This window comes from Gellertiella hungarica, from assembly GCF_014197145.1.
Classification (GTDB): Bacteria; Pseudomonadota; Alphaproteobacteria; order Rhizobiales; family Rhizobiaceae; genus Gellertiella; species Gellertiella hungarica.
Genome location: NZ_JACIEZ010000001.1, coordinates 224,839 through 281,752 on the forward strand (window position 1 = coordinate 224,839; position 56,914 = coordinate 281,752).

Annotated in this window: 48 protein-coding genes, 1 tRNA gene and 1 pseudogene (2 of these 50 running past the window's edge); 31 read left to right on the plus strand and 19 right to left on the minus strand. The window is 64.7% G+C overall.

Going from position 1 to position 56,914, the window contains the following annotated elements; genetic code table 11:
* The 6 genes from glgB to GGR23_RS01045 form a co-directional block, all read right to left on the minus strand.
* Positions 1 to 537: the start of a 1,4-alpha-glucan branching protein GlgB gene (gene glgB, locus GGR23_RS01020; protein ID WP_183364248.1), read on the minus strand. It extends 1,677 nt beyond the left edge of the window; the window shows 537 of its 2,214 coding nt (coding positions 1-537); its start codon is at positions 535 to 537; its stop codon lies off the left edge, out of view.
* A complete protein-coding gene (locus GGR23_RS01025; RefSeq protein ID WP_183364249.1) occupies positions 534 to 2,996 on the minus strand; it encodes a glycogen/starch/alpha-glucan phosphorylase in 2,463 nt (820 codons plus the stop codon). The genes glgB and GGR23_RS01025 overlap by 4 nt, the downstream gene beginning before the upstream one ends.
* Positions 2,997 to 3,173: 177 nt before the next feature.
* Positions 3,174 to 4,340, minus strand: coding sequence for a vWA domain-containing protein (locus GGR23_RS01030; protein WP_183364250.1), 1,167 nt, complete (start codon positions 4,338 to 4,340; stop codon positions 3,174 to 3,176).
* 109 nt (positions 4,341 to 4,449) lie between these two features.
* Positions 4,450 to 5,328: a transglutaminase family protein gene (locus GGR23_RS01035; protein WP_183364251.1), complete on the minus strand. Its 879-nt coding sequence runs from the start codon at positions 5,326 to 5,328 to the stop codon at positions 4,450 to 4,452.
* A gap of 1 nt (position 5,329) precedes the next feature.
* Positions 5,330 to 7,681, minus strand: coding sequence for a circularly permuted type 2 ATP-grasp protein (locus GGR23_RS01040; protein ID WP_183364252.1), 2,352 nt, complete (start codon positions 7,679 to 7,681; stop codon positions 5,330 to 5,332).
* A 127-nt stretch (positions 7,682 to 7,808) separates the two neighbouring features.
* Complete coding sequence (locus tag GGR23_RS01045) at positions 7,809 to 9,236, minus strand: mannose-1-phosphate guanylyltransferase/mannose-6-phosphate isomerase (protein ID WP_183364253.1); 1,428 nt, start codon at positions 9,234 to 9,236, stop codon at positions 7,809 to 7,811.
* Positions 9,237 to 9,459: 223 nt separating this feature from the next.
* Between GGR23_RS01045 and cobF the strand changes: the two genes are divergently transcribed.
* The 5 genes from cobF to GGR23_RS01070 all read left to right on the plus strand — a co-directional run bounded on the left by cobF (position 9,460) and on the right by GGR23_RS01070 (position 13,885).
* Positions 9,460 to 10,233: a precorrin-6A synthase (deacetylating) gene (gene cobF, locus GGR23_RS01050; protein ID WP_183364254.1), complete on the plus strand. Its 774-nt coding sequence runs from the start codon at positions 9,460 to 9,462 to the stop codon at positions 10,231 to 10,233.
* A 127-nt stretch (positions 10,234 to 10,360) separates the two neighbouring features.
* The gene (gene cobG / locus GGR23_RS01055) at positions 10,361 to 11,743 is read left to right on the plus strand and encodes a precorrin-3B synthase (RefSeq protein WP_183364255.1); all 1,383 of its coding nucleotides are present in this window, start codon (positions 10,361 to 10,363) and stop codon (positions 11,741 to 11,743) included.
* Entirely contained in the window at positions 11,743 to 12,375 is a 633-nt protein-coding gene (locus GGR23_RS01060) for a precorrin-8X methylmutase (RefSeq protein WP_183364256.1), read from the plus strand. Before cobG ends, GGR23_RS01060 begins: the two co-directional genes overlap by 1 nt.
* On the plus strand, positions 12,372 to 13,124 hold the full coding sequence (locus tag GGR23_RS01065) for a precorrin-2 C(20)-methyltransferase (protein ID WP_183364257.1): 753 nt from the start codon (positions 12,372 to 12,374) through the stop codon (positions 13,122 to 13,124). The genes GGR23_RS01060 and GGR23_RS01065 overlap by 4 nt, the downstream gene beginning before the upstream one ends.
* Complete coding sequence (locus GGR23_RS01070; protein WP_183364258.1) at positions 13,121 to 13,885, plus strand: precorrin-3B C(17)-methyltransferase; 765 nt, start codon at positions 13,121 to 13,123, stop codon at positions 13,883 to 13,885. The genes GGR23_RS01065 and GGR23_RS01070 overlap by 4 nt, the downstream gene beginning before the upstream one ends.
* Here GGR23_RS01070 and GGR23_RS01075 read toward each other — a convergent pair.
* On the minus strand, positions 13,849 to 14,619 hold the full coding sequence (locus tag GGR23_RS01075) for a cobalt-precorrin-6A reductase (RefSeq protein ID WP_183364259.1): 771 nt from the start codon (positions 14,617 to 14,619) through the stop codon (positions 13,849 to 13,851). The two genes, GGR23_RS01070 and GGR23_RS01075, sit on opposite strands and share 37 nt — an antisense overlap.
* Here GGR23_RS01075 and cbiE point away from each other — a divergent pair.
* Together cbiE and cobM are read left to right on the plus strand one after the other, a co-directional pair.
* Positions 14,618 to 15,850 carry a precorrin-6y C5,15-methyltransferase (decarboxylating) subunit CbiE gene (cbiE, locus tag GGR23_RS01080; RefSeq protein WP_183364260.1) on the plus strand — a complete coding sequence of 411 codons (1,233 nt, stop codon included), beginning with the start codon at positions 14,618 to 14,620 and terminating at the stop codon, positions 15,848 to 15,850. The genes GGR23_RS01075 and cbiE overlap by 2 nt on opposite strands.
* Before the next feature lie 13 nt (positions 15,851 to 15,863).
* Positions 15,864 to 16,634, plus strand: a complete 771-nt coding sequence (gene cobM, locus GGR23_RS01085) for a precorrin-4 C(11)-methyltransferase (RefSeq protein WP_183364261.1) — start codon at positions 15,864 to 15,866, stop codon at positions 16,632 to 16,634.
* 3 nt (positions 16,635 to 16,637) lie between these two features.
* On the opposite strand, the gene GGR23_RS01090 is transcribed toward cobM, so the two are convergent.
* Complete coding sequence (locus GGR23_RS01090) at positions 16,638 to 17,060, minus strand: winged helix-turn-helix transcriptional regulator (RefSeq protein ID WP_183364262.1); 423 nt, start codon at positions 17,058 to 17,060, stop codon at positions 16,638 to 16,640.
* Between the two features lie 104 nt (positions 17,061 to 17,164).
* Here GGR23_RS01090 and GGR23_RS01095 point away from each other — a divergent pair, with 104 nt between their 5' ends.
* Positions 17,165 to 17,917, plus strand: a complete 753-nt coding sequence (locus tag GGR23_RS01095; protein WP_183364263.1) for an SDR family oxidoreductase — start codon at positions 17,165 to 17,167, stop codon at positions 17,915 to 17,917.
* Between the two features lie 40 nt (positions 17,918 to 17,957).
* On the opposite strand, the gene GGR23_RS01100 is transcribed toward GGR23_RS01095, so the two are convergent.
* From GGR23_RS01100 to GGR23_RS01110, 3 genes are read right to left on the minus strand one after another with little or no spacing between them, the layout of a single operon-like run.
* Complete coding sequence (locus GGR23_RS01100; protein WP_183364264.1) at positions 17,958 to 18,986, minus strand: phosphotransferase enzyme family protein; 1,029 nt, start codon at positions 18,984 to 18,986, stop codon at positions 17,958 to 17,960.
* Between the two features lie 2 nt (positions 18,987 to 18,988).
* Complete coding sequence (locus tag GGR23_RS01105; protein WP_183364265.1) at positions 18,989 to 20,272, minus strand: aspartate aminotransferase family protein; 1,284 nt, start codon at positions 20,270 to 20,272, stop codon at positions 18,989 to 18,991.
* 33 nt (positions 20,273 to 20,305) lie between these two features.
* Positions 20,306 to 21,124: an IclR family transcriptional regulator gene (locus GGR23_RS01110; protein WP_183364266.1), complete on the minus strand. Its 819-nt coding sequence runs from the start codon at positions 21,122 to 21,124 to the stop codon at positions 20,306 to 20,308.
* 367 nt (positions 21,125 to 21,491) lie between these two features.
* Here GGR23_RS01110 and GGR23_RS01115 point away from each other — a divergent pair, with 367 nt between their 5' ends.
* From GGR23_RS01115 to GGR23_RS01185, 16 genes are all read left to right on the plus strand, one after another.
* A complete protein-coding gene (locus GGR23_RS01115; protein ID WP_183364267.1) occupies positions 21,492 to 23,156 on the plus strand; it encodes an amidohydrolase in 1,665 nt (554 codons plus the stop codon).
* Positions 23,157 to 23,293: 137 nt separating this feature from the next.
* A complete protein-coding gene (locus tag GGR23_RS01120; protein WP_343066601.1) occupies positions 23,294 to 24,400 on the plus strand; it encodes an ABC transporter substrate-binding protein in 1,107 nt (368 codons plus the stop codon).
* Between the two features lie 94 nt (positions 24,401 to 24,494).
* Positions 24,495 to 25,364 carry a branched-chain amino acid ABC transporter permease gene (locus GGR23_RS01125; protein WP_183364269.1) on the plus strand — a complete coding sequence of 290 codons (870 nt, stop codon included), beginning with the start codon at positions 24,495 to 24,497 and terminating at the stop codon, positions 25,362 to 25,364.
* On the plus strand, positions 25,351 to 27,084 hold the full coding sequence (locus GGR23_RS01130; protein ID WP_183364270.1) for a branched-chain amino acid ABC transporter ATP-binding protein/permease: 1,734 nt from the start codon (positions 25,351 to 25,353) through the stop codon (positions 27,082 to 27,084). Before GGR23_RS01125 ends, GGR23_RS01130 begins: the two co-directional genes overlap by 14 nt.
* Entirely contained in the window at positions 27,081 to 27,797 is a 717-nt protein-coding gene (locus GGR23_RS01135; protein ID WP_183364271.1) for an ABC transporter ATP-binding protein, read from the plus strand. Before GGR23_RS01130 ends, GGR23_RS01135 begins: the two co-directional genes overlap by 4 nt.
* 76 nt (positions 27,798 to 27,873) lie before the next feature.
* Positions 27,874 to 28,863, plus strand: coding sequence for a helix-turn-helix domain-containing protein (locus tag GGR23_RS01140; RefSeq protein WP_183364272.1), 990 nt, complete (start codon positions 27,874 to 27,876; stop codon positions 28,861 to 28,863).
* Between the two features lie 98 nt (positions 28,864 to 28,961).
* Positions 28,962 to 30,368 (plus strand): aldehyde dehydrogenase family protein, encoded by a 1,407-nt coding sequence (locus tag GGR23_RS01145; RefSeq protein ID WP_183364273.1) that lies wholly within the window; start codon positions 28,962 to 28,964, stop codon positions 30,366 to 30,368.
* A 3-nt stretch (positions 30,369 to 30,371) separates the two neighbouring features.
* Positions 30,372 to 31,967, plus strand: coding sequence for a GMC family oxidoreductase (locus GGR23_RS01150; protein ID WP_183364274.1), 1,596 nt, complete (start codon positions 30,372 to 30,374; stop codon positions 31,965 to 31,967).
* 83 nt (positions 31,968 to 32,050) lie between these two features.
* Positions 32,051 to 33,298 carry an ABC transporter substrate-binding protein gene (locus GGR23_RS01155; protein WP_183364275.1) on the plus strand — a complete coding sequence of 416 codons (1,248 nt, stop codon included), beginning with the start codon at positions 32,051 to 32,053 and terminating at the stop codon, positions 33,296 to 33,298.
* A gap of 89 nt (positions 33,299 to 33,387) precedes the next feature.
* Positions 33,388 to 34,254 carry a branched-chain amino acid ABC transporter permease gene (locus GGR23_RS01160; RefSeq protein WP_183364276.1) on the plus strand — a complete coding sequence of 289 codons (867 nt, stop codon included), beginning with the start codon at positions 33,388 to 33,390 and terminating at the stop codon, positions 34,252 to 34,254.
* Between the two features lie 38 nt (positions 34,255 to 34,292).
* Positions 34,293 to 35,297, plus strand: coding sequence for a branched-chain amino acid ABC transporter permease (locus GGR23_RS01165; protein WP_183364277.1), 1,005 nt, complete (start codon positions 34,293 to 34,295; stop codon positions 35,295 to 35,297).
* Positions 35,294 to 35,752: an ATP-binding cassette domain-containing protein gene (locus GGR23_RS01170; protein WP_246364811.1), complete on the plus strand. Its 459-nt coding sequence runs from the start codon at positions 35,294 to 35,296 to the stop codon at positions 35,750 to 35,752. Before GGR23_RS01165 ends, GGR23_RS01170 begins: the two co-directional genes overlap by 4 nt.
* On the plus strand, positions 35,734 to 35,997 hold the full coding sequence (locus GGR23_RS23105; RefSeq protein ID WP_246364814.1) for an ATP-binding cassette domain-containing protein: 264 nt from the start codon (positions 35,734 to 35,736) through the stop codon (positions 35,995 to 35,997). The genes GGR23_RS01170 and GGR23_RS23105 overlap by 19 nt, the downstream gene beginning before the upstream one ends.
* Entirely contained in the window at positions 35,997 to 36,716 is a 720-nt protein-coding gene (locus GGR23_RS01175) for an ABC transporter ATP-binding protein (protein WP_183364278.1), read from the plus strand. The genes GGR23_RS23105 and GGR23_RS01175 overlap by 1 nt, the downstream gene beginning before the upstream one ends.
* An 11-nt stretch (positions 36,717 to 36,727) precedes the next feature.
* Positions 36,728 to 37,444 carry an SDR family NAD(P)-dependent oxidoreductase gene (locus GGR23_RS01180; RefSeq protein ID WP_183364279.1) on the plus strand — a complete coding sequence of 239 codons (717 nt, stop codon included), beginning with the start codon at positions 36,728 to 36,730 and terminating at the stop codon, positions 37,442 to 37,444.
* A 2-nt stretch (positions 37,445 to 37,446) separates the two neighbouring features.
* Complete coding sequence (locus tag GGR23_RS01185) at positions 37,447 to 38,403, plus strand: helix-turn-helix domain-containing protein (RefSeq protein WP_183364280.1); 957 nt, start codon at positions 37,447 to 37,449, stop codon at positions 38,401 to 38,403.
* 19 nt (positions 38,404 to 38,422) lie between these two features.
* Here the strand turns inward: GGR23_RS01185 and GGR23_RS01190 are convergent, their stop codons facing one another.
* The 4 genes from GGR23_RS01190 to GGR23_RS01205 all read right to left on the minus strand — a co-directional run bounded on the left by GGR23_RS01190 (position 38,423) and on the right by GGR23_RS01205 (position 41,941).
* The gene (locus GGR23_RS01190) at positions 38,423 to 38,812 is read right to left on the minus strand and encodes a nuclear transport factor 2 family protein (RefSeq protein WP_183364281.1); all 390 of its coding nucleotides are present in this window, start codon (positions 38,810 to 38,812) and stop codon (positions 38,423 to 38,425) included.
* Between the two features lie 13 nt (positions 38,813 to 38,825).
* Positions 38,826 to 39,608, minus strand: coding sequence for a MoaF C-terminal domain-containing protein (locus tag GGR23_RS01195; protein ID WP_183364282.1), 783 nt, complete (start codon positions 39,606 to 39,608; stop codon positions 38,826 to 38,828).
* 10 nt (positions 39,609 to 39,618) lie between these two features.
* Positions 39,619 to 40,410 carry an SDR family NAD(P)-dependent oxidoreductase gene (locus GGR23_RS01200; RefSeq protein WP_183364283.1) on the minus strand — a complete coding sequence of 264 codons (792 nt, stop codon included), beginning with the start codon at positions 40,408 to 40,410 and terminating at the stop codon, positions 39,619 to 39,621.
* A 148-nt stretch (positions 40,411 to 40,558) separates the two neighbouring features.
* Positions 40,559 to 41,941, minus strand: coding sequence for an APC family permease (locus GGR23_RS01205; RefSeq protein WP_183364284.1), 1,383 nt, complete (start codon positions 41,939 to 41,941; stop codon positions 40,559 to 40,561).
* Positions 41,942 to 42,081: 140 nt separating this feature from the next.
* On the opposite strand from GGR23_RS01205, the gene GGR23_RS01210 reads away from it, so the two are divergent.
* The 3 genes from GGR23_RS01210 to GGR23_RS01220 all read left to right on the plus strand — a co-directional run bounded on the left by GGR23_RS01210 (position 42,082) and on the right by GGR23_RS01220 (position 46,046).
* The gene (locus tag GGR23_RS01210; RefSeq protein WP_343066602.1) at positions 42,082 to 42,705 is read left to right on the plus strand and encodes a TetR/AcrR family transcriptional regulator; all 624 of its coding nucleotides are present in this window, start codon (positions 42,082 to 42,084) and stop codon (positions 42,703 to 42,705) included.
* Positions 42,695 to 43,849 (plus strand): DmpA family aminopeptidase, encoded by a 1,155-nt coding sequence (locus GGR23_RS01215; protein ID WP_246364817.1) that lies wholly within the window; start codon positions 42,695 to 42,697, stop codon positions 43,847 to 43,849. Before GGR23_RS01210 ends, GGR23_RS01215 begins: the two co-directional genes overlap by 11 nt.
* A gap of 307 nt (positions 43,850 to 44,156) precedes the next feature.
* Positions 44,157 to 46,046 carry a methyl-accepting chemotaxis protein gene (locus tag GGR23_RS01220; RefSeq protein ID WP_183364286.1) on the plus strand — a complete coding sequence of 630 codons (1,890 nt, stop codon included), beginning with the start codon at positions 44,157 to 44,159 and terminating at the stop codon, positions 46,044 to 46,046.
* 128 nt (positions 46,047 to 46,174) lie between these two features.
* Here the strand turns inward: GGR23_RS01220 and GGR23_RS01225 are convergent.
* Together GGR23_RS01225 and cpdR1 are read right to left on the minus strand one after the other, a co-directional pair.
* Positions 46,175 to 46,249 (minus strand) — tRNA-Val (locus tag GGR23_RS01225).
* A gap of 206 nt (positions 46,250 to 46,455) precedes the next feature.
* Complete coding sequence (gene cpdR1 / locus GGR23_RS01230; RefSeq protein WP_183364287.1) at positions 46,456 to 46,818, minus strand: response regulator CpdR1; 363 nt, start codon at positions 46,816 to 46,818, stop codon at positions 46,456 to 46,458.
* A gap of 198 nt (positions 46,819 to 47,016) precedes the next feature.
* Here cpdR1 and GGR23_RS01235 point away from each other — a divergent pair, with 198 nt between their 5' ends.
* Complete coding sequence (locus tag GGR23_RS01235; RefSeq protein WP_183364288.1) at positions 47,017 to 47,901, plus strand: N-formylglutamate amidohydrolase; 885 nt, start codon at positions 47,017 to 47,019, stop codon at positions 47,899 to 47,901.
* A gap of 99 nt (positions 47,902 to 48,000) precedes the next feature.
* Positions 48,001 to 48,774, plus strand: coding sequence for a histidinol-phosphatase (gene hisN, locus GGR23_RS01240; protein WP_183364289.1), 774 nt, complete (start codon positions 48,001 to 48,003; stop codon positions 48,772 to 48,774).
* A gap of 21 nt (positions 48,775 to 48,795) precedes the next feature.
* Here hisN and GGR23_RS01245 read toward each other — a convergent pair whose 3' ends face one another.
* A complete protein-coding gene (locus GGR23_RS01245) occupies positions 48,796 to 49,764 on the minus strand; it encodes an alpha/beta fold hydrolase (protein ID WP_183364290.1) in 969 nt (322 codons plus the stop codon).
* Between the two features lie 407 nt (positions 49,765 to 50,171).
* Between GGR23_RS01245 and GGR23_RS01250 the strand changes: the two genes are divergently transcribed.
* Entirely contained in the window at positions 50,172 to 50,633 is a 462-nt protein-coding gene (locus GGR23_RS01250) for an Hsp20 family protein (RefSeq protein WP_183364291.1), read from the plus strand.
* Between the two features lie 86 nt (positions 50,634 to 50,719).
* Here the strand turns inward: GGR23_RS01250 and GGR23_RS01255 are convergent, their stop codons facing one another.
* Entirely contained in the window at positions 50,720 to 51,769 is a 1,050-nt protein-coding gene (locus tag GGR23_RS01255) for a threonine aldolase family protein (protein ID WP_183364292.1), read from the minus strand.
* A gap of 528 nt (positions 51,770 to 52,297) precedes the next feature.
* Here GGR23_RS01255 and gltB point away from each other — a divergent pair.
* A pseudogene (gltB, locus tag GGR23_RS01260) lies at positions 52,298 to 56,914 on the plus strand (glutamate synthase large subunit) (its annotated part continues 24 nt past the right edge of the window); the annotation flags it as partial.

Below are 56,914 nucleotides of genomic sequence, written 5' to 3' on the forward strand. Positions count from 1 at the left end.
GCGGGCGCGCATGACGTGCAGACGCCCGTCCCAGCGGTTGAAGTGGCCGACGACGGAAACCCGTCTGGCATTCGGCGCCCATACGGCGAAGTGGCAGCCTTCTGCCCCCTCGTGCTGCCGCAGATGCGCGCCCATCTTCTCGTGCAGGCGCACATGGGAGCCTTCGCGCAGGAAATAGTCGTCCATGGGGCCGAGGATCGGCCCGAAGCTGTAGGGATCGGGAACTTGCCAGCTGTCTCCGCCCCGGAAGGCGCGATACTGGATCGGACGCCGGTGAAGCAGCGTCACGCCGCCGCGAAAGAAGCCGGCATCGTCGACCCGGTCGAGTTCGCCGACGGCGGTGCCGTCGAGGAGCTGAGCCTCGACCCGTTCCGCGCCCGGAATGAAGCAGCGTGCCTCGAAGCCCGAAGGGCTCTCGTGCACGCCGAGCACGGCAAAGGGGTTGCCGTGCGTGCCCCTGACAATAGCCGCTATATCCGTTGCAAGCGGCACTTCAGCCGTTTTCACTGCTTCGGACTTCAGCGGCTCATTCGTCATCCGGCTCTCCAGATTTCCTTGGCATATTGGCGAATGGTCCGGTCCGAAGAGAACCAGCCCATCCGGGCGGTGTTGCGGATGGTCTTCGCGTTCCAGCCAGCCGGATTGGCCCACAGGCAGTCCACCTCGCGCTGCGCCTTCGTATAGGAATCGAAGTCGGCTGCGACCATGAACCAGTCGTGGCTATAGAGACCGTCCACGAGACTCGTGAAGCGGTTCCGGTCATCCGGAGAGAAGACCCCGGATGCTATAGCGGCGAGCGCCTGAGAAAGTTCCCTCGATGCCTCAATAATCGGACGCGGATCGTGCCCTTCGGCCCGCTTGCGCGCGACCTCGTCGGCGGTGAGGCCGAAAATGACGATATTGTCCTCGCCGACCCAGTCGCGCATTTCGACATTCGCCCCGTCGAGGGTGCCGATGGTCAGCGCGCCGTTCAGCGCAAACTTCATGTTGCCGGTGCCGGAAGCTTCCATGCCCGCCGTCGAGATCTGCTCGGACAGATCGGCCGCCGGCACCATGACTTCGGCCAGCGACACGTTGTAGTTCGGGATGAAGACCACCTTGAGCAGGCCGCGCACGGCGGGATCGTTGTTGATCACCCGGGCGACGTCGTTCGCCAGCTTTATGATCAGCTTGGCGTTGTGGTAGCTCGGTGCCGCCTTGCCGGCGAAGAGCTTCACGCGCGGCGTCCAGTCGAGCTCCGGATGGGAGCGGATCTGGTCGTAGAGCGCCACGGCCTCGATGATGTTCAGAAGCTGACGCTTGTATTCGTGGATGCGCTTGATCTGGATGTCGAACATTGCCGACGGATCGAGGCGGACCCCCATGCGATTGCCGACGAGCTGGGCGAGTGCTTCCTTGTTCTTCCGCTTGATGGCGGCGAACTTCTGCTGGAAGGCGCTGTCCTCGGCCATGGCGTCGAGCGCCTTCAGCTGTTCGGCATCGTCGAGGAAGGCATCGCCGATCGCTTCGCGGATCAGCGCCGTCAGGCCCGGGTTGCATTGCATCAGCCAGCGGCGGGGCGTGATGCCGTTGGTCTTGTTGTTGATGCGCGCGGGATAGAGCTTGTGCAGGTCGGCGAAGACCGTTTCTTTCATCAGGTCCGTGTGCAGCGCCGATACGCCGTTGACGCTGTGGGAGCCGATGAAGGCGAGGTTGCCCATGCGCACCCGGCGTTCGCCGTTCTCGTCGATCAGCGAGATGGAACGGATCTCGTTGTCCGTCATGGCCTTGCCCTTGCGGGCATCGACCAGGATATGGGCGTTGATGGCGTAGACGATCTGCATGTGGCGCGGCAGCAACCGCTCGAACAGCGGCACGGGCCAGCTTTCCAGCGCTTCGGGCAGAAGCGTGTGGTTCGTGTAGCTGAAGGTGCGCCAGGTGATATCCCAGGCCTCGACGAAATCGAGATGATGCACGTCCATCAGCAACCGCATCAGCTCCGCCACGGAGACCGCGGGATGGGTGTCGTTCAGCTGGATCGACACCTTGTCCGGCAGCGACTTGAAGTCGGGATATTGCTGGAGATGGCGGCGCAGGATGTCCTGCAGCGAGGCGGAGGAGAAGAAATATTCCTGCCGGAGGCGCAGCTCCTGACCCGCCGGCGTCGCATCCGCGGGATAGAGGACACGCGCCAGCGCCTCGGCCTTGTTGCTCTCGCGCAGCGCCCCGATATGGTCGCCGGCATTGAAGGCGTCGAGCAGGATCGGGTCGATGGGCTGGGCGGTCCAGAGGCGGAGCGTGTTCACCCGTTGCGCACGCCAGCCCACGACCGGCGTGTCATAGGCCATGGCGATCACCCGCTCGGCGGGCTTCCACACGTAGCGCGGCGGCTCGTCGTAGGAGCCGACGGTTTCCACCGAACCGCCGAAGCCGATCTCGTAGGAGCTTTCGCGGCGTTCGAATTCCCAGGGGTTGCCATGGGCAAGCCAGGTTTCGGGCAGCTCCACCTGCCAGCCATCCGACATCTGCTGGCGGAAAAGGCCGTGCATGTAGCGAATGCCATAGCCATAGGCGGGGATGTCGACACTGGCCATGCTTTCCATGAAGCAGGCGGCCAGGCGCCCGAGACCACCATTGCCGAGAGCTGCGTCGGGCTCCAGTTCGGCAATCACGTCGAGATTGACGCCCAGCGAGCCGAGAGCGGCGCGCACGTCGTCCATCATCCCGAGGTTGGAGACCGCGTCGCGCATCAGCCGGCCGATCAGAAATTCCAGGGATAGGTAATACACCCTCTTCGCGTTCGTCTCGTAGGCCTTGCGCGTCGACTGCATCCAGCGATCGATGATCCTGTCGCGCACCACGAGGATCGTCGCCGTCAGCCAATCGTGGGGCTTGGCGACCTTTGCATCCTTGCCGATCCGGTAGGTCAGCGTCTCGATGATCTCGCCGGCCAGCACCTCGGGGTCCGAGACGCGCGGCGCGGGGGAGGGGAGATCGGGCTTCTGCAGGGAATTCATGGGGTCTGGCTCTGTCCGTCTATGCTCTTGAATCACGACGTTAGACCAAGAGCGCCCGGAATAAAACCGATTAAATGCATTCTTGCTTTAGGATATAAAGTTCGGGATTTCGCTTGGAAAAACAAAAGCCCGCCGGCTTCGCTTGCGGCGGGCTTCTGCACTCTCGGCAAGATGGCGTCAGTTGGTCAGGAGCGTCATCTGCTCGGCGGCCTTGTCGCCGATCGTCTTGAAGGCCTGGACCAGCTGGGCGGTGTCTTCCGCGGCGAAGTAGTGGCCTGCATCGGAAGCGCAGTATTGCAGAAGGCCCTGGCCCTTGCTGGGCGCCATGAAGGCCACGGTGAAGATCTCGATCTTCTTGACCTTCGCCTCGTCGCATGCGGCCTTGGTGGCGGTGTCGTCGGAGGCGTAGTTGTTGTCGCCGTCGGTCATGAAGACGATGTACTTGGAAGGCACCTGACCGTTCTTGGACTTGTGGGCGCTATCCTCCGTAGAGGCCGTCAGGCTTGTGAGCGCCTGCTTGAAGGCCTGGGTGGAGGCTGTGCCGCCGTTGGCGGTAAGCGCGTTCACATAGGTCTGGACCCCGGTCACGCCCCAGTTCAGCGCCTGCGGCGTTCCCATGTAGAGATCGTAGGAAACCGCACCGGTGCGCACGTATTTCACCTGCGGATCCGCGGTCGAAAGCTGGGTGAGAAGCGATGCCGTCGCCATCTTCAGCGACTGGATCTTCGTGTAGTAGGCCGTGCAGGCATAGGCCTTGCCCTTCTTGTCGTAGCACGTCGCCGTGTAGGAGGTGTTCGTGTAGTCCCCCATCGAGCCCGAGCGGTCGAGGACAAAATACATCGAGAGCGCGTTCTTGGTTTCGGTCGAGCTTTCAGAGGTGCTCGATACCGAGACTTTTGCCGTGGACAGGCCGAGGACCTTGGCAAACGGGCTCAGCGGCACGTTGAAGGTGGTCTTCATCGTGACGGTGTATTTCTTGCCGGTGACGTTATAGGGCTGCTCCGTGATGTCGACGGTCGGTTCCGCGACGGCAGCCGGATAGGTCGGCGCGTTCTCCGTGGTCTTACCGGCATTGATTTGCCCGTAAAGGAATTGCAGGGAGAGGGCCTTTGCGTCCTGCGCCGTCTTCGCCTTGGAGGCAAGAGAGGATGCGGCAGCCAGGGTTGCCGTGTCGGCGGCGACCTGCAGCTTGTTCTTGAACAGCATCAGGTTGGTGGTGTCGATCGCCATGCCAACCACGCCGATCAGGACTGGTATCAGAAATGCGGTGGTAATCGCGAAATTACCAGACTTATTCTCGGCAAGCTGCCTGATGCAGCCCAGAGACGAGCGTAACGCGATCATTGCGTCGACCCCTATATCATTTAGGATAGTCGAGGATTAGCAATGAGCCGTTGAATACCAGTTTCTCAGAACAGTCGTATTTTAATAATCAGGTGGTTTTTTATATCAGTTATACAACTGAGATATCGACCCGCTGGAAACCGGACTGGCCCCCCAGACCCTTGAGGGTGCCGGCAAGCGGCGCAATGTCGGCGTAATCCCGGCCAAAGCCGGCGACGATATGGTCTTCCCCCGCCAGCATGTCGTTGGTCGGATCATATTCGATGAAGCCCGCCTGCGGACCGCACCAGACCCGTACCCAGGCATGCATGGCATCGGCACCCACGAGACGCGGCTTTCCGGGAGGCGGGAGCGTCCGGAGATACCCGCTCACATAGCCGGCCGGGATGCCGAGGACCCGCAGCGCGGCAATCATCACATGGGTAAAGTCCTGGCAGACCCCGCGCTTCAGACGGAAGGCCTCCTCTGCCGTCGTATCGACCGTGGTCGCCTTTCCGTCATAGCGAAAGTCGCGATGGATGCGGCGCATCAGCGAGAAGGCGATGTCGTGGATCTCCGGCCCGGCACCCTCGCTCTCCCGGGCATAGGAACGGATTGCATCACCCGCTGGGGGAAGGCGCGGGCTGGGACCCGTGAAATGGTGCGGACTGTCCGGCGCGACCGAGGCGATTGCTTCCAGAGCGGCCGGCAGCGCCGCCTTTGCCAGTGTCCTGCCGGTCTGCCAGGCCGGCGCGGTCACCTCAACCCGTGCTCTCAGCCGAGCCTCGAGACGCTGATGGGGATGACGGATCACGAAACCGCTGGCTTCGCCGCCAAAGAAGGTCGTGAAGTCGCGTCGGCTTTCCGGCTGCGGATCGATGGAAAGCGCGGCGCGCTCCACATTCTGCCGCCCCGGAAGCACGAGGGGCATCACCCGCAGCACGTGGCGGCCCGTTGCCACGGGGTGGGCATAGTCGGAACCGATGTCGAGGGCGAGGTCGTAGAGCATCTCAGGTCAGATAGGCGAGTGCGAGGGCATCGGAGAAGGTTTCCAGCTCCTGTTCGAGGCGCTTGAAGCGCCTCCAGTCCAGGCTTCCCGGTTCGCACCCGGCAAGATCCTGCTCTAGGGCGGCGATATCGCGCCGGAGCTTCAGCCGGTTTTCTGCGCTGTCGGGCAGCTGGACCACGGAGCGGGTGATTTCGCCGAGCTGGAAGAGAACGGAGCGGGGGTTGTAGGGGTCGAGACCCATCAGGTCGATCACGCTCGCCGTCGAGGTGTCGACGCTGTAGTGGCGCCGATGGGTCATGACATTGTCACCGATATCGAGGATCAGATCGTCCGATCCCTCGGGTGCGTCGGGCCGCGTGAAGTGGGCGAGCAGCAGGGTCATGTGCAGTCCGCGCTCCAGGTGGCGGCCGATGGTGAGAAAGCGCCAGCCCATGAACCGGTACATGTTTTCATGAACGAGACCGGCAAAGCCGGCGAGCTTGCGCAGGAGAATGGTCATGGCGTGCGCCGCATCGTCGCCGGCGGCAACGGTTTCCCGGAAGCGGTGCACCGTCTTCTGCAGGTCGGTCAGCGCCATCCAGCCATCGGGCGAAAAGCGGTCCCGGATGTTGCCGGCGGAATAGACGGCGCTGTCGATGTTGGCGACGAGCATCTTCGGAACTGCCTCGGCGGTGTCGATGTCGAGCTCGGCGAGATAGGCGGTGACGGAGCCGAGGAGCGGCAGATCGGCCCGGCCGCTTTCCGCCAGGCGGGCGTGATAGGCGCGCAGGATGCGCAAGGCGCCTTCCGCCCTTTCGATGTACCGGCCAAGCCAGAAGAGATTGTCGGCGGCCCTGCCGGGCAGGTTGCCGCCCTGTCTCAGGATCGGTTGCCGGGTGCGGTCGGAAAGCAGGCTGACGGCGGGGACGGGCTTGCTGCCGATGATCCAGAGATCGGCACTGCGCCCGCCATCCCTGAAGGCCAGCGCTCCGTCCTCGTCCCGATCCGCCAGACGGGCAAAGCCGCCCGGCATGACCGTCCAGCCCTCGGCGGTGCGTGCCGCAAAGGCGCGGATGGTCAGGGGACGGGCAACAAGCTCTCCCTGCATCAGCACCGGCGCGCGCGAAAGTGGAAGATCGTCCACCGCGACCCGGTCGGGACGGTCGGCAACTTCCGCCCACGCACCCCGGCGATAGCCGCTGTTCTTTTCAAAGGGTGGCAGGGTTCCGAAGGCCGGACCGACAAGGCAGGACCCGGATGACGGCGCCTCTGCGCCACTGCCCCACATCGTCCGGGCAGCGGGAAGGGAAAGCGCCCGCCCCAGGAGATGCCGGGCTATCGCGGGGTAATGGGCGGCAAGGATTCCCGTCTCCAGAATGCCGGAGCCGAGCGCATTCACCAGGGTCACCGAGCCCGCCCGCACGGCTTCGACAAGACCCGGCGTTCCGGTCATCGAGCCCTCGTCCAGCTCCAGCGGATCGGCCATGGTGCCTGCGAGGCGCCGCCAGAGGACTGCGACGGGCCGCGGACCGGCGATGGTGCGCACCATCAGCTCGCCATCGATGACGGTCAGGTCTTCGCCCTCGAGCAGGGTGAAGCCGAGGTAGCGCGCCAGATAGGCCTGCTCGAAATAGGTGGGGTTCTGCCGGCCCTGTGTGAGGACGGCGACGCGCTCGTCGCCATCGGCCAGGCCTGCCTGCAGTGCGTCCCGGAAGCGGGCGAAGAAGGGCGCAAGCCGGTGCACCGCGTTCCGGTCGAAAAGCCCCGCGACCGCACGGGTCGTGGCGACGCGGTTTTCAAGCGCGAAGCCGGCAGCGGAGGGCGCCTGCGTCCGGTCGGCAAGAATGCGCCATTGGCCGTCCCGGTCGCGTCCGAGATCGAAGGCGAGGAAATGCAGGAAATGGCCGCCTCTCGGCGCGATGCCGACCAGGGGGCGGAGCCATTCGGGATTCCCGGCCACGGCCAGGGGCGGCAGGATGCCGTCGGCGACCAGCCGGTTTTTGCCGTAGAGGTCCGCCATGACCGCTTCGAGAAGGTCGGCCCGCTCTGCCAGCCCGTCGGCGATGGCGATCCATTCGCTCTCCGCGAGGAGAACGGGAAAGGACGACAGGGGCCAGGGCCTTGCCGCAGAGCTTCCGCCATAGTCGCGGTGATGGATCCCGGCGTCGCGCAGATAGCGTTCGGCGCGGGCGAACCGTTCCCCATGCTCGCCAAGGCCGCCGGCACCGAAGGCATCGAGGAGGGGCCTCCAGGTGGTCCGAACCTGCCCGTCGGCAGCCGTCATTTCGTCGAAGGTGCCGGGGCGCGGAGCATAGCCGAAGGGCAGGGCGCCTTCCGCGGTCTTGCCGCCCGTCGCTATACTCGTCTCCGCCATGCCGTCCCGATCCGTCCTCCCAGCCCGTGCGCGGGCGGGGCCGTGATTGCCTCTTTGGGAGGCCTAAAGCCAATCCGGGCGGGCTTCAAGGCCCGTTGCCGGGCCTTTCGTCGTAATCGACAGCTCCTTACTGGCGGCCGAACTCGTCGACGATGCGGATGATGTCATCCTCGCCGAGATAGGAACCGGTCTGCACCTCGATCAGCTCCAGCACGATCTTGCCCGGATTGGCCAGGCGGTGCACCTCGCCCTGCGGGATATAGACGGACTCGTTCTCGCGCAGCATCTGCACGCGGTCGCCGATGGTGACTTCCGCCGTGCCCTTCACCACGATCCAGTGCTCGGAACGGTGGTGGTGCTTCTGGAGGGAGAGCTTCTTGTCCGGATCGACAAAGATGCGCTTGACCTGGAAGCGGTCGCCGTTGAGCACGGAGGTATAGCCGCCCCATGGGCGATAGCTGGTGGGGTGTTCGCGCGTCAGCTTTTCCGTGGCGGGCTTTGCCGCAAGCGTCTTCACGAGCTGGCCGACCAGCTGGGCTTCCTCGAGCCGGCCCACATAGACCGCGTCCTCGCTGGCGATCACCGCCACATTGTCCATGCCCTGCACCGCCAGATGGCCGTTGTGGGAAATGACGAGGGAGTTGCGGGTGTTGACGAGCGTCGCGTTCCCGTCGCTCACATTGCCGTTCTCGTCGCGGGTGCCGAGCTTCCAGATGGAATCCCAGGACCCCATGTCCGACCAGGCGAAGGAGGACGGCACGACCGCGCCGCGATCGGTCTTTTCCATGATGGCGTAATCGATGGACACGTCCGGGCTGGAGGCAAAGCAATCCTGATCGAGTCGGGTAAAGTCCAGATCGTGCGCCGCCTTGTTCACGGCGCGCTCCACCGCGTTCCAGACTTCGGGCGCGTGGGTGGCAAATTCCTGGGCGAGCGAGGGAATGTGGAAGACGAACATCCCCGAGTTCCAGAAATAGCCGCCCGAGGTCAGCATGTCGCGCGCCTGCTCCACAGGCGGCTTCTCGATGAAGCGGGCAATGGCGTTTGCGCCCGGGGCAACCGCTTCGCCGGCCTTGATGTAGCCGTAGCCGGTTGCGGGTTCCGTCGGCAGGATGCCGAAGGTCACGAGCTTGTCGGTCAGCGCCACGTCGCGCGCGACCTGCACCGCGCGGAAGTAGCTGTCATCCGCATGGATCTCGTGGTCGGAGGCGAGAATCTGGATCAGCGCGCGGTCGCCATAGAGGGAGCGGGCGAGAACAGCAGAGGCCGCAACCGCCGGCGCGGTGTTGCGCGCCATCGGCTCCAGCACGATCGCGGCCAGCTTGACCCCCAGTTGCCGGGCCTGCTCGGCCACCAGAAAGCGGAATTCCTCATTGGTCACGACGATCGGCGCTTCATAGAGCGCGCTGTCGGAAACCCGGTTCAGCGTCCTCTGGAATAGGGTGTGTTCGCCCAGAAACCGAATGAACTGCTTGGGGGCCTGCGCCCGCGAAAGGGGCCACAGACGGGTTCCCTTGCCGCCCGCCATGATGACAGGAACTAATTTCTGGCTCATCGCACCACTCCTTCTTTCGCGCCCGCTATGGTCTCATGACCCGGTTTTGTCCGCGCGAAGTTGTCATTCAGAAAGGGTTTAGACCACATGTCCGGTTAAATCCCTGTAGAGTTTCTTGCTTCACGAAACATGAATTGTTCCGGGAACGAACAAAACAGATGACGCCAAGCGAGGTTCCGCTGTAGGAAGCCGCGAAAACGCACGGGTAGCGGGGAGTACGGCTGTGAGGCACATTCTGGTCGTGGGCATCGGGACAGGCAATCCCGAACATTTGACAGTCCAGGCAATCAACGCGCTGAACCGGGCGGACGTGCTGTTCGTTCCGACGAAGGGCCGCAAGAAGGTCGATCTGGCCGAAGTGCGGCGCGACATCATTGCCCGCTACGTTACCAATCCGGCAAGCCGCACGGTGGAATTCGCCCTTCCGGTCAGGCAGGTCGAGGGCCGCTCGTACGTGGGTGGGGTGGACGAGTGGCATGCGGCGATTGCCGAGACCTATGTCCGGCTTTTCCTCGAGGAGCTGCCTGAAGACGGCACCGCGGGACTTCTCGTCTGGGGCGATCCGATGCTCTACGACAGCACCTTGCGGATTCTCGAGCGGGTGCGGGCGACCGGAAAGGTTGCCTTCGACACGGAGGTCATCCCCGGCATCACCTCCATCCAGGCGCTGTGCGCCAGCCACCGCATCCCGCTCAACCTCGTCGGCAAGCCGGTGGAGATCACCACCGGCCGCCGGCTGCACGAGAGCTTCCCCCACCGCTCCGAAACGGCGGTCGTCATGCTCGACGGCGAGCAGGCCTTCACGAAGGTCACCGACCCCGACGCCATGATCTACTGGGGCGCCTATCTCGGTTCGCCGGACGAGGTGATCCTGTCCGGCCGGGCCGTCGAATGCGCCGGCGAGATCGCGCGCCGCCGGGCGGAAGAGCGGGAGAAGCACGGCTGGATCATGGATATCTACCTGATGCAGAAGGGTGCCGATTTCGACGACGAATGATGCCGCCCTCATGCGTTTGATGGTCGCCTGTTGATCCATCGCAATGACGGAACCATGATATGGTTCTTTCTGCCTTGCGTCGGACCGCAGCTTGCGGAACGACCGCGAGACCGAGGAACCCATAGCCATGACTGCCACCGCACCGCTCTTTCGTACTGCCGATGACCTGCCCGTCGCCTCGACCCGGCGCGGGGTCTGCCCGTCCTTGTCGAAGCCCATGCAGACGGGGGACGGTCTTCTCGTGCGGCTGCGTCCGGCATCCGGCGGCCTTGCCCCCCGCGAGCTCGTGGCCATTGCCGAGGCGGCGCGGCTTCACGGCAACGGCATCCTGGAGGTCACGGCCCGCGGCAACCTGCAGATCCGCGGGCTGCGGCCGGAGACGGTGGCGCCGCTGACGGAAGCGGTTTTTGCGACCGGTATCGATCTTGCCACCGGGCTTGCGGTGGAAACGCCTCCGCTGTCCGGCATCGATCCCTCCGAGGCTGCCGATACGCGTCCGCTTGCGGCACGCATCAGGGCGGCTGTTGCCGGGCGCGATCCCGCCCCCGTGCTGGCCGCAAAGCTCTCCGTCATTGTCGATGGGGGCGGGCTGTTCAATCTCGACGCGATCGTTGCCGATATCCGCCTGAAGGCCGTCGCCACGCCTGCCGGAACCCGTTTTGCCCTGCTTCTTGCCGGCGACGCCGCAACCGCGCGGCCCGTCGCGCTGCTCACCGAGGAAGAGGCTCTCGAGGCGATTCTCCTGTCCATCGGCGAACTCGACCGGTTGGGCCGGGAGGTGGGAAAGCCCGCGAGGGGTCGCGACCTCGATCTTGCGCGCCTGTCGCTGCCGGGCGTGGCGCTGGCGCAGGCCGAACGGCCGGAACCGTCACCCCGGCGCCCCGCCGGGCTGCATCGGCTGGCGTCCGGCGCCCTGATCGCCGGCTTCGGACTGACCTATTGCCAGGCCAAGGCCGACGACCTGATCGCGCTTGCCGAAGGTGCGGATGCGCTCGGCATTTGCGATATGCGGCTCGCGCCGGAGCACGGGCTTCTCGTTCCCGTCGCCGATGCGCAGGCGGCAGACCGGCTGCTGTCGCTCGGCGAAGCCAGGGGTTTCCTCACGCGGCCGGATCACCCGGCCAACCACATCGCGCTGTGTGCGGGAACCGCCGGCTGCGCCTCGGCCTTCTACGACACGCATGCACTGGCCTCACTGATCATCGCGCAGGCGCCCGATCTTCTCGACGGGTCCTTCACCCTGCATCTCTCCGGATGCCCCAAGGGTTGCGCCCATCCGCCAGCGACGCTTTTAGGCCTGTCCGGTGCGTCATTAGGCTATGGACTTGTCGTAAATGGCTCCGCATCGGCCTCGCCAGAGGCTTACATCGCTGCTAATGACGTTGCGTCTGCAGTGGCACGGCTTGCCGCCCTGGTGCGGACCGACAAACAAGCTGGCGAATCGACGCTGACCTGCCTCAACCGGCTGGGAACGCAGACCATCGCCGCCGCCTTGCGACGGAAAGACTAATGTCCGAATACGATTACATCAGGGACGGAAACGCGATCTACGAGAAGTCCTTCGCGATCATCCGCGCCGAGACCGATCTCAGCCGTTTCTCAGAAGACGAAGCCGATCTTGCAGTGCGCATGGTTCATGCCTCCGGCTATGTCGGTGCTGCCGAATTCTTCGATTTCCATCCGGATTTCGTCTCTGCCGCCCGCGGCGCGCTGAAGGCCGGCGCGCCGATCTTCTGCGACGCGAACATGGTGGCGCATGGCGTGACCCGTGCACGGCTGCCGGCCAACAACGAGGTGATCTGTTCCCTCACCGACCCCCGGACGCCGGAGATCGCCCGCGAGATCGGCAACACCCGTTCGGCAGCACAGATCCACTGCTGGCTCGACCGTCTGGCCGGTTCCGTCGTCGCCATCGGCAATGCGCCGACGGCGCTCTTCTACCTGCTGGAACTGCTGCGGGACGGTGCACCGAAGCCGGCGGCCATCCTCGGCATGCCTGTAGGCTTCGTCGGGGCGGCCGAAAGCAAGGATGCTCTTGCCGAAAACTCCTACGGCGTACCTTATGCGGTCATCCGCGGACGCCTCGGTGGCAGCGCGATGACGGCTGCCGCCCTCAACTCTCTCGCGAGGCCAGGACTTTGAACGCGGTTGTAAAGGGACGTCTGATCGGCGTCGGTACGGGCCCGGGCGATCCGGAGCTTCTGACGGTCAAGGCGGTGAAGGCGCTCGGCGAGGCCGACGTGCTGGCCTATTTCGCCAAGCAGGGCCGGCGCGGCAACGGGCGGGCGATCGTCGACGGCATCGTCCGCGACGGAATGCCGGAGCTGCCGCTCTACTATCCCGTCACCACCGAGATCCACAAGGATCACGACGACTACAAGAGCCAGATCACCGATTTCTACAACGAATCGGCCGAGCGGGTTGCGGCCGAGCTCGAGGCAGGCCGGACGGTGGCCATCCTCTCGGAGGGCGATCCGCTCTTCTACGGCTCGTACATGCATCTCCATGTGCGCCTTGCCCACCGCTACCCCACGGAGGTGATCCCGGGGATCACCGCGATGTCGGGCTGCTGGTCGATGGCAGGCCTGCCGATCGTGCAGGGCGACGACGTGCTGAGCGTGCTGCCCGGGATCATGGACGAGGCCGAACTGGTACGCCGCCTGAAGGATACGCAGGCTGCGGTCATCATGAAGGTCGGGCGCAACCTGCCGAAGATCCGCCGGGCGCTCGACGCTGCCGGAAAGCTCGGTCGCGCCGTCTATGTCGAACGCGGTACCATGCGCAATGGCGGCATGATCAACCTCGCCGAAAAGGCGGACGACGAAGCGCCCTATTTCTCCTTGGTGCTGGTCGCGGGCTGGGAAGGCAAGCCTTCCGAGGATTGCGAATGAGCGGCATTCTCTATGTGATCGGCACCGGTCCGGGAAATCCGGACCAGATGACGCCCGAGGCCCTGAAGGCGGTGGCGGATTCCCAGTCGTTCTTCGGCTATTTCCCCTATGTCGACCGGCTGAACCTTCGGCCCGACCAGCAGAAGATCGCCTCCGACAATCGCGAGGAGCTCGACCGGGCAAAGGCCGCGCTGACCCGCGCCGCCGCCGGCGAGCGCGTCTGCATGGTCTCAGGTGGCGATCCCGGCGTCTTCGCGATGGCTGCTGCCGTCTGCGAGGCAATCGATGCCGGACCGGATGAATGGAAGAACGTCGAGCTGGTCATCACCCCGGGCGTTACCGCCATGCTGGCGGTCGCGGCCCGCATCGGGGCGCCGCTCGGCCACGATTTCTGCGCGATCTCGCTCTCCGACAACCTCAAGCCCTGGGATGTCATCACCCGCCGCCTGAAGCTCATGGCCGAGGCGGGCATGGTGATCGCCCTCTACAATCCGATCAGCAAGGCACGGCCCTGGCAACTCGGTGCCGCCTTCGACATTCTCCGCGACGCACTTCCGCCGACGGTTCCCGTCATCTTCGGCCGCGCGGCCGGCAGGCCGGACGAGCGCATGCTGGTCATGCCGCTCGGAGAAGCCGATGCAGAGCGCGCCGACATGGCAACCTGCGTCATCATCGGCTCCACGGAAACCCGCATCATCGCCCGCGGCGACAGGCCCGATCTCGTCTATACCCCGCGCTTCCTGTCGGCGGAAAAAAGGTGATCGATATGGGCGAGGGCTGCCTCGACCGTCGGCACGGCCGGCACGCCCGGCGGCTCCTGACGCTCCACCATGATGACCCTTATGCCAAGCAGGCGCGCGGCCTCGATCTTGGCGTAGGTGGCCGAACCGCCGCTGTTCTTGGCGACGATCACATCGATGCGCTCCCGCTTCAGAAGATCGAGTTCGTCCTCCAGCCCGAAAGGCCCGCAGGCGAGCAGGTACCGTGCGTCCGGCACGTCGAGCGGCGGCGTTACGGGGTCGACGCTGCGGACCAGGTAGGAATGCTCGGGCCGGGCGGAAAACTGGCTGGCCTCCTGGCGCCCTATGGCCAGGAACACGCGGGACGGCGCTTGGGGCAGGGCGCGAACCGCCTCCGGAATGCTTCCGACGCTCTCCCACAGATCGCCCGCCTGCCGCTCCCAAGCGGGGCGGCGAAGCGCGACCAGCGGTACGCCGGCCGTCTGCGCGGCTTCCGCTGCATTGCGGGAGATTCGTGCCGCGAAGGGATGGGTGGCGTCGATCATCAGGTCGACCGCCTCTTCGGCGAGATGCCGCGCGAGCCCTTCGGCGCCCCCGAAGCCGCCGACGCGAACCGGCACCGGCTGGGGGCGAGGGTCGAGCGTTCGCCCTGCCAGCGAAAGCGTGGTATCGAAACGGTCATCGCCCGCCAGGCGCGCCGCGAGCGCGCGGGCTTCGGTGGTGCCTCCGAGAATAAGTATCCGGTGCTTGTCCATGGTTGATCAGAAGTCTCCGCCGGCGGAATGCTGGCTCACTGTTATCGGTCTCGGCGAGGATGGTCCAGCCGGTTTGGGCGACGAGGCGAAGGAGGCGATCCGGGCCGCCGCGATCGTCTGCGGCGGCGAGCGCCATCTGGAACTGGCAGGAGATCTGGTGACGGGGGAGCGGCATGTCTGGCTCAGCCCCTTCGAGCGCTCCATGCAGTTCGTCGAAAGCCGGCGTGGCCAGCCGGTCGTGGTGCTGGCCTCGGGCGATCCCTTCTTCTACGGCGTGGGCGTGACGCTTGCGCGGCGCATTCCGCGGGCCGAGATGCATGTCATTCCGGCGCCTTCCTCCTTTTCGCTCGCGGCCTCGCGGCTGGGCTGGGCCCTGCAGGACACGGGCTGCGTTTCCCTCCATGGCCGCCCGGCCGACCTGATCCGCCCCCACCTTCACCCGGGGGCAAGGCTCCTGGCGCTGACCTCCGACGAGAAGGGCCCGGGCGAGCTCGCCGCCCTCCTTACGGCGACGGGTTTCGGGGATACGGCGATCACCGTGCTCGAGGCGCTCGGCGGTCCGCTGGAGCGCGTGACGCGGCAGGTCGCGCGGGATTTCTCGATGAGCGGCATCAACAGCCTGAATGTCTGCGCGCTGGAGGTGAAGGCGTCCGGCAAAGCGCGGATCCTGTCCTTTGCCAACGGGCTCGATGACGCCCTTTTCGAAACCGACGGGCAGCTGACCAAGCGGGAGGTGCGGGCGATGACGCTTTCGGCGCTTGCCCCGCGCCACGGCGAACTGCTCTGGGATATCGGCGGCGGGTCGGGATCGATCTCGATCGAGTGGATGCTCTGCCACTCCTCCCTCAAGGCCATTGCCATCGAGGGCGTGGCGGAGCGGGCATCCCGCATCCGCCGCAATGCGGCACAGTTCGGCGTGCCGGGCCTTCAGGTGGTCGAAGGCATGGCGCCTGCCGCGCTCACGGGTCTGCCCGTTCCGGATGCGATCTTCGTCGGCGGCGGCGGAAGCGAACCCGGCGTCATGGAGGCGGCCATCGAGGCGCTTCCCGCGGGTGGCAGGCTGGTTGCCAATGGCGTGACGCTTGAAATGGAAGCGGTGCTCCTTGCCCATCAGGCACGGCTCGGAGGCTCGCTGACGCGAATCGATATCGCACGGGCCTCCCCGGTGGGGGCCATGCAGGGCTGGCGGGCGGCCATGCCGGTCACGCAATGGGCCTGGGTGAAAGAATAGGAAAGACGGACAGATGACGGTTCATTTCATTGGCGCTGGCCCGGGTGCGGCCGATCTCATCACGGTGCGGGGCCGCGATCTCATCGCAAGATGCCCGGTCTGCCTCTATGCGGGCTCCATCGTCTCGCCCGAGCTGCTGCAATACTGCCCGCCCGGCGCCCGCATCATCGACACGGCACCCATGTCCCTCGATGAAATCGAGCGGGAATATCTGCTGGCTGCCGCCAATGGCGAGGATGTGGCACGGCTTCACTCCGGCGACCTGTCCGTCTGGAGCGCGGTTGCCGAGCAGATCCGCCGGCTGCAGAAGCACGGCATCGACTACACGCTGACGCCGGGTGTACCGTCCTTCGCGGCTGCGGCAGCGGCGCTCGGTCGCGAGCTGACCATTCCGGCGGTGGCGCAAAGCCTGGTCCTGACCCGCGTGTCTGGCCGTGCATCGCCCATGCCGGAGCGGGAGACGCTCGCCAATTTCGGCGCTACCGGGGCAACGCTTGCCATCCATCTCGCCATTCACTCGCTCGCCGAGATCGTCCGGGAGCTCACTCCGCTCTACGGGGCCGAATGCCCGGTGGCCATCGTCTTCAAGGCGAGCTGGCCCGAGCAGAGGATCCTCAAGGGGACGCTGTCGACGATCGAGGCCGAGGTGGCGCGCGATCCGATCGACCGCACCGCGCTGGTCTTTGTCGGCCCCGGCCTCGCCGCGGAGGATTTCCGCGAGAGCTCGCTCTACGATCCGGAGTACCAGCGCCGCTTCCGCGGACGGGACGGCTTCTTCGAATAGGCGTCAAAGGCCGCCGTTGCGGGCAAGGAAGGCGGTGCGTGCCGCCTCTATCCTGGCCCGGTTTTCCTCCGCCCATGTCCAGACGCCGCAGAAGGCGTAGCTGAGCCCATGGCCCATCTCGGTCAGGGTATAATCGACATGCGGCGGAATCACGGGATGGATGCGCCGCTCCACCAGACCGTCATATTCCATCTGCCGAAGCGTCTTGGTCAGCATCTTCTGGCTGATGCCGGGGACCAGCCTGCCCACCTCGGTGAACCGGAGGGTGCCATGTTCCTCCAGCGCCTCCAGGATCAGCATCGTCCATTTGTCCGCGACCTTGCCGATGATGTCCTCAACGAGCTTTTCCAGGGCGGGGTCTACCGGACCATCCGCATCAGGAAACGCTTTCCTGAGCGTATTGGCACATTCAAGCTTTTGATTCATCTACGCTCTCTTTCCGGTAAGTATAAATCTTTCGCGCGCCTACTTACCAGAAGAGATTAAGGCGCCTAGCTTTCCCCCGCAACCCTCAACAGTGGAGCCCAAACATGAAAATGACCGGCAATACGGTTCTCATCACGGGCGGCGGAACCGGCATCGGACGGGCGCTTGCGGAAGCGTTCCACGCAGCCGGCAATCGCGTCATCATTGCGGGGCGGCGCGCAGCTCCGCTCGCGGACGTCGCCGGCGCCAATCCGGGCATGGAATACCGCACGCTCGATATCGCCAGTGCCGACGCCGTGGCCGAGTTCGCCAGCGAGATCGTCACGGCCTTTCCCGACCTCAATGTGGTCATCCATAACGCGGGGATCATGAAGGCGGAATCGCTCGTCGATGCACCCGATTACCTCTCCATTGCGGAAGAGACCGTCGCCATCAACCTGCTCGGCCCGATCCGGCTCACCGCGGCGCTGCTGCCGCATCTCAAGGCCAGGCAGGATGCGGCTATCCTCACCGTGAGTTCGGGACTGGCCTTCGTGCCGCTGGTGCTGACGCCCACCTATTCCGCCACCAAGGCGGCCATCCATTCCTATTCGCAGACGCTTCGCCAGCAGCTGAAGGGCGCGGGCATCGACGTGATCGAGATCGCGCCGCCCTACGTCCAGACCGAGCTGATGGGGCCCGGACAGGCCGTCGACCCGCGCGCGATGCCGCTTGCGGATTTCATCGAGGAGGTGATGACCATCCTGAAAAGCGGGCCTGTGGAGGAGGTGGTGGTCGAGCGTTGCCGCTTCCTTCGGAATGCGGAGGCCGAAGGGCGTTACGCCAACGCCTTCGAAACCGTGAACAGCCTGCACTGAGGCCTCGGGGAGGGGCGGCCTCGTGCCGCCCCTCCTTCGCTCATGCCGTAAGGAAAGCGCCTTCACCGTCCGGTGCCGCAGCCAGTTCCATGGTGTCGCGGTAGTAGCGGGCAAGGCGCACCTCGGCGCCCGGCATCTCGGTGCGGGAGGCAATCCAGCCGATATAGGTGAGACTGCGCAGCGTGAGGAAAAGCGGCAGCGTGGCAACCTCCGCATCGGAAAGGGGCCGTACCGAGCGATAGCCTTCGATCAGGGCATCCTTCAGCGCCGGGAAAAGCGGCTCCGACCGGTTCTTGAGAAGGGCTGTCGCGAGGTCGAACATCCGATAGCCGTGGCCGGCATCGTCGAAGTCGATGAAGGATACCTCGCCGTCGCTGACAAGGATGTTCTCCCGGACGAGATCCGCATGGATCAGGCCATAGTCGTGCCGCCGTTTTTCAAGGGCAGCCATGGCCTTCGCCAGGCGCTCGCGAAGGGCCGAAAGCCCCTCGCGCTCGCTGGCGGACAGCAGAGGGCAATCCCAGAACCGCCCCCAGACGGGCGTTTCTCCGAGCAGCCCGTCACGGTTCCAGTGCGGCCTCTGGAAATCCTTCGGCGCCTTCCACCTGTCGGACTGGTCGTGGAGCCGGGCAACCGTCTGGCCGACCTTGCGGAAGAGATCCACCTGCTCGCGGGGCGACCAGGCGAGCGGCTTTCCGGTCTCGCCGAGCGGTGTGCCGGGAAGCCAGGTGAGCAGGTCGGCAAACTGATCCTCGCCCTCGCCCTCGCAGGGCACGCGCACCAGAAGCTCCCCGCTCTCCGTCTCGATCGGTTCGGGAACGGGCAGGCCGGCACGGTACAGCGCCTGCATCCAGACCAGTTCGGATTGCAGCGCCTGGAGATCATGATAGCCCGGCCGGTGCAGGCGCAGTCCCGCGAAGCTGCCTGTCCCCCGCACCACGCGGAACACCGCGTTTTCCCGGTACTTCACGAGAATCGGGATACGGGATGGCAACCCCCATTGCACAAGGCTGTCCGCGGCCCTGCGTTCGAGCTTTGTGATCAGGGAAAGCGGCAGGAAATCGGCCATGGTCAAAGCCCCGAAAGAACGTCGTCGAGGACGGACAGCATGAAATCCGCATTCTCGCGGCTGAAGGGCATGGGAGGGCGGATCTTCGTCGTGCACTGGTGTATGCCCAGCTTGCCCATCAACACGCCACGCTCGCGCATCTCGTTGATGACACGGGTTGCAAGCTTCGGCGCAGGCTCGCGGGTTTCGCGATCGAGGACGAGTTCCGCGCCGAAGAACAGGCCGGCCCCGCGGGTATTGCCGATCATGTCGTGCTTGTCCGCCAGCTTGCGCAAGCCCGCCAGCGCGTAGGCACCCACGTCACGGGCATTTTGCATGAGGTTTTCCTTCTCCAGCACGTCGAGCACCGCCATGCCGGCCGCGCAGGAAACGGGATTGCCGCCGAAGGTGTTGAAGTAGCGGAAGGCCTTGCGGAACGCGTTCAGCGTATCGGAAGCCGCGACGACGCCGCCGATCGGATGGCCATTGCCCATCGGCTTCCCGAGGGTGACGATATCGGGAACGATGCCCGCGCGCTGGTGTCCCCACATGTGCTCGCCGGTGCGGCCGAAACCGGGCTGCACCTCGTCGGCGATGACTAGGCCGCCAGCCTTGCGTACCGCCGAGACGGCACGGTCCAGGAAGCCGGACGGCAGGTCGGGGAAACCTTCATTGGCAAAGAAAGGATCGATGATCAGTGCCGAGAAGCCGAAGGGCGTTTCCTGAAGCGATGCGATCGCTTCCTCCACCTTTTCCGCAAAGGCGATGGCAAAGGCCTCTCCTCCCTCGCCGCCGAGGGGACGATAGCTGTCCGGGGCGGGCACATGGCGCACATGGCCGCCAAAACCGCCGACAGGCGGCATGCGCGTCGAAAGTTGCGATACCGCCGTCGTATTGCCGTGATAGGTGTGGTCCGTCGCGATGACGCCGGTTTTCCCGGTCACGGCCTGCGCCATGCGCAGCGCCACATCGTTTGCCTCGCTGCCGGTGCAGGTGAGAATGGCCGTATCCAGCGATGGGTCGAAGGTGGCCGTCAGGCGCTCCACATAGTCCAGGATGCCCTCGTGCAGGTAGCGGGTGTGGGTGTTGAGCGTCCCTGCCTGCCGGCAGATCGCCTCGACCACATGCGGATGGCAATGGCCGACATGGGGCACATTGTTGTAGCAGTCGAGATACTTCCTTCCGTCGGCATCGTAGAGCCAGACACCTTCACCGCGCACGATATGGGCGGGATGCTCGTAGAACAGCGACATGTTTGCGCCGAGCAGCCTTTCGCGGCGGGCGATGAGCCGGGTTTCATCGGACATTTCTTGCTCCTCGATTGGGGCGGGTGGGCCGGATCAGCCGGCAGCGAGTTCCTCGACGGCCTTTTCAGCGGGGGAGGATTTGGGGAAGGCGGCGGTGCCTGCCCTCCCGTCAAGCGGGTAGAGGGCGGCGGAGATCGCGCGGGCGGCCTCGCGAACGGCCGATCCCAGGTTTTCGATGCCCCGGTCGTCCACACGCACCAGCGGGGCCGCAATGGCAACGGCGCCGACAGGCGGCTTGCCGGGCGCAAGAATCGGCGCCGCCACACTGATCATCCCGTTCTCCAGTCCCTGCCGGTTGACGGAATAGCCAAGCCGCCGCGTCTCCGCGAGCAGGCTGCGCAGGGGGCCGGTCTCCACGATCGTGTGGGCCGTGAACCGCTCGAGCGGGTGCGACAGATAATCATCGATCAGCAGGGCCGGAGAGAAGGCGAGATAGGCAATGCCCGAGGCACTGGCATGAAGCGGCAGAAGCGTGCCGACCTTGACGGTGACACGATGCGCACGGAAGGATTCCTCCGCATGAATGGTCGAAAGCCGGCCCGCCGAATATTCGGACATATGCACCGTTTCGCCGCAACTTGCGGCAAGGCGGCGGAGAATGGGGAGGCCAACCTGCAGCAGCGGAAGCCGTGCCTCGCGAATCTGCGCCAGCCTGAGCGGCGTTGCGCCGATCCGGTATTTGCGCGTGGCGCTATCCTGTTCCAGAAACCCGAATCGCTCGAGTTCCACCAGGAACCGCCGCGTCGTCGCCTTGTCGAGGCCGCTCACCCGGGCGAGCTCGCTCAAGCCCGCCTCGTGCGGCAATCCCGCGATGGTATCCAGCAGCGTCAATGCCTTCCCGATCGTGCTCATTCGTTTCCCCATGGTCCCGGATTGAACCGGCCCAGATACTTAACATGCGAAGTAAATTGCACGGGCCTTGCCATCTTGCAAGAGGGTATTTGAAACATATGGTTCATATATTGATCCATTCACTTTCCCGAGAGTACCCTCATTTCAGTGTCTGCTGCCTTGTTCAGCTGCGAAGCCCTTGGCCTGTTTGCGACCGTGGAAGCCCTGCATTGCAAGGCAACTCCCGCTTTCGGGCTCTTCCTTCCGGAGGAGGTTGCCCAGATATTATTTAACGTGTGAAATATGTTGACTCGCCCTTTTCCCTGTAGCATGCTCCCCTTCAATGAGGATACGGTTCACGGAACGAACCGGTTTGGGAGGACGCTGAATGACCGAGGCAGCAGGCCGCGCGCCTGATCGCATTCTGGTGAATGGACGCATTTTCACACTCGATCCCGCAAAGCCCTGGGTCGAGGCTCTCGCCGTCAGCGGGGGCCGGATCGTTGCAACCGGATCCACGGGCGTAATCGAGTCCATGGCCGGAGCCGGCACCGATCGCATCGATCTCGGCGGCCGCATGGCGATGCCTGGCTTTGTCGACGTGCATAACCACGTGCTGATGGGCGGCACTGCGGAACTGTTCGAGCGGCGCTTTCCCGGCTCTGCCTCGGTGGAGGAGATCTGCGCCGAGGTGCGCGCTGCCGCCGAAACGCTGGAGCCCGGGCAGTGGATCTTCGGAAGCCAGTGGGGTGCCGATCGCATTGCCGAACTGAACACGGTCGAGGCGCTGAAGAAGCTCGATGAGGCAAGCCTTGGCCATCCTGTCCTGCTGCGCGACGAGACGGCCCATAACCGCTGGGTGAATTCCGAGGCCCTGCGGCTTTGTGGCCTGACCGACGACAGCGAGGATCCTGCCGAGGGGGCGCTCGGGCGCGACCCGCGGAACGGAAAGCTCACCGGCATCCTGATCGAATCGGCTGCCGGCATTGCCGAGCGGGTGGCCAACCAGTACTTCACCTCGGCCATGGCGGAGGCTGCGGTCGCGCAGGCCGTGCGGAGCCTGAACAGCTACGGCATCACGGCCTTTCAGGATGCGGCCTCGGTGCTCTCCATCCTAGAGGCGCTGCGGGCGGTGGAAGACAAGGGCCAGCTGACCGCCTGGGCCGTCACCTCTCTGCCGCTGATCGAGCCGAGCTTCATGTTCGGCGTCTCGGGCGAGGCGCTGCTGGCTCGCCGCGATGAGTTCGTCAGCGCAAAGGTCAGGCCGAATTTCACCAAGATCTTCCTGGACGGCGTTCCCGGTGCCCGCACCGCGGCCTTCCACGAGCCCTATGTGGACGATCCCGCCTTCGAGCGCGGCCACCGCGGCCACACGCTCGTCACCTTCCCAGAGCTGGTGCGCTACATCGATCTCTCGGAGAAGATGGGCATGGGTCTCAAGATCCACTGCACCGGCGATGCCTCGGTGTCGCAGATGCTCGATGCCGTCGAGGCCGTCCGTCACTTCAACGGTCCCCCGACCGTGCTGCATCACATCGCCCATGCCAGCTACGTGCGGCCGGAGGACATTCCGCGCTTTGCCAAGCTCGGCGTCGTTGCCGATCTCTGCCCGATGATCTGGTTCCCGACGACCTTCCTGGACGGGCACCGCCAGGTCATGGGCAAGGAACGGGCGGATCGCTTCTGGCCGAACCGGGATTTCCTCGATGCGGGGACGTTGGTCGCAGGCGGCTCGGATTGGCCGGTGAGCCCGTTCCCGGCGCCGTTCAGCGGGATCGAGGGACTTGTGACCCGCGAAAACCCGGTAGGCGCTTTTCCGGGGGAGAAGCTCTGGGCAGAGCAGGCGATCACGCTCGAAGAGGCGATTGCCATCTACACCATCAATTCCGCCCGTGCGGCCGGCCTCGGCGAAGAGACCGGCTCCCTCGTGCCGGGCAAGTCGGCCGATCTCATCGTGCTCGACCAGAATCTCTTCGAAATCCCGGAAAACCGGATTTCGCACACGAAGGTGCTCACCACCTATTTCGAAGGCCAGCCGGTCTTCCAACGCTGAGACGGATCCCCGGAGGAGGAAGCCGGAGACGTCGTAACGAAAAGAACGAAAAGGGGTATTCCATGAAAATGCTGTTCACCAGACCCGCCGCGCTTGCCGCCGTGACACTCGGCTCCTGTCTCCTGGCAGGCACGGCCATGGCTGCGCCGACCTGCGAGGATGGAGCAATCCAGGTCGGTTCGGTTTCCACCATCACCGGCCCGGTCGATTTCTCCGACGGTCCGAAGGGCGCCAAGGCTGTCTTCGACCAGATCAACGAGGCTGGCGGCATTTCCGGCTGCAAGATCGAGTACACGATGGCCGACGACAAGGCCGATCCGCAGGTCGCAGCCCAGGCTGCCCGCGACCTCATCGACAACAAGAACGTCGTTGCCCTTGCCGGCGGCGCAAGCCTTCTCGACTGCGCGGTCAATGCCGCGACCTACAAGCGCAACGGCGTGCTTTCGGTCCAGGGCGTGGGCGTAGATCCCATGTGCTTCAACGCACCCTCGGTATCTCCCGTCAATGTCGGACCCTACACGCTGACGACCGCCATGCTGGACTATGCGGACAAGGAGCTGAAGGACGAGAAGCTCTGCGCCTTCTTCATCATTCTCGGCGGCACGCAGGAAGCCTATGCGGCAGCCGTCGCGCGCTGGGAAAAGATGAGCGGCAAGAAGATCCACCTGATCGACATGACGCTTCCGCTGCAGGGCGACCTGACGCCCTACCTCATCAAGGCGCGTGACAATGGCTGCGATGCGGTTCTGACCAACCAGGTGGAACCGGGCGTCGTCCAGATGATCAACACCGCCGACGCCCAGAAGATCGAGGGCATCGACTGGCTGTTCCTCGCTTCCGGCTACACGGAAGGCGTGGCCAAGGCACTGCCGAACACGAAGCAGCCCGTCTATCTCGGCACCGAGTGGGAGCCCTATACCGAGGCGAACGAAGCCAACGGCGACTGGATGAAGACCATGGACAAGGCCGGCCTGCCGAAGACCGCCTTCAGCCAGGGCGGCTATCTGGCAGCCAAGGTGCTGGCCGATACGATCGCTTCCATCGAAGGTCCCGTGACCCGCGAAAGCGTGAGCGCCAAGCTGATGGAAGGCAAGGCGATGAAATATCCGATCGCCGGCAGCGAATATGTCTTCGGCGATGCGGCCAAGCACGCGCCGATGCAGGCCACCAAGGTGATGAAGCTGAATGCGGGCAAGTGGGAGCCGATCTCCAAGGATTGGTACGTTCTCCCCGCCGCCGAGTAACAGGTCCCGGCGGACCTGCCGGACGGTGCCGTAAACCCCTCCCGGGCGGCGCCGTCCGGTCATTTTCAGACTGTTGGCGACAGGAACTCGTCCCATGAATTCTCTTCTGACCTCCGCCGTGGCCGGACTGTCCGCCGGCGGAGCCTATGCGATCCTCGGGGTCTGCGCGATCTTCACCTATCGGCTTGTCGCGGTGGTGAACTTTACCGGCGCCGCCATCGGGGCCACAGGCACCTTCGTCATGGTAGCACTCTATGAAAGCGGCGTGCCGCTGGCGCTCGCCGTTCCCGTCGGCATCGTCGCCGGGGCTCTGGCCGCGCTTGCGGTCGGCCTCGTCATGGCCACCTGGTTCTCGGGCGCTGCCGCCTCCACGAAGGCTGCCGTCACCGCAGCGCTTCTCGTCGGCATCATCGCGGTCGGCCTGCGGCTCACGGGCGGGCAGCATCCGCACAATTTCCCCGATCTCATTCCCGGCTCGGCCTTCCGCCTCGCGGGCGTGGAAGTCACCTGGGCGGCGGTCGTCACCATCGCGATTTCGGTGCTCTTCACCTTCATCACCGAGCAGTTTCTCGCACGCACCCAGACGGGTCTCGAACTGCGCGCGCTGTCGCAGCGCCCCATGGCTGCGGAGCTCATCGGCATCCGGGTCAAGCTTCTGGCGCTCAGCGTCTGGGCGGTCATGGGCGCGGTCACGGCCTTTGCACTCATGGTGATCGCGCCGCAGCGCGCACCCGATTTCATGTCGCTGAGCCTCTTGGTCGTGCCGGCACTCGCTGCCGCCCTGATCGGCGCCTTTGCAAGCTTTCGGGCAGCGCTCGCCGGCGGCATGGCCATCGGCATCATCGAGGGGCTCGCCAGCGGTCTCGATACCTTCAGCCAGTATCGCGGCGCGATACCCTTCCTCGTCATTCTCGCTGTTCTCATGTGGTCGCAAAGGGGGGCCCGCTTCGATGAAGCACGCTAGTCTCAAGGCGGCACTGCGCACGGCGCTGACGCTCGGCATCCTTGCCGTCCTCATCTACGCCTTCCTGCCGAAATACTGGATCTTCCTGGTCACCGCGATCTTCATCACCGGCATCGCGCTCCAGAGCCTCGGCCTGGTGACCGGCCGCACCGGCATGATCTCGCTCTGCCAGATGTCCTTTGCGGGCGTCGGGGCCTGGGTCACGGGCTATCTGAACGTTGCGGAAGCCCCGGGCGGGCTGATCCTCTGGATCGTCCTCGGCGGTCTTGCCGCAGTTCCCGTCGGGGTCGTCATCGGCCTTCCGGCCCTTCGTCTGCGCGGCATCAATCTCGCCATCGTGACGCTCGGCTTCGCCGCGGCCTTCGATACGGTGCTCGCCACCATCACCTTTCCCGGCCAGACCGCCTTCATCCAGGTGGTTCGGCCCTCCTGGTTCGAAAGCGACGGCGGTTACTTCGCGCTCGTGATGATCGTCTATGTGGCGATCGCTGTCGCGCTGGAATTCGTCAACCGCTCCCGTCTGGGTGCCTCCTGGCTTGCGGTCCGCCATTCCGAGCGCGCGGCGGCGGCCCATGGCGTCAGCGTGCCGATGGCCAAGCTCTCGGCCTTCGCGATCAGCGCCTTCATCTCGGGCGTCTCCGGCGGCCTGCTTGCCGGCTATCTCGGCACGCTCGTGGCCGAAAACTTCAACATGATGCAGTCGCTGGCGCTCTTTGCGGTCGCCAGCATGGTGGGTGCCCACTTCACCCTCGGTGCGGTTGCCGGCGGGGCGATGATCACGCTCTTCCCGGAGCTGCTCCGCCGCCTCGGCCTGCCGCAGGATATCGGCAACGTCTTCTTCGCCGTGGGTGCCGTACAGGCCATGAGCACGGGCGAGACGATCAGCGAGACCTGGGTCCGCCTCGGTTCGAAGCTCGCCTCCCGTTTCCGCCGGAAGCCCGCAGCGGTCGCCGAGCCGGAAGTGAAGACCGCCCGCCCGCTCGGTACGCCGGCCGTCCACCAGCCGGGCGTGGCGCTGGAGGTGAGCGGCCTCACCGTCCGCTACGGCAATGTGCTGGCGCTCGACAAGGTGTCGCTGAAGGTACCGTCGCGGACTGTCGTCGGCCTCATCGGCCCGAACGGGGCCGGCAAGTCCACCACGGTCGATGCGATTGCCGGCTTCCTGCCGCGTTATGAAGGCAGCGTCTCCCTCAACGGAGGGCCGCTCGAGGGGCTGCTCGCCACCGAACGGGCCCGGCTCGGCGTGCGCCGCACCTGGCAGACGACGCGCATCGCGCCGGAACTGACGGTCGGCGATTACATCCGCCTTGCGGCCCCCGGGATCCGCCCCGCCGAAATCGAGGCCGTCCTCGAATGGTTCGACTGTCCCGTGCCGGAGGCGGCGATCGCCTCCGTGGATGCAGGCTCCCGCCGGCTGATCGACGTCGCGGGCGTGGTCGCCGCAAGGCCGCCGGTGCTGCTCCTCGACGAGCCCGCCGCCGGCCAATCCTACGCCGAGGCACTGAAGCTCGGCGACCGGATCGCCTCGATCCCCGAAGTCTTCGGCAGCGCGGTGCTGCTGATCGAGCATGACATGGATCTGGTGCGGAAGGCCTGCTCGGATATCACGGTGTTCGATTTCGGACGGGTGATCGCCAATGGCGCGCCGCAGACGGTCCTGTCCTCGCCCATCGTGCAGAAGGCCTATATGGGCGTCGAACTGGAGGAGCAGGTGGCATGACCGAGCTCACGATCAAGCAACTCGTCGTCGCGCGTGGCGGCATTCCCGTCGTCCGCGGAATCGATCTCACCGTCCGCTCCGGCGAGATCAGCGTCGTGCTCGGCTCGAACGGGGCAGGCAAGACGACCTCGCTGGAGGGCATCTCCGGGATCATCCCGGCCAAGGGTGCCATCCTCCTCGACGGGGAGGACATCTCGGGCCAGGCGGCGGGCATCCGCGCCCGCAGGGGTCTGCGGCATGTGGAGCAGGGACGCACGGTCTTCCCGGAAATGACCACCGAGGAAAACCTGAAGGTGGCGCTGGCCCCCGGTGCAAGTCTCGACGAGGCCTACGGTCTCTTCCCCGAACTGGTCCAGCGGCGCGACATCAAGTCGGCCATGCTTTCGGGCGGCGAGCAGCAGATGCTGGTGATTGCCCGCGCGCTCGTCGGCCGGCCGAAGGTGATCCTGATCGACGAAATGTCCTCGGGCCTCGCGCCCGTCATCGTCAGCCGCCTGATGGAGGCGGTGCGCAAGCTCGCCGATGGCGGCATGGCGGTGCTGCTTGTCGAACAGTTCGCCAATCTGGCGCTCGGGGTCGGCAACCGCGCCTATGTGCTCCGGCGCGGCGCGGTGGTCTACAATGGCGGCTGCGAGGCGTTGCTCAAGGACCCGGCGCGTCTCCATCACCTCTATCTCGGGGACGTGGCCGATAGTGTGGCGATGCATGCCTGAGAGGGCCGGCGCTTGACCGCCGGCCTGTTTCAGGAGGATGCTGCCTCGAAGGTCCGATAGTGTTGGGAGGCCTGACATGGAACCGTTGAACACGACCAGCCTGGTGAAGCGCGAATTCAGCGCCCAGCCCTATGACAGCTTCCGCCACGACCTGCGCAGCATCTGCGGCTCCTTCAATCCCCATCTCGTGGACAAGGACGACACGGTTTATGGCGCGGCACGGCGCATCGATGTCTGCGGCATGGAATTTGCCCATATCTCCAACGATCTCGACTATGTGCGCCGCGACTGGGACGATATCCGCCAGGATGCCGCCGAGCATCTTTTCCTCATCATGCAGATCGAGGGCAGCTGCGGGCTCGAGCATTCCGGCCAGCAGAACGTGTTGGATGTCGGCGAGTGCATCCTCGTCGACAGCACGCGCCCGACCACCTTCTATTTCAACGGCCGCTTTTCCAACCATCTCTCGCTGCATCTGCCGCGCCAGCTGATGTATACGGAAAGCAAGGTGGATTTCGACATCGCCCGCAAGCTGCTTGCGGACGATCCGATGGCGCTGATGCTGCGCGCGCTGATCGCCAAGATCATGACGACGCCGGAAACCCAAAGCGGCGCGCCGCATCTGCGCGAGCTGATGTACAATGCCACGCGGCAGGCCTTCCTTTCCACCGGCACCCGCGAGGAGCCGCTCCATGCGCTCCCCGACTGTGCGACGAAGCGGATGCAGATGGTCGATCTCCTGATCGACCGGCACCTCACGGAAAGCGATCTTTCGGCCCGCTGGCTGGCGACCCGGCTTGGCGTTTCGATCCGCACGCTGCAGCAGGATTTCCAGGGCATGGGGGTCACCTGCACCACCGTCATCCGCGACCGGAGGCTGCGTTTCGCGCGGCAGAAGATCGAGCAACTGAAGACGGAAAAGAACTGCGGGACCATTGCGGAAGTGGCCTATTCCGCCGGTTTCAACGACATTTCCTACTTCAACCGCTCCTTCAAGGAGCTGTTCGATTGTGCCCCGACGGACCTTCTGAAGAGCGGTTCCCAGGAAAAAGCTGACAAATCATAAATTTTGCGCTCCGGTCCAATTCGGGGCGCGTTCCCGCCCAAGACCAACGGGGCGGGCCTTGGCCATACTCCTCCCAGAAGCTACGGGAGGAGCCCAACGTGAAGCAGTATACCCTGCTGATCGGCGGCGAGCGTGTCGCCACCGAACATCATGCCGATATCCGCAATCCGTCCACCGGCGAGGTGGTCGGCCAGATGCCGCTGGCGACCGAGAAGGATCTCGACCGCGCCGTTGCCGCCGCGAACGCGGCCTTCAAGCTGTGGTCGCTGGTGCCGGATGCGGAGCGTGCACAGGCCTGCCGCGACGTCGCGGAGAAGATTGCCGAACATTCCGAAGAAATCGCCCATCTGCTGACGCTCGAACAGGGCAAGCCGCTCAACGGCCTCGGCTCGCGCTTCGAGCTGGGCGGCGCCCTTGCCTGGACGCGCCACACCGCCGAGCTCTCCCTGCCGGTCGAGGTGCTCCAGGACAACAACGAAGGTCGCGTCGAGCTGCACCGCAAGCCGATCGGCGTTACCGGTTCGATCACGCCCTGGAACTGGCCGGTCATGATCGCCTGCTGGCACATGATCCCGGCGATCCGCGCGGGCAATACCGTCGTCATCAAGCCGTCCCCGCTGACGCCGCTCTCCACGATCCGCCTCGTCGAGGTGATCAACGAGGTGCTGCCGCCGGGCGTGGTCAATGTCGTCACCGGCGAAAATGCCATCGGTGCGGCTCTTTCTGCCCATCCCGGCATTGCCAAGATGACCTTCACCGGCTCGACCGAGACCGGCAAGAAGGTGATGGCCTCCGCCGTCGCCACGCTGAAGCGCCTTACGCTGGAACTCGGCGGCAATGATGCAGGCATCGTGCTTCCCGATGCCGATCCCGCCCGCATTGCCGAAGGACTCTTCTGGGGCGCCTTCATCAACAACGGCCAGACCTGCGCGGCGCTGAAGCGGCTTTACGTGCATGAGAGCCTCTACGACCAGGTTTGCCAGGCGCTTACCGATTATGCCGCCAAGATCACCGTCGGCGACGGGCTCGACGAGAAGAGCGTGCTCGGTCCGGTCCAGAACGCCATGCAGCTGAACAAGGTGCGGGAACTGGTGGAGGATGCCAAGGCCAGGGGTGCGCGCATTCTCATCGGCGGAGAGCCGCAGGAAGGGCCCGGCTATTTCTATCCGGTAACGCTGGTTGCCGACGTGGATCACGGCGTCCGTCTGGTGGACGAGGAGCAGTTCGGTCCGGTCCTGCCGATCATCCGCTATTCCGATGTTGATGAGGTGATCCAGCGGGCAAATTCCAGCCCCTTCGGCCTCGGCGGTTCGGTCTGGTCGGCCGATCCGGAGCGGGCGAAGCATTACGCGCTCCAGCTCGAATGCGGCTCCGTCTGGATCAACAAGCATGGCGCGATCCAGCCGAACGCCCCCTTCGGCGGCGTCAAGCAGTCGGGCATCGGCGTCGAGTTCGGAGCCGATGGCCTGAAGGAATTCACCGTCTCCCAGACCGTGTTGAGCTGACCCATGAGCACTTTCGACTATATCGTCATCGGCGGCGGATCTGCCGGCTGCGTTCTCGTCAACCGGCTCTCGGAGGATCCGGGCGCAAAGGTCCTCTTGCTCGAATCCGGACGCCGCGACCGTGACCCCTGGATCCATATTCCCGCAACCTTCTTCAAGGTGCTGGAAAAGGGTATCGACATCCACCCCTATGCGTCCAGTCCGCAGAAGGGGCTCAACGGGCGGCCGAGCATCGTGCCGCAGGGCAATGTGCTGGGCGGCGGTTCCTCGCTCAATGCGATGATCTACATTCGCGGTCATCGCAACGACTACGACACCTGGTCGCAGATGGGTTGCCAGGGCTGGTCCTATGACGACGTCCTGCCGGTTTTCCGCAATCTGGAGAACAACGAGCGGCTGAACGGCCAGTATCACGGGCAGAAGGGAACGCTTGCCGTTTCCGATCCGCGTCACCGCCACCCGCTTTCGGAGGCCTTCGTGAAGGCGGCAGTCGAAGCCGGGCTTCCCGCCAATGGCGATTTCAACGGCGCCGAACAGGAAGGCGCCGGCTTCTACCAGAGCACCACGAAGGGTGGTCGCCGCTGGAGTTCGGCGCAGGCTTTCCTGCGCGAGGCCGAGAAACGGCCGAATGTCACGGTCCTGACGGAGCGCAAGGTTGCGCGGGTGCTCTTCGAGGGCAAGCGGGCGGTCGGCGTCGAGCTTCTGGACGGAACCGTTTTCCGGGCCAGCCGCGAGATCGTCCTCTCTGCAGGGGCCATCGCCACTCCGCGAATCCTGCAGCATTCGGGCATCGGCAAGGCGGAGCATCTGCGGGAACTCGGGATCGAGGTGGTGTCGGATCTTCCCGGCGTCGGCGAGAACTACCAGGATCACCTGGAAGTGCCCGTCCAGGCCGAGACGCGAGACCCGATCTCGATCCTGGGCCAGGACAAGGGCATCACGGCAGCCATGCACATGCTGCGCTACCTCTCTACCCGGCGGGGGCTGCTGTCGTCCAACGTCGTGGAATGCGGCGGTTTCATGGATACGTCGGGGACCGGCCAGCCGGACGTGCAGTTCCATGTGCTGCCGGTGCTGATCGGCTTCGTCGATCGTGAACCGGAGCCGGGCCACGGCCTGTCCATCGGGCCCTGCTATCTGAGACCCCGCTCGCGCGGCTCCATCCGCATCACAGCGAAGGATCCGAAGGCGCCCTTCGATTTCAATGCCAACCTGCTGTCCGATCCGGCCGACATCGAAACGCTTGTGCGGGGTGTCGAGGCGGCGATCCGCATCCTGGAGCAGCCTTCGCTGGCGCGCATCGTCAAGCGCCGCCTGCTGCCGCGTCCCGGCGTCGAGAAGGACCCCGAGGCGCTGCGCGACTACATCCGGCAGACGGCGAAGACCGTGTTCCACCCGGCGGGCACCGCGCGGATGGGACGGGCGGATGACGCCCAGTCCGTGGTGACGCCGGACCTCAAGGTCAAGGGCGTCGAGGGGCTTCGCGTGGCCGATGCCTCGATCATGCCAACGCTGGTGTCGGGCAATACCAATGCGCCCGCGATGATGATCGGTGCCAAGGCAGCATCGCTCATCACCGGCAAGGCCGTGGCGGGGTGACGAAATCCCGGCCTTCGGGGCCGGAAGCAATGGAGGACGGCGCAGGCACAGGAGGCCTTGCGTCCATTTTGGAGGAGAAAGACATGCTGAAAACCCTGAAGGTGATGGCCGCCGGCCTCGCCTTGAGCCTCTTGACGGCCATGAGCGCCCATGCGGCCGCATCCTGCGGCGATGGTTCGGGCAAGGCCGCCGAGGGCGAGCCGATCGTCATCGGTGCCATCACCGGCAAGACCGGGCCCGACGACTTTTCCAACTCGACCAAGGCGGCCAAGGCCTATTTCGACTGCCTGAACGCCAATGGCGGCATCAAGGGTCGCCCGATCAAGTATGTGGTCGAGGACGACCAGTGGAACCCGGAAACCGCAGCCCAGCTCGGTGCCAAGATCGTCAATGACGAGAAGGCCGTGCTGATGGTCGGCAATTCCAGCTATGTCGAATGCGGCGCCAATGCCGAGTTCTACAAGAAGTCCGGCATCTACGTCATCGCTGGCGTCGGCGTGCCGCGCGAATGCTTCTTTGCCGAAAACTATGCGCCCACCAATGCCGGCCCGCGCGTTTCGATGCTCGGCGCCATGGGCTATGCGCTCGACAAGCTGAATGCAAAGTCGGTCGCCTGCATCGGCCCGAACATTCCCAACGTCGGCACCTGGTCCTGCGAAGGCGTGGCGCTGCTCGCCAAGGAGAAGGGCTTCAAGGCTGACGTGATCCTCATGGATCCCGGTTCCGCCGATGCCACCTCGGTGATCCTGCAGGCCGCTGCCTCCAAGCCGGATGTCATCGTGCTCGGCATGTCCAAGGGTGTGGCCGTGCCGCTGCTGACCGCTGCGGAAGAGCAGGGCCTCAACCAGACCATCACCTTCCTGTCGGCTGCCTCTGCCTATGACCTTTCGGTGCCGGCCACCATCGGTTCCGGCTGGGACGGCAAGTTCTTCGTGAACATGGAGTTCAACGATCTCGAGGCCGATACGCCCGACAACAAGAACTGGCTCGCCGTGATGGACGAATACGGTCAGGAAAGCGACCCGCGCGACACCTTCGCCCAGGCCGGCTATCTGGCAGCACGCATCGCCGAAAAGGCGCTGATGACGCTCGACCCGAACAACATCACCCGCGAGACCGCCTCCGCGGCCGTCCGCCAGGTGAAGGACTTCAAGAGCGATATCTTCTGCGCCCCCTGGTACTTCGGCGACGGCCAGCCCCGCCACAATGCCAATTCCACGACCCGCATGGCGGTCTCGGAAGGCGGCAAGTGGAAGGTCGTGTCCGATTGCGCCCCGTCGCCCGATCCGGAGCTGAAGGACATCCGCGCCTTCGAAGCGACGATGAAGTGACCCTCGTCATTTCGAACTGAACAGAGGCGGCCCGCCCCCGGCGGGCCGCGACTGGCCCGAACCCGGGCCGAGGGAGGGGAGTAACACCGTTGAACCTTTTGCCATTTCTGATTTCCGGCCTCGGCATCGGTGCGGTCTACGCGCTGTCCGGCGTCGGCCTCGTCATTCTCTACCGGTCGACCGGTGTGCTGAACTTTGCCTTCGGCGCCATCGGCGCGCTGGGCGCCCATGTGGCCTGGCAGCTTCTGCAGTGGAAGCAGCCGCTCGCACTGGCCATTCTCGCTGCCGTTCTCGTCGCCACGGCCGTCAGCTTTCTCTATGGCCGCATCTTCGCGCCCATGCTGTCCCACCGTGATACGGTCGTCAGGGCCGTGGGCACTGTTGCGCCGGCATTGTTCCTGATCGCGCTGATGGGCGTGATCTGGGGAGAACTGCCGCGCCGCCTGCAATTTCCGACCGACCAGATGTTCCTCGCGCTTTTCGGCGTGCGCCTCACCTATACCCGTCTGATCGCGCTCGTGCTGGCGATCCTGATGGTGGTGGCGATCACGCTGCTTCTCAACCGCACCCGGCTCGGCCTCGACATGCGGGCGCTTGCCAATGACCGCGATCTCTCCGCCATTCTCGGCGTGCGCATCCTGCACACGGAAACGGCCGCCTGGGTAATCACGGGCATTTTCGCGGGCCTTGCGGGTCTGTTGCTTGCCGATCTCGTGCGCCTTCAGGGAACCTTCCTGACCTTCCTCGTCATTCCCGCGATTGCCGCGGCAATCCTGGGCCAGCTGCGCTCGCTCACCATCACGGCCATTGCCGGTCTTTCCGTCGGCGTGGCGGAAGCCGTGCTGACGCCGATTGCCTGGATTTCGCCCTATCGCGCAGCGGCACCCTTCGTCATCGCCCTTGCCGCCGTGATGATCCTCGGCAGCACCTCGCGCGCCGCATTGAGGGACCGATGAACGCCAATCTTTCCACCATCAGCTTTCGGGAACCCGCCATGGCCGCCAAAACCGCAAGGCGGAGCCCACTCGCCCGGCTCGCCACCATCGCCCTCGTCATGGCGGTCTTCGCCGCCGTGGTCGCGCTCGGTGCCAATGCCTTCTGGCTTTCGGCAGCAACGTCTGCCGTGGCGCTGTCGCTCTCGGTCATCGGACTGGCCGTTCTCTATGGCCAGCTCGGGCTTGTCTCCCTCTGCCAGTTCGCCCTCGTGGGGGTCGGCGGCTGGGTGACGCTGCGCATCGGCCATGCCTTTCATCCGCCCTTCGAAGTCAGCATGCTGGCCGGAGGCATCGTCGCGGCGCTGGTCGGGCTGGTCTTCGGCATTCCCGCTCTCCGGCTGCGGGGGCTCTACCTCGCCCTCGTCACCCTGATGCTGGCGGGTGCCTTCCAGACGATCATCAGCGCCTGGGGCTTTCCCGACGGCGGCCCCGGTTTCCTGGGGCGGGCAGACGGCGCAGGCCGCGCCATGCTGGCAAGGCCGGGCCTCGCGGAAGGGCCGATCGCCTATTTCCTCTATGTCTGCCTGATCGCCACCATCGGCTTCATCATCGTGCAGTGGCATAAATACGCCAAGCCGGGGCGCGCCTGGGCGCTGATCCGCAAGGGCGAGACGGTTGCGCTTTCCTCGGGCGTCAACGTGCTCACCTACAAGGCCTGGGCCTTCGCCCTTTCCGGCTTCTTCGCGGGCATTGCGGGTGCCCTGCTTGCCGGCAATGTCGGGCAGCTCGACGGACGGGCCTTCTCCGCCTTCGAAAGCCTCAACCTCTTTGCCCTGACCATCGTGGGCGGGAGCTTCCACTGGTATGGCGCGCTCATTGCCGGGCTGCTGCTGCGGGCGGTGCCCGCGCTGCTGACCGATCTCGGCATCGACGGCTATGTCACCATCGGCATTTTCGGCGTCGCGCTCTTCCATGCGCTGGCCACTGCCCCTGCCGGCATCGCCGGGCAGATCTCCGGGCTCGTCGGCCGGCTTGCAAAGCTGACAGGGGGCAAACGCGCATGATCGAGATATCAAACATCACGGTCCGCTTCGGCGGCATCAAGCCCATCGACCAGCTGACGGCGAGTCTCAGCGCTCCCGTTGCCGGTCTCATCGGCCCCAACGGCGCGGGGAAAACGACGTTGCTGAACGTTCTGTCCGGCTTCGTCAGACCTCAGGAGGGCTCTATCCTCCTCGCCGGAGCTCCGCTTCTTCCGCTCTCCCCCCTCAAGCGGGTGCAGGCGGGGCTCCGGCGGTCTTTTCAGACCGAGCAGGTCGTGGAGGATCTGACCGTCCATGACAATCTCTGCGCCATTGCCGATCACGTCGTGCCGCCTGCCGAGCGGGCGCGTGCGGTGGAGGCGGCCCTTGCGCATGTGCGGCTGACATCGGTCGCCGACATGATGGGGCCCAGCTCAATCTCTTCCAGCGCCGGCTGGTGGAACTCGGCAAATGCCTCGTGGGTGAGCCGAAGCTGATCCTCCTCGACGAACCGGCAGCCGGCCTCACGGACGAGGAAGGCGCCGTGCTGAAGGACCTGGTGCTCGGCATTCCCGCGGCTACGGGTGCGCAGGTGCTCGTCATCGATCATGACGTGGAGCTCATCCGCGCCATGTGCAGCGAAACCATGGTGCTCGATTACGGCAAGCTTCTTGCCCTCGGCCCCACCGCCGAGGTGCTGGAGAACGACAATGTGCGCCGCGCCTATCTGGGAGAGCTCTGATGTCTGAACGGATTGCCATCGACGTCGACAATCTGGTCGTGGACCGGGGCGGGAAACGGGTCATTCACGGTGTCAGCTTCACGGTCCCGGCCGGCGAGATCACCGCCCTGCTCGGCGCCAACGGTGCCGGCAAGTCTTCGACCGTCATGGCGCTTGCGGGCGCCATTCCGGCAGCCGGCGGAGACATATGGCTGAGCGGGATGAAGCTTGACGGTCTCGTGCCGGACCGCATCCGCCGGGAGGGCATCGCCCTGGTGCCGGAAGGGCATCGGGTGCTGGGTCAGATGACCGTGGAGGACAATCTCCTGGTCGCCGCGCTCGACCGGACGGCCGCGGGCCGCAAGGCCGGGCTCGACCGCGTCTTCGCCATCTTCCCCGAACTCAAGGAACGGCGCAACCAGCTCGCTTCCAACCTGTCGGGCGGGCAGAAACAGATGGTCGCCATGGGCCAGGCCTTCATCGCCCGTCCCCGCTTCATGATCGTGGACGAGCTGTCGCTCGGGCTTGCGCCGGCGGTCGTTAAGCGGCTCGGCGAAGCCCTGACGCTTGCGGCAGGCGAGGGGATCGGCGTGCTGCTGATCGAACAGTTCGCCAATCTGGCGCTCGGCCTTTCCAGCCGGGCCATGGTGATGGAGCGCGGGCGGCTTGCCTTCACCGGCACGTCGGCGGAACTGAAGGCCAATCCCGGCATCCTGCACGGAGCCTATCTCGCCCATTGAGGAGCAACGGCATGAGCTTTGAGAGCAATCTGTTCACCGGCCGCACCGTCGTCGTGACCGGAGGCACGTCGGGCATCGGGGCGGCCATTGCGAAGCGCTTCCGCAGCCTCGGTGCCGATGTCTCGGCCTGTGGTCTCGGCTCCGCTCCGGAGGGGGCGGATCCCGCGATAGCCTTCACCACGCTGGACGTCCGGGAAGGGGGCGCGCTGGCGCAATACCTGGAAGCCTTCCCGCTTATCGACGTGCTGGTCAACTGCACGGGTGTCTCGCGGGACCGGCGGGAATGGGAAAAGCCGGTCTTCGACGAGGTGATCGGCATCAATCTCACCTCGGTCATGGATGCCTGCCGTCTGGCCCTGCCGAAGATGGGAGAGGGGAGTTCCATCATCAACATCGCTTCCATGTATGCCACCTTCGGGGCCGCCGACCGGCCTGCCTATGCCGCGAGCAAGGGTGCGATCGTGCAGCTTACCAAGTCCCTGGCCCAGGAATATGCCCCTGCCGGCATCCGGGTGAATGCGGTGGCGCCGGGCTGGATCGTCACGCCACTCAGCCGCGGGCTCTTTGCCGACGAGGCGCTTTCCGCCCCGATCCGGGCACGCATTCCCTTCGGACGGTGGGGCGAGGCCGCGGAAGTGGCCGATCCCGTCGTCTTCCTTGCCTCTCCTGCCGCACGATACGTCACCGGCATTTCGCTCCCGGTCGACGGCGGCTATCTGGTGTCCTGATCATGGCGGGCGCGGCCTTTCATCCGCCGGTGCCGGCGGGCGGGATCGACCGGGCGGCCGGTGCCGACTTCCCCCGGCTTGCCCGCCGCCTCTTCGGCAATGTCCGGCTCGATTTCACCGGCGCCGGAAACCGCGAAAGCCGGCTCGTTTCGGTGGCGCTCGGCCCCTGCCGGCTGAGCCGCCTTTCCGCCGACCGGCACATGGTCCACGGCGACCGGGTGACCGAGGGCGATGCGCCCGACATGGTGAAGCTGATCATCCAGACGAAGGGGCATTCCTGGCTTCACCAGTCCGGCCGCAGGCTTCCCGTCGGGCCGTCCTCCGTCGTGCTCTACGATCCCGCCAATCCCTACCTGCTGGCCAATCCCGAGGCGGTGGACCTCCTGATGCTGCAGGTGCCGAGAGGGTGCCTGCCGGTGGAAGGCCTGGGCGTCAGCGGGCGTCCGCTTGCGGCCTCGCTCATTCCGGGCAGCATGCACCGGGTGCTCTTTTCCATGATGGAATCGACCATTTGCGAGATCGAGACGCTGGACGAGGCGGAGCGGACACGGCTCGGAAACAGCATGATGGAGCTGGTGCGCGGCATGCTGGAAGCGGCCTCCGAGGCGCCGCCGGTGCCGCGTTCGCTCGATCTTCTCCGGGCGCGCATCAAGGATTACGTCGCTGCCAACCTCTCGCGACCGGAGCTCGGCGCCCCGGAGATTGCCCGCCGCATGGGCTGCTCGTTGCGCTATGTCTATCGCGCCTTCGAGACGGAGGGAATGACGCCGGCCGATTACATCTGGTCCGAGCGCCTGCGGAAGGCGGCGGAGCTTCTGTCGCGCCAGCCCATGGCTCCGGGCATGATCGGGGAGGTTGCCTTCAGTCTCGGCTTTTCCTCCAGCGCGCATTTCTCCCGCGCGTTCCGCAACCGCTTTCATCAAAGCCCCACGGAGTGGAGCAGGTCGGCCCGGACCTGAAGGCCGGGCCGATCTTGTCTCAGCGCATGGCTTCTGCGACGCGCAGCGTATCGGTGAACTGTTCGAAACGGCGGATCTTGTCGTCCTTCACGCCCCAGACATGGGCGACGCGGGCGCGGAAGCGCTTGCCGGTTCCCTTGTGGGTGGCGGTGTACTCGCCGAGCGCGACGACATCGTCGCCGGCATCGAGCAGCCGCTCCAGCGTGAAGGTGTAGCCGTCGAACTCCTTGCCGAGGGCAGCAAAGACGTTCTCGAAGATTTCCTGGCGGCCCACATAGGTTCCGGCGCAGGGGAAGCCGTCCATCTCCGTCCAGCGGCAATCGTCGGCGATGTCGGCCAGCATGCCTTCGAGATCGTGACGGTCGTTGGCGTCGTAATGGGCTTTCACCACTTCATAGGCGGTACGCATGTTTCTGATCTCCTCAGACCGGGTCCTGGCCCGGCAGGTAATAGGTCATGGATGCCTTGCGGATGAAGGCACCGGCGGGGCTGTTCTGGATCCGGCCTTCGCCGGTGATGCCCAGGAACTTGCCGGTCGAGCGCATGTCTTCGAAATTGTAGAAGAAGGTGGATGCGACCGGGATCTTGAATTCGCGGAAGGTGAAGACGTACTGGTTTTCGGCAAACTTCCAGGTGCTGGCGAGGTCGACGTCCCCATGGCCGCGCTGCACGCCCACCAGGCACTGCCAGGCATAGCGCTTGGAAGACAGGTAAGTGTGCTCGTAGGTGTGGTTGGGGCTGTAGGTGAAATGGGCGCGAAGGCCGATGAGGTCGCGGGTCTCGTGCGGCACCATGCCCGTTGCATTGCCGCCGTCGAGCACGCCCGGGCGGAAGATCTGGCCGACCTGCGGTTCGCCGACGGTCTCTTCCTTCGAGCGGACGACCGACAGGATGGAAAGCGCGCGGCGCGTTTCGGTGTTGATGATGACCGTTTCGGCCTCGACCGGCTTCTCGGCAAAGATGATCTCGATGAAGAAGGTGGACGGGGCGACCTCGATCACCTCGGCCATGTCTTCGCCGGAGGACGCGCCGTCCGACCATTTCACCTTGCCCTTCTCGAAGGCGAGGGCAAGCGTGCGGCCATCCTCGAAGCGGATGGTGTGGGAGGAGCCTGCGAGCGCATCGGTGGCGGGCAGGCGGTTGGTATCGATGCCATAGGCGAACTGGTCGTAGGTTTTCCAGTCCTTCGGATTTTCGACGGCCATGGTGTGCTCCTTATTCAACGAAGGCAAGGGTGGGGAGGTCGACGGTGCCGGCACCGCCATCGACGGTCAGGATCGCGCCGTTGATCATGGATGCCTCGGCGGAAGCGAGGAAGCAGACGGCATTGGCCACCTCTTCCGCGGTTGCCGCGCGGCCGAGCGGCACGTCCTTGGTGACCAGCCTGTAGGCTTCCTCGACAGAGGAAAGGCCGAATTTCTCGATCAGGTGCTCCATCTGCTCGTCGGCCATGGCCGTCGTCACCCAGCCGGGGCAGACGGTGTTGGTGCGCACGCCCTTGCGGCCGTAGTCGCGGGCAAGCGACTTGGCGAGGCCGATGCAGGCGTGTTTCATCGTCACGTAGCCCGCGGCATCGGGTCCGGCGAAGAGGCCGGCGATCGAGGCGAGCACGACGATGTTGCCCTTGCGTTCGATCAGCTGCGGCAGGGTTTCGCGGGCGCTGACAAAGGCGGTGTTGAGGTTCAGGCGCACGGCCTGTTCCCAGGTCTCGTCGCTCATGGAGATGGTGGGGCCGACGCCATGGCCGCCGGCATTGGCAATCAGGATGTCGATGCCGCCGAGCTCCTCGACGATGGCGGCAACGGCCTTCTTCATGCTGGGCGTATCGGCTGCATCGGCAGCGAAGATCGAGCCGCCGGTTTCTTCCGCAACCGCCTTCAGCGGGTCGGGCCTGCGCCCGATCAGTGCCACCTTGCCGCCCTCCGCGCTGATGCGCCTGGCAACGGCTGCGCCGATGCCCGTTCCTCCGCCGGTGATGACGGCGATCTTGTCCTTGAAGCGTGTCATTGGGTTCCTCCTTGGTGGAATGATCATCGGCAATTGCGGCCCTTCCGTCCTGTCCGGACGTGCATTTCCTTTTGACTGAACGTGCAAAATCGCCGCCAAAAAAAGAGGCGCCCGCGAGGGCGCCTCTCTGGGGCGAGGCTGGGGGCTATCAGCCTTCCGCTCCCGAATGCAGGCCCCAATCGGTCCGCCGGGCCAGCAATGCGGCGTAGTAGAGGCCACCGGCGACCATCATGGCGAGGGTTGCACCCAGGCTCGGTCGGCCGATCACGGGATCGAGGAAGTTCTGCCAGGCGACATAGACCAGGGCCGCCAGGGCAACTACTGCCGGCAGCGGGAAGAGCGGCATCCGGAAGAAGCCGTCCTTCGTCTTGCCGGTCTGGCGGCCGACGATCACCGCGATGCACAGCAGTGCATAGATGGCGACCAGCGAGGTGCCGGAGACGACGAGCAGGATCTCGAAGGGGATGAAGCAGGCCGCTGCGCCCAGAAGGCCGGCGACGAGGGTCGCAAGCCAGGGCGTGTTCCACTTGCCATGAACGAGACCCAGCGCATCGCTCACCGGCTTTGCCCAGAGGCGGTCGCGGCCCGAGGCGAAGAGCAGGCGGGCGGTCTGAAGAACGATGGCAATCACCGCGTTGAAGATCGCGAGCGCGATTGCCAGGCTGATGCCCACCGTCCAGCCGTGGCCGGCCGTGGAATCGATGAAGTACTCGATCTTCTGCGGTGCGGAGAGCAGGGCCTGCAGATCCGGAGCGCCGATCAGCACGGCGGCCAGCGGCAGGATCTCGCACAGCGCGGTGATGACCAGCGCCCAGATGATGACCTTCGCCATGGTGTTGCGCGGGTCCTTGGTTTCTTCGGCGAAATAGGCCGCCCCTCCATAGCCGTTCAGCGCAAAGAGCGCGACGGCGACGGCCGCAAGCGCCGCACCGAAAGGCGCTGCCGTCAGCGCACCCGTGGCATCGACCATTTGCGGAGAGGACAGCACCTCCCCCAGCGAGCGCTGCGGTTCGAGGAAGCCGAAGGCAGCAAGCAGCAGCACCGCGATCAGTTCCACTGCCAGGAACAGCCCGGTGATCCAGGCATTGGTGCGGATGTTGAGGACGCCGACGCCCGCCGCAACCAGAATGGCCGCAACCGCGGCCCACTGTCCGTTGAGGCCGGGGAAGAGAACCCCGAGATAGGTGCCGATGCCCAGTGCGATGACGGCGATGATGAGCACGATCGAGATCGCGACCATGGTGAAGGTGATGAAGCCCCAGGCCCGGCCCAGCACGCGCCCGATCATCACATATTCTGCCCCGGCATGCGGGATGGCGGACGACAATTCCGCGTAGACGAGGGCCATGCAGAGGCCGATGATGGCGGCCAGCACCAGGCTCAGGAGCGCACCGCTGCCGGCAAGCGCGATCACGCCCGGCAGGATGATGAAGACAGACGAGGCAGGGCTGATGGCAGACAAGGTGATCATCACGGCATCGAATGCCGAGAGACTGCGATGCAGCCCTTGGGTGTCAGGGGTGGCGTTCAATTCGGTTTCCTCCTCCAAATTTGAATGCAATTAAAATTGACAGGAGGATTTCAATTGTCAATAAAGATTCGAAGCGGCCTTTATGGGCTTGGCTTTCTCAAGCCTCGGTCCAGCGCGAATGAATGGAGTTAAAATTGAAGGTGACGAAACTGCGCTCTGCCGAGCAGCGCCGACGGGAACTGCTGGATGCGGCGGAGGAGCTGATCGCCGATCAGGGCATTCATCAGGTCAAGCTCCGGGATATCGCCGGGAAGGCCGGCATGACGCCCAATGCGGCGCTTTACTATTTCGAGACGCTCGAGGCGATCTTCGAGGATGTGCTGGCGCGATCGCTCACGCGCTATTGCGATGACCGGCAGCTCATTGCCGACGGGGCCGAACCGCCTGCCGTCAAGCTCCGCAAGCTGATTTCCGCCGGCCTGCCCGGCGGTCCGGAGGACCGGCTGGGACGGCTCATCTATGAAATGGGCAGCTTTGCCCGCACCGACGCGGCCTCGGCCGCCCGCTACATCACGCTCTTCGAACGCCAGGTGGCGATCTACATGGGCGTGCTGGAGGCTGGTGCGGCGCGGGGGGATTTCCGCCTGGGCGGACCTGCCCGCGAAATCGCCCGCAGTCTGGTGGTCATGGAGGATGGCCTCGGGCTCGCGCTGACGAACAAGGTACAGACACTCAGGAAGGAAGAGGCCGTCGCGCTTCTTGAAACCTATGCCGGCACCATGACCGGCCTGTCGCTTCGGGAGGAAAACGAGAATGATGCATGAAGGAACCGTGCCGGACCACTGGCTGAAGGCCCCCGACGGCATGCCCCGCGCCCGCGCCTTCGGGCTGCCGCTGCGCGGCCAGCCCGGCCCGCTCAACGCCATTACCGATGTCGATGGCGTCGAGGTGGGCATGACGACGCTCAACGAGGACCGTGACGGCAAGGCGATCCGCACGGGCGTGACCGCCATCCTGCCCCGGGGCAAGGCAGGCACGGGAGCCTCCTGCGCCGCCGCCGTGCACAGCTTCAACGGCAATGGCGAGATGACCGGCTTCAGCTGGATCGAGGAATCCGGCAGCTTCAGCCAGCCCATCGCCATCACCAATTCCCATTCCATCGGCGCGGCGCATGAGGGACTGATCCGCTGGATGGTCGCGAACCGGCCGGATGTGGCCCGGCAGTGGATGCTGCCCGTCGCCGCCGAGACCTATGACGGCTTCATGAGCGATATCAACGGCGTGCATGTGCGGCCGGAACACGTGATCGCGGCGCTCGATGGCGCGTCGGCGGGGCCCGTCGCCGAGGGATCCTATGGCGGCGGCACCGGCATGGTCTGCTACGGCTTCAAGGGCGGCAACGGCACCGCCTCCCGGCAGGTGGAGCTTGGCGGAAAAACCTATACGGTCGGCGTGTTTCTCCAGACCAATTTCGGCTCGCGCGAAGAGCTGACCGTTACGGGAACCTGGCTCGGCGATATCCTCAAGGACAACAATCCGCTGGAGGATCTGGTCCGGTCCGGCGAGGCGCTGGAAGGGGCGGGCTCCTGCATCGGCATCGTGGCGACCGATGCGCCGCTCATGCCGACACAGCTGAAGGCCATGGCGCGGCGGGTGCCGCTCGGCCTTGCGCGCACCGGCACGACCGGCTCGCATTTCTCCGGCGACATCTTTCTCGCCTTCTCCACGGCCAATGCAGGGGTGCTCGACAGCCGCATTCCGGATGCCGATCCGGCGGCCGGAACGCCCCGGGCCTTCGACATCCTGCCCTGGCCCGCGATGAACGGCCTCTACGAGGCCACCGTGCTGGCGACCGAGGAGGCGGTGCTGAACGCGCTGATCGCCAACCGGCCGATGGTCGGCAAGGGCGGTCTTGCCATGCCAGCCTTCCCGCATGCGGCGCTGGCCGAGCATGTGACGAGACGTTAGCGAACGCAAACGCTGCTGCCGGAGCCGATCCGGCAGCGGCCCTCTCTCCTCGGCAAGGCGCGGGCGGCATTCTCGCGAATGGGTTGTATCAACTCCTGCGGATGACTTTTGAGTGTCCGCGGCAAAGCTTCGTTTACCCAGTAATCAGATAGTAATAACTTACAATCAGTTTTGCATGAACCGGTGGCCTCTCTGGCTCCGTCGCGCAGCAGGACTTGATCTGCTGTCCCCCTTCGTCATGACGACGTCCACTCTATTGCCCGAAATCTGTTTGCAGTGGCTCCAGAGGCCGCTGCTGGGAGGAATGATGTCCATTCGCGCTCGCATCTATCTCGTCGTCGGCCTCATGGGGGCGATCTGCCTCTTCGTGGGTGGCATGGCCGCTTTCGTCGTGCTTCAGTTCGACGCCAAGCTGGCGTCCTACCGCAACATGGCCGATCGCGCCTATCTCGGCGAGCACCTGAACCGCCAGGTCAGCGCCGTCGTCATGGAAGCGCGCGGCATCTATGCCGCTGCCAACACCGAAAAGGCGAAGAAATTCGCCGATGGCCTGCTCGAGCAGCTCGACGGCATCGACGAGACGCTGAAGAACTGGCGTCCGCTGGTGCCGGCCGAGGACATGGCGGCCTTCGAAGCCGTGGTGGCCCGCGCTGCCGAGTTCCGCACCTTCCGTTCCGAAACCGCGCGCCTTGGAACGCAGGTCTCGATCGAGGCGGCCAACGAGCAGGGCAACAACGAGGCGAACCGCGCCAACCGCAAGGCTTTCCAGGCAGAAATCGATGCGGTCGTCCAGAAGGACCGCGAAACGCTCACCGCCATCGAGGCTGACATCGAGGGTTTCCGGTCGACCATGCTGGTCGTCCTGCTGGCCTCCGTCGCAGCCGGTCTTGCCGTGGGCGGCGGCGCTGCCTTCCGCATCGCCACGCGCGAGATTTCCGGCCCCATCCAGGCTCTTACGGGAACGATGACCCGGATCGCCAACGGCGACCTCGAAGGTTCCATTCCCTACGAAGGGCGCCCGGACGAGATCGGTCAGATGAGCGCAGCCGTCGCCGTCTTCCGCAAGAACGCGCTCGACATCCGCTCCATCAGTGCCGACGACCGCCAGGCACGGGAGCATAATGCCGCCTTCCAGGAAAGCGTCGCCGGCCTCGTCCAGGCTGCGAATGGCGGCGATTTCTCCGCCCGCCTGACACGCGACTATGGCCGCGACGACCTCAACCAGCTGGCTGCGAGCCTCAATGCCCTGGTGAGCGGCGTCGGCACCGCGCTTGGCGAAATGGGCACGGTGATCCATTCGCTTGCCAATGGCGACCTGACCCGCAGCATGCGCGGCCAGTATGCCGGTGCCTTTGCGGAGCTTCAGTCGAACATGAACCATGCGCTCCAGCGCCTGCAGCAGAGCCTCGGCACGGTGCAGCATGCCACGGGTGAAATCGGCCGCAACGCCTATGAACTGCGCGAGGCTTCCGACAACCTGGCCAAGCGTACCGAACAGCAGGCCGCGTCCCTGGAGCAGACCTCGGCTGCGCTCGAGGAAATCACGTCCGCGGTGAAGGCCTCGTCCAACCGTGCGGAAAAGGTGACGGTGACCGTGCAGGAGGCGACCCACAGCGCCAAGCAGTCGGCTTCCATCGTGCGCGATGCGGTCGACGCGATGGGTCGCATCGAGGCCGCCTCGAGCGAGATCACCCAGATCATCAACGTGATCGACGAGATTGCCTTCCAGACGAACCTGCTGGCGCTCAACGCCGGCGTGGAGGCAGCGCGCGCCGGCGAGGCCGGCAAGGGCTTCGCCGTCGTCGCGCAGGAGGTCCGCGAGCTCGCCCAGAGAGCGGCGCTGGCCGCCAAGGACATCAAGGGCCTCATCACCAAGTCCGGCGAAGAGGTGACCCTCGGCGTCAAGCATGTCCAGGCAACAGGGGCGGCGCTTGCCGAGATCGAGAGCCGGGTGGTTCGGATCAACGAGGACATCCACGCCATCGCAACGGCCGCACGCGAACAGTCCATCGGCCTGCACGAGGTCAGCTCGGCGCTGAACCAGATGGACCAGGTGACCCAGCAGAATGCTGCGATGGTGGAGGAAACGGCTGCCGTGACGGGCCGGCTCAACGAGGAGGCAGAAGGGCTGCAGTCGCTCGTCTCCGCCTTCACCATCACCGGAAACGAGCGCAGCGCAGGCCGTCGCGCGGCTTGAACCGGGCGCGATGCCGGGGTGGCTTCAGGCCGCCCCGCTGGCCTCCCGACAGACGCCGGACAGGCACCAAAAAGCAAAACCCGCGGCCGAGGCACGCGGGTTTTTGCTTTTGATATCAAAGAGAAGGATGGTGGGCGTGACAAGGATCGAACTTGTGACCCCTACGATGTCAACGTAGTGCTCTCCCGCTGAGCTACACGCCCATCCGATGAGGCGCATACATCACAAAACCCCTTGCCGCGTCAACTGCCTTTTTGATGTTTTTTTGTCAGAACCTTTGAAAGGCCCGGAAATCCGGGGCTCATTGCCTGTGAAAAAAATGCGGTTACCGGACGCTTCGTCCGGGCATGAAAAAACCGGCGGGCAAGCGCGCCGCCGGTTCGGTCGATCCAGTCTCGTCCCTGGGCCGTCAGGCCACGAGGAGCTTGTTCACCTCATCCACGAGGTCGCGAAGATGGAAGGGCTTCGACAGCACCTTGGCATCCTTCGGCGCCTTCGAATCGGGGTTCAGCGCCACGGCGGCAAAGCCGGTGATGAACATGACCTTCAGGTCCGGGTCGAGCTCGGTCGCGCGGCGCGCCAGCTCGATGCCATCCATCTCGGGCATCACGATATCGGTCAGAAGCAGGGAGAAGGGTTCTTCGCGCAGCCGGTCATAGGCACTTGCGCCATTGTCGAAGGACGAGACCTTGTAGCCCGCCTTTTCCAGTGCCTTCACCAGAAACCGGCGCATATCGTTATCGTCTTCGGCGAGAAGGATTTTCTGACTCATACTCTGGAACCGCTGCTCGAAAGAGTGAAAACTCGGGATTTCAACGCGAGACGTTAGGGCGATTTCGGTAAAGATCTAGTGAAGATCGCCATTTCCTTCCGTGAATTCACATATTTGATGATATGGACTTCGCATTGCCATACTGGCAACATGCAACATCTTTGTAACAGATGATTTGATTGGGGGCCACGGGAATTGATGCCGCACGACATCAGCGGACATGACCTCTTCGAGGTGCGGGAGCCCTCGGTTCAGCGCATTCCCTTCGTCTTCAACTCGCCCCACAGCGGGCGCCGCTATCCCCAGAGCTTCCTCGACCAGTCGCGCCTCAGCGGCCAGCAGATCCGCCGCTCGGAAGATCATTTCGTCGACGAGCTCTTTTCCGCCGCCACGGCTCTTGGCGCGCCGATGCTTCTTGCCCATTTCCCCCGCGCCTATGTGGACGTGAACCGCGAGCCCTACGAGCTCGATCCCCGGATGTTCGACGGGCCGCTGCCGCCTTTCGCCAATATCGGCTCGTCGCGGGTTGCGGGCGGTCTCGGCACCATCCCGCGCATCGTTGCGGAAAACATGGAGATTTACGGCGGACGGCTGCCGGTTGCCGAGGCCATCGAGCGGATCGAGACGATCTACAAGCCCTACCATGCCGCGCTGCGCCGGCTGATTGCCCGCACCCACGCCCGGTTCGGCTTCTGCATCCTGGTCGATTGCCACTCCATGCCGGGCAATGTCCGTCTTGCAGGGTCCGGTGACCGGCCCGACATCATCATTGGCGACCGGTACGGGACGAGCGCCTCCGGGACGCTCTCGCGGGCAGCCATCGACATTCTCGACGATCTCGGATTCAACGTCGTGCGCAACAAGCCCTATGCGGGCGGCTTCATCACCGAGCATTACGGACGTCCGGCACGCGGACTGCATGCGATTCAGGTGGAGATCAGCAGGGCGCTCTACGTGGACGAATCGACGCTCGAGAAGACGCGGGCCTTCCCGGCGATGGCCCAGGCGCTCGCCTCCTTCATGCAGCGCTTTGTCGCCCATGCCTGCCAGGGCGATCACGCAACCGGCCTCGCGGCGGAATAGCGCTGAAAAAAATCCGCCATTTGCAATCCCCGGCATATGGTCTATTGAAAAGATCTCTTCATTTCCGCCGATGCGGGCCATATCCCGAGGGGTTTTCCGATGTATCCAGATCGTGCCTTCTTCAATCGCCTTGCGGATGCCGCCAAGGCGGAGACCCTTCCGCGTTTCCGTACCGGGCTGGATGTGGTCAACAAGGAGCAGAAGGCCGGTTTCGATCCGGTGACCGAGGGCGACCGCGCCGCCGAACTCGCCATTCGCGCGCTGGTCGAGGCCCATTTCCCCGAGCACGGATTCCTTGGCGAGGAGCATGAGGATGTCGGCCTTGACCGCGACCTCGTCTGGGTGGTCGACCCGATCGACGGCACCCGGGCCTTCATTTCGGGCGTGCCCGTGTGGGGCACGCTGATCGGCCTGCAGGAAAAGGGCAGGGCGATCATGGGCATGATGGACCAGCCCTTCACCGGCGAACGCTATTTTGCCGACGGCAAGGCGAGCTGGTACTCCGGGCCCGATGGCGAGCGTCAGCTCCGCACGCGCGACTGCACGTCGCTATCCGACGCCATCCTCTTCACCACCTCGCCGCACATCTTCGGTGCGGACCTCGAGCGCTACATGCGCGTCCAGAACAGCGTCCGCCTCTTCCGTTACGGCATCGATTGCTATGCCTATGCGCTGCTCGCCGCCGGGCATGTCGACCTCGTGGTCGAAAATTCGCTGAAGCCCTATGACGTCGGCGCCCTCATTCCGATCATCGAACAGGCGGGCGGCATCATGACCACCTGGGACGGCGGACGACCGGAAAAGGGCGGTCGCATCCTCGCAGCCGGCAGCAAGGCCGTGCACGAGGCGGCGATGGAGCTGCTGAACCGTTGAGGAGCAGACCGGCGGCAGCCGTCAGAGGGCGGCGCCGATTCCGTTTTCGTCCGCATCGCTGCCCGGCATGAAGGCGGCGATGGCGCCAAGCGCCTGCGCCCGGAAGATATCCCTTTCCTGGAATACCTCGTGGCCGGAGCCGGCGATGGGGATCAGCTGGCAGGCCCGGAACTTTCGGGCCAGCGCTTCCTGTGCCGCATAGGGCACCAGCTTGTCCATGGTGGGCGCCAGGATGAGGGTCGGAATGGTGATGCGGGTCAGATGCTCCGGACGCGACACGCGGTCCATGGTGCCGAAGGCCTCCGACAGCCAGCGGCAGCTCGGAGGGCCGATGCCGAGGTCCGGGAATGCATCCAGGATCTTCTGGTTGCGGGCATAGCGCACCGCATCGCTGGTCACCACGTTCTTCTCGAAGGGCGTGTTGCGCGCCTCCCGCGTCAGCGCCAGACGAGACAGTCCGAAGAGGCTGAGCGTCCGGCTGAGGACGCGGATTGCGCCAATGGGAAGCCCTTGGCCCGACAGCCCCACGAATGGTGCGCAAAGGGCCATCCGGTCGATGCGGCTCGCCAGATAGGGCGCCGCAGACAGGGCAATCAGCGCCCCGGTCGAATGGCCGATCAGGAAGAAGGGCAGCCGGGTATCGGGCAGCACGATCTCCGTGAGAAAGATCGAAAGGTCCTTCTCGTAGTCGCCGAAGCGGCGGACATGGCCACGTCTCCTGTTCGGCAGCAGCCGGTCCGAGCCGCCCTGGCCCCTGAGGTCGAAGGTGGCGACCCAAAGGCCCTGCTCGTTCAGGTCCCGGATCGTTTCGTAATACTTCTCGATGCACTCGTTGCGCCCCTGCAGCAGCACGACCGTTCCCTTGGCGACGGGTTGCGACGAGCGGAAGACCGCATAGCGCAGCCTTGCCCCCTTGTGCCCGGTGAAATAGCCCGAGAAGTGGTTATCCGGCACGGGATTGTCAGGCGTGGGATGGAGGATGGCGTCCATGAATGCGTCTGCGGGGGAGGGAAGGGGCGTCTTGACCTATGGGTAGCGCTGGCCTTTGCCCCGGTCAAAGAAAAAAGCCGGAACGCGTCAAAATTGGGGGGCGGCGCACGTTCCGGCTTTCCAGTGCATCCGGCGCCATCGGGGGCGACGCGCCGGCCAGTCAGGAGTGTTGTCCTCCTGTGGCCATGACCTATCAGCGGGTGGCTGAACGCGTGCCAAACGGACGGTTCATCACCCGTTCAGATTGTGGATCGATTTTCCCTTTTCCATCCCTTGAAAGCCCCAAATCCAGTTCCCATCTCCAACCTGCAGGCGCCGAAAGGGCCTGCGCTGCTCCCCCGGAATCGCCGAAACGGGATCTGAGGGAGACACCTGTAACCGCTAACCGTCGCTCACAGGAGGACACCATGCGTCACGTAGATTTTGCCCCCCTTTACCGTTCCACCGTCGGCTTCGACCGCCTGTTCAACATGCTGGACAGCGTCGGGCAGCCCGAACAGTCCTATCCGCCCTACAATATCGAGCGGACCGGTGAGAACACCTACCGCATCACCATGGCCGTTGCCGGCTTTGACGAGAAGGAGCTCTCCATCGAGGCTCATGCCCATGTGCTGACCGTCAAGGGCGAGAAGGCCGAGGAAACCGCCGGCGAAAGCGAGTACCTCTATCGCGGCATTGCCAAGCGCGCCTTCGAACGCCGCTTCCAGCTTGCCGATCACGTGGAAGTACAGTCTGCCTCGCTGAAGAATGGCCTGCTGCATATCGATCTTCTGCGCAACATTCCGGAAGCCATGAAGCCGCGCCGGATTGCCATCGCAGCCGATGCCGCCGGCGCAAAGGCCATCGAAGGCCAGGTTTCGGTGAACTGACCCTGCAATAGCGAAAGCGCTCATCCTCCCAAGCGCTTGCCACGCCTCCCTTCCGCACCGGAAGGGAGGCGTTTTCATGTGCCGTGTCAGCCGATGATGCCGAGCAGCGCGTCCAATTCCGCTGTCGAGGTCGCGTAGCTTGTCACGAGGCGCACCAGCACCTCGTCGGGGCCGGCCAGCGATGGCTGGTCCGCAGGAACCGGCCAGTCATAGAAGCGGGCACCGGCGGCGAAGGCTTCGTCCATCAGCACCTTCGGCATGACCGCAAACACTTCGTTGGCGCTCGTTTCCCAGGCATTGCGGCTTCGCGTGGAGCGGGAAAGACCCTCACGCAGGCGGTCGGCCATGGCGTTCGCATGGGCCGCGAGCTGCAGCCACAGACCATCTTCCAGATAGGCGTCGAACTGCGCGGCGATGAAGCGCGACTTGGAGAACAGCTGGGCCGAGCGCTTCCGGAGATAGGGCATCTCGCGCGCGTGCTCCCGATCGAAGAAGACCAGCGCTTCCGCCATCCAGCATCCGTTCTTCGTCCCGCCGAAGGAAAGAATGTCCACGCCGCGTTTCCAGGTCATTTCGGCCGGTGTCGCCCCAAGCGCGGCCAGCGCATTGGCAAAACGGGCGCCATCCATGTGAAGCGGCAGTCCGCGGCTTCTTGCCACCTCCTTCACTGCATCGATCTCCGCAAGCGAATAGACCGTGCCGAATTCCGTCGCCTGCGTGATGCTGACGGCCGCAGCCTGGCCGAAATGCACTCCGCCATCCGGAAACCGGGCAATCGCCGCCGCGAGGGCCGCGGGATCGATCCTGGCATTGGAGCCGGCCACCGGATATAGCCGCGATCCGTGGGCGAAGAAGCCCGGCGCGCCGCACTCGTCCGTATGGATGTGCGCTTCGTGATGGCAGAAGGTGAGGCCCCCGGCCTTTGCGACGCTGGCAAGCGCCAGCGAGTTGGCCGCCGTTCCCGTGCCGACGAAGAAAACCTCAACCTCGCGTTCGAAAATCTCGTTGAAGCGATCGGCGACCTTGCGGTCCAGATCGCTCGTCCCATAGGCCGAGGCAAAGCCGTCTGCAGCCTCGTGAAGCCGTCGGGAAATGACCGGGTGCGCGCCTGCCCAGTTGTCGGAAGAAAAATACATCGGATCGGACCTGTTCCTGGAAGCCTGTCTGGTCTGCGGATGCAGCTGACATCGAGATTAAGGCAAAGAGGGACTGGATCAACCGACTCCCGGCTGCCATTTATACGGATGCATAGTTTTGAAATTTTCGGTCGCGGCTGCGCCTTGTGCGGCAATAAAATTACAGCCTCTGTCTTGCCCTTGTAATCTTGCTGCGCAAATTTCTTAAGAAAGGGCAGAAAGCGCTTGCTAAAGCTCGGGCGGTCTGGCATAGAAATCTCGAAATTAGGACAGTCTTGCTGTCCTAATTTGCCGGTTTCGATACCTCGGACATCCAGTTTCGGTGTGGCGGGCGTGTCGTGAATGGCAAATCTTAAATCGATTTGAAGGGCTTGGCATTCTTGCCGGTCCTTCTGGCCCGAAGGGCAAGGCCCTCACGCGGCAAGCCGACAGGAGAAGACGATGTCCGAACACGAGTTCCAGGGGCGCGACGCCAGCGAGACCACTGTAACGGCGGCGCATGCGACGAAACCTGCCGGCCGCACCTTCGCGGGCCTGCCGCGGGCGCAGGGCCTCTATGATCCCGCCAACGAGCACGATGCCTGCGGCGTCGGCTTCATCGCCCACATGAAGGGCCAGAAGTCGCACCAGATCGTCAAGGACGGCCTGTTCATGCTCGAGAACCTCACCCATCGGGGTGCGGTCGGTGCCGATCCGCTGATGGGCGACGGCGCGGGCATTCTCGTGCAGATCCCGGACCGCTTCTTCCGCGAGGAAATGGCCAGGCAGGGCGTCATCCTGCCGAAGGCCGGGGAATATGCCGTCGGCTATCTCTTCATGCCGCAGGACGACCAGCTGATCGCCCATTTCAAGGACGTGATCGCGGATGTGGTCGCGGAAGAGGGGCAGGTGCTGCTCGGCTACCGCGACGTGCCGGTCGACAATTCCTCGCTCTCCAAGGCTCCCGATATCGCAGCCACCGAGCCGCGCCACATCCAGGTCTTCATCGGCGCCGGCCGCGATGCCGCCACCAATGACGAGTTCGAGCGCCGGCTCTTCACGCTCCGCAAGGTGATCTCCAACCGCATCTATGCGGAAGCCGATGGTGGCGATCTCGGCTTCTATGTCGTGTCGCTCTCCACCCAGACCGTCGTCTACAAGGGCATGTTCCTCGCCTATCAGGTGGGCGCCTACTACAAGGATCTCGCCGATCCCCGCTTCGAATCGGCCGTGGCGCTCGTCCACCAGCGCTTCTCCACCAACACCTTCCCGTCCTGGAAGCTTGCCCATCCCTACCGGATGGTTGCCCATAACGGCGAAATCAACACGCTGCGCGGCAACGTGAACTGGATGGCGGCGCGCCAGGCCTCCGTATCCTCGCCCCTCTTCGGAGAGGACATCTCCAAGCTCTGGCCGATCTCCTACGAAGGCCAGTCGGATACCGCCTGCTTCGACAACGCGCTCGAATTCCTCGTCCGCGGCGGCTATTCCATGGCCCATGCGGTGATGATGCTGATCCCCGAAGCCTGGGCTGGCAACCAGTCGATGTCGCCCGAGCGGAAGGCCTTCTACGAATACCATGCGGCGCTGATGGAGCCGTGGGATGGTCCCGCTGCCGTTGCCTTTACCGATGGCCGGCAGATCGGCGCGACGCTCGACCGCAACGGCCTGCGTCCCGCCCGCTACATCGTCACCGACGACGACCGCGTAATCATGGCCTCCGAAGCGGGCGTCCTGCCGGTTCCGGAAGAGAAGATCGTCAAGAAGTGGCGCCTCCAGCCGGGCAAGATGCTGCTCATCGACATGGTGAAGGGCCGCATCATCTCCGACGAGGAGGTGAAGTCCGAGCTTGCGACCGCCCATCCCTACAAGGAATGGCTCGATCGCACCCAGCTGATTCTCGAGGAGCTTCATCCGGTGGAGCCCCGCGCGCTGCGCCGCGACGTCTCGCTGCTCGACCGCCAGCAGGCCTTCGGCTACACCCAGGAAGACACGAAGCTGCTGATGTCGCCGATGGCGACCACCGGCCAGGAAGCCGTGGGCTCCATGGGCACCGACACGCCGATTTCGGCCATGTCGTCCAAGCCGAAGCTGCTCTACACCTATTTCAAGCAGAACTTCGCCCAGGTGACGAACCCGCCGATCGACCCGATCCGCGAAGAGCTTGTCATGAGCCTCGTTTCCTTCATCGGCCCCCGTCCGAACATTCTCGATCATGGCGGCGCGGCCAATGCCAAGCGCATGGAAGTGCGCCAGCCGATCCTGACCAATGGCGATCTGGAAAAGATCCGGTCCATCGGGCACACGGAAGACCGTTTCGACACCAAGACGCTGGACTTCACCTATGACGTCTCGCGCGGTGCGGAAAACATGCCGGAAATGCTCGACCGCCTCTGCGAGCGCGCCGAGCACGCCGTTGCCAGCGGTTACAACATCATCGTGCTGTCGGACCGCCAGGTCGGGCCGGACCGCATCGCCATTCCGGCGCTGCTGGCGACCGCTGCCGTGCATCACCACCTGATCCGCAAGGGCCTGCGCACCTCGGTCGGCCTCGTGGTCGAATCGGGCGAGCCGCGCGAAGTGCATCATTTCTGCTGTCTGGCGGGCTATGGTGCCGAGGCCATCAACCCTTACCTCGCCTTCGACACGCTTCTCGACATGCACAAGCACGGGGCCTTCCCGCCGGAAGTGGACAAGGACGAAATCGTCTCCCGCTACATCAAGGCGGTGGGCAAGGGCATCCTCAAGGTCATGTCCAAGATGGGCATCTCCACCTACCAGTCCTATTGCGGCGCGCAGATCTTCGACGCCGTCGGCCTCTCGTCGCAGTTCGTCGACAAGTTCTTCTTCGGCACCGCCACCACCATCGAGGGCGTGGGTCTGGAGGAGATCGCGCGCGAAACCTTCGCCCGTCATCAGGCCGCCTTCTCCACCAACGCGCTCACCTCGCGCACCCTGGATATCGGCGGTGAATATGCCTACCGCATGCGCGGCGAAGACCATGCCTGGACGCCCGATGTGGTCGCGTCCCTGCAGCACGCCGTGCGCGGCAATGCGAAGGACCGCTACGAAGAATTCTCCCGCATGGTGAACGAGAGCTCGGTGCGGATGAACACGATCCGCGGCCTCTTCAAGGTAAAGGGCGCCGAGGCGCTGGGCCGCAAGCCGATCTCCATCGACGAGGTCGAGCCGGCGTCCGAGATCGTCAAGCGCTTCTCGACGGGGGCCATGTCCTTCGGCTCGATCAGCCGCGAGGCCCATACCACGCTCGCCATCGCCATGAACAGGCTCGGCGGCAAGTCCAACACCGGCGAGGGTGGCGAGGAGGCAGACCGCTACCTGCCGCTGCCCGACGGTTCGATGAACCCGGAACGCTCGGCGATCAAGCAGGTCGCCTCCGGCCGCTTCGGCGTCACGACCGAATATCTGGTCAATGCCGACATGCTGCAGATCAAGGTGGCGCAGGGCGCGAAGCCCGGCGAGGGCGGCCAGCTGCCCGGCCACAAGGTGGATGCGACGATTGCCAAGACCCGCCACTCCACGCCGGGTGTCGGCCTCATTTCGCCGCCGCCGCACCATGACATCTATTCGATCGAGGATCTGGCACAGCTGATCTACGATCTGAAGAACGTGAACCCGGAAGCCGATGTTTCGGTCAAGCTCGTTTCCGAAGTGGGTGTCGGCACGGTTGCGGCCGGCGTGGCCAAGGCCCGCGCGGACCACATCACCATCGCCGGCTTCGACGGCGGCACCGGCGCATCGCCGCTGACCTCGCTGAAGCATGCGGGCAGCCCCTGGGAGATCGGCCTGTCCGAAACCCAGCAGACGCTGGTGCTCAACGGTCTTCGTTCGCGCGTCGCGCTGCAGGTCGATGGCGGCCTGAAGACCGGCCGGGACGTGATCATCGGTGCGCTTCTCGGCGCGGACGAGTTCGGCTTTGCCACCGCCCCGCTTATTGCCGCCGGCTGCATCATGATGCGCAAGTGCCACCTGAACACCTGCCCGGTCGGGGTCGCCACCCAGGACCCGGTCCTGCGCAAGCGCTTCAAGGGCACGCCGGAGCATGTGATCAACTATTTCTTCTTCGTCGCAGAGGAAGTGCGCGTGATCCTCGCCTCGCTCGGCGTCCGTTCGCTGAACGAGATCGTCGGGCGTACCGATCTTCTCGAGAAGGATGAAGCGATCGCTCACTGGAAGGCGCGCGGCCTCGATTTCAGCCGCATCTTCCACAAGGTCGAGGCACCGAAGGAAGCCACCCACTGGACCGAACGGCAGAAGCACCCGATCGACGACATTCTCGACCGCAAGCTGATCGAGAAGGCGAAGGTCGCGCTTCAGTCGAAGAAGTCCGTCACGATCGAAAGCACGATCCGCAACGTCGATCGCTCCGTCGGGGCCATGCTCTCGGGTGAGGTCGCCAAGCGCTTCGGCCACAAGGGCCTGAAGGACGACACGATCAACGTGAAGCTGACCGGCACGGCCGGCCAGTCCTTCGGGGCGTTCCTGGCGCGCGGCGTCACGCTGTCGCTCGTCGGCGACGGCAACGACTATGTGGGCAAGGGCCTTTCCGGCGGCCGCATCATCGTCCGTCCGCCGGAGGACACGAAGATCGTGGCGGAAGAGTCCATCATCGTCGGCAACACCGTTCTCTACGGTGCCATCGAGGGCGAGTGCTATTTCCGCGGCGTGGCGGGCGAACGCTTCGCCGTGCGCAACTCCGGGGCCATCGCCGTTGTCGAGGGCGTGGGTGACCATGGCTGCGAATACATGACCGGCGGTGTCGTCGTCGTTCTCGGCGAGACGGGCCGCAACTTCGCGGCCGGCATGTCGGGCGGCGTCGCCTATGTGCTGGACGAGAAGGGCGATTTCGCCTCCCGCTGCAACATGGCCATGGTCGAGCTGCAGCCGGTGCCGGAAGAGGACGACCTGATGGAGAAGCTGCACCATCGCGGCGGCGACCTTCAGCACAAGGGCCTCGTCGACGTATCGGGCGACATGACCCGCCACGACGAGGAACGTCTCTACCAGCTGATCTCGAACCACCACCACTACACCGGTTCGGAACGCGCCCGCGCGATCCTCGACCGCTGGAGCGATTACCGCCCGAAGTTCCGCAAGGTCATGCCGGTCGAATACCGTCGTGCCCTGGAGGACATGGAGCGGCTC

What these genes read in the sequence shown, in the direction of transcription:
- GGR23_RS01025 (WP_183364249.1), bottom strand. Translation starts at nt 2,996, where the DNA reads ATGAATTCCCTGCAGAAGCCCGATCTCCCCTCCCCCGCGCCGCGCGTC.
- GGR23_RS01030 (WP_183364250.1), bottom strand. Translation starts at nt 4,340, where the DNA reads ATGATCGCGTTACGCTCGTCTCTGGGCTGCATCAGGCAGCTTGCCGAG.
- GGR23_RS01035 (WP_183364251.1), bottom strand. Translation starts at nt 5,328, where the DNA reads ATGCTCTACGACCTCGCCCTCGACATCGGTTCCGACTATGCCCACCCC.
- GGR23_RS01040 (WP_183364252.1), bottom strand. Translation starts at nt 7,681, where the DNA reads ATGGCGGAGACGAGTATAGCGACGGGCGGCAAGACCGCGGAAGGCGCC.
- GGR23_RS01045 (WP_183364253.1), bottom strand. Translation starts at nt 9,236, where the DNA reads ATGAGCCAGAAATTAGTTCCTGTCATCATGGCGGGCGGCAAGGGAACC.
- cobG (WP_183364255.1), top strand. Translation starts at nt 10,361, where the DNA reads ATGACTGCCACCGCACCGCTCTTTCGTACTGCCGATGACCTGCCCGTC.
- GGR23_RS01060 (WP_183364256.1), top strand. Translation starts at nt 11,743, where the DNA reads ATGTCCGAATACGATTACATCAGGGACGGAAACGCGATCTACGAGAAG.
- GGR23_RS01070 (WP_183364258.1), top strand. Translation starts at nt 13,121, where the DNA reads ATGAGCGGCATTCTCTATGTGATCGGCACCGGTCCGGGAAATCCGGAC.
- cbiE (WP_183364260.1), top strand. Translation starts at nt 14,618, where the DNA reads ATGGTTGATCAGAAGTCTCCGCCGGCGGAATGCTGGCTCACTGTTATC.
- GGR23_RS01075 (WP_183364259.1), bottom strand. Translation starts at nt 14,619, where the DNA reads ATGGACAAGCACCGGATACTTATTCTCGGAGGCACCACCGAAGCCCGC.
- cobM (WP_183364261.1), top strand. Translation starts at nt 15,864, where the DNA reads ATGACGGTTCATTTCATTGGCGCTGGCCCGGGTGCGGCCGATCTCATC.
- GGR23_RS01090 (WP_183364262.1), bottom strand. Translation starts at nt 17,060, where the DNA reads ATGAATCAAAAGCTTGAATGTGCCAATACGCTCAGGAAAGCGTTTCCT.
- GGR23_RS01095 (WP_183364263.1), top strand. Translation starts at nt 17,165, where the DNA reads ATGAAAATGACCGGCAATACGGTTCTCATCACGGGCGGCGGAACCGGC.
- GGR23_RS01100 (WP_183364264.1), bottom strand. Translation starts at nt 18,986, where the DNA reads ATGGCCGATTTCCTGCCGCTTTCCCTGATCACAAAGCTCGAACGCAGG.
- GGR23_RS01105 (WP_183364265.1), bottom strand. Translation starts at nt 20,272, where the DNA reads ATGTCCGATGAAACCCGGCTCATCGCCCGCCGCGAAAGGCTGCTCGGC.
- GGR23_RS01110 (WP_183364266.1), bottom strand. Translation starts at nt 21,124, where the DNA reads ATGAGCACGATCGGGAAGGCATTGACGCTGCTGGATACCATCGCGGGA.
- GGR23_RS01115 (WP_183364267.1), top strand. Translation starts at nt 21,492, where the DNA reads ATGACCGAGGCAGCAGGCCGCGCGCCTGATCGCATTCTGGTGAATGGA.
- GGR23_RS01120 (WP_343066601.1), top strand. Translation starts at nt 23,294, where the DNA reads ATGGCTGCGCCGACCTGCGAGGATGGAGCAATCCAGGTCGGTTCGGTT.
- GGR23_RS01125 (WP_183364269.1), top strand. Translation starts at nt 24,495, where the DNA reads ATGAATTCTCTTCTGACCTCCGCCGTGGCCGGACTGTCCGCCGGCGGA.
- GGR23_RS01130 (WP_183364270.1), top strand. Translation starts at nt 25,351, where the DNA reads ATGAAGCACGCTAGTCTCAAGGCGGCACTGCGCACGGCGCTGACGCTC.
- GGR23_RS01135 (WP_183364271.1), top strand. Translation starts at nt 27,081, where the DNA reads ATGACCGAGCTCACGATCAAGCAACTCGTCGTCGCGCGTGGCGGCATT.
- GGR23_RS01140 (WP_183364272.1), top strand. Translation starts at nt 27,874, where the DNA reads ATGGAACCGTTGAACACGACCAGCCTGGTGAAGCGCGAATTCAGCGCC.
- GGR23_RS01150 (WP_183364274.1), top strand. Translation starts at nt 30,372, where the DNA reads ATGAGCACTTTCGACTATATCGTCATCGGCGGCGGATCTGCCGGCTGC.
- GGR23_RS01155 (WP_183364275.1), top strand. Translation starts at nt 32,051, where the DNA reads ATGCTGAAAACCCTGAAGGTGATGGCCGCCGGCCTCGCCTTGAGCCTC.
- GGR23_RS01165 (WP_183364277.1), top strand. Translation starts at nt 34,293, where the DNA reads ATGGCCGCCAAAACCGCAAGGCGGAGCCCACTCGCCCGGCTCGCCACC.
- GGR23_RS01170 (WP_246364811.1), top strand. Translation starts at nt 35,294, where the DNA reads ATGATCGAGATATCAAACATCACGGTCCGCTTCGGCGGCATCAAGCCC.
- GGR23_RS01175 (WP_183364278.1), top strand. Translation starts at nt 35,997, where the DNA reads ATGTCTGAACGGATTGCCATCGACGTCGACAATCTGGTCGTGGACCGG.
- GGR23_RS01180 (WP_183364279.1), top strand. Translation starts at nt 36,728, where the DNA reads ATGAGCTTTGAGAGCAATCTGTTCACCGGCCGCACCGTCGTCGTGACC.
- GGR23_RS01185 (WP_183364280.1), top strand. Translation starts at nt 37,447, where the DNA reads ATGGCGGGCGCGGCCTTTCATCCGCCGGTGCCGGCGGGCGGGATCGAC.
- GGR23_RS01190 (WP_183364281.1), bottom strand. Translation starts at nt 38,812, where the DNA reads ATGCGTACCGCCTATGAAGTGGTGAAAGCCCATTACGACGCCAACGAC.
- GGR23_RS01195 (WP_183364282.1), bottom strand. Translation starts at nt 39,608, where the DNA reads ATGGCCGTCGAAAATCCGAAGGACTGGAAAACCTACGACCAGTTCGCC.
- GGR23_RS01200 (WP_183364283.1), bottom strand. Translation starts at nt 40,410, where the DNA reads ATGACACGCTTCAAGGACAAGATCGCCGTCATCACCGGCGGAGGAACG.
- GGR23_RS01215 (WP_246364817.1), top strand. Translation starts at nt 42,695, where the DNA reads ATGATGCATGAAGGAACCGTGCCGGACCACTGGCTGAAGGCCCCCGAC.
- GGR23_RS01220 (WP_183364286.1), top strand. Translation starts at nt 44,157, where the DNA reads ATGTCCATTCGCGCTCGCATCTATCTCGTCGTCGGCCTCATGGGGGCG.
- cpdR1 (WP_183364287.1), bottom strand. Translation starts at nt 46,818, where the DNA reads ATGAGTCAGAAAATCCTTCTCGCCGAAGACGATAACGATATGCGCCGG.
- GGR23_RS01235 (WP_183364288.1), top strand. Translation starts at nt 47,017, where the DNA reads ATGCCGCACGACATCAGCGGACATGACCTCTTCGAGGTGCGGGAGCCC.
- hisN (WP_183364289.1), top strand. Translation starts at nt 48,001, where the DNA reads ATGTATCCAGATCGTGCCTTCTTCAATCGCCTTGCGGATGCCGCCAAG.
- GGR23_RS01245 (WP_183364290.1), bottom strand. Translation starts at nt 49,764, where the DNA reads ATGGACGCCATCCTCCATCCCACGCCTGACAATCCCGTGCCGGATAAC.
- GGR23_RS01250 (WP_183364291.1), top strand. Translation starts at nt 50,172, where the DNA reads ATGCGTCACGTAGATTTTGCCCCCCTTTACCGTTCCACCGTCGGCTTC.
- GGR23_RS01255 (WP_183364292.1), bottom strand. Translation starts at nt 51,769, where the DNA reads ATGTATTTTTCTTCCGACAACTGGGCAGGCGCGCACCCGGTCATTTCC.